The organism is Streptomyces sp. NPDC052016, assembly GCF_044548445.1.
Classification (GTDB): Bacteria; Actinomycetota; Actinomycetes; order Streptomycetales; family Streptomycetaceae; genus Streptomyces.
This window is the reverse complement of the sequence record NZ_JBIUBX010000001.1, coordinates 606,211-662,053: the sequence shown is the minus strand read 5'-3', so window position 1 is coordinate 662,053 and position 55,843 is coordinate 606,211. Positions and strand designations below refer to the sequence as shown.

General features: G+C 70.1%; 48 protein-coding genes and 11 pseudogenes (2 of these 59 running past the window's edge). 22 read left to right on the top strand and 37 right to left on the bottom strand.

The genetic code is table 11. From position 1 onward, the window contains the following. A protein-coding gene (locus ACIHAR_RS03120; protein ID WP_400016275.1) for a trypsin-like peptidase domain-containing protein crosses the window boundary here: on the top strand, positions 1-3,631 show its 3' portion. It extends 704 nt beyond the left edge of the window; 3,631 of the gene's 4,335 nt are visible here — the last part of the coding sequence; its start codon lies beyond the left edge, outside the window; the stop codon is at positions 3,629-3,631. A gap of 291 nt (positions 3,632-3,922) precedes the next feature. On the opposite strand, the gene ACIHAR_RS03115 is transcribed toward ACIHAR_RS03120, so the two are convergent. The 5 genes and pseudogenes from ACIHAR_RS03115 to ACIHAR_RS03095 all read right to left on the bottom strand — a co-directional run bounded on the left by ACIHAR_RS03115 (position 3,923) and on the right by ACIHAR_RS03095 (position 8,412). Further along, positions 3,923-4,486, bottom strand: coding sequence for a cysteine hydrolase family protein (locus ACIHAR_RS03115; protein WP_400016273.1), 564 nt, complete (start codon positions 4,484-4,486; stop codon positions 3,923-3,925). 181 nt (positions 4,487-4,667) lie between these two features. Further along, complete coding sequence (locus tag ACIHAR_RS03110; protein WP_400016271.1) at positions 4,668-5,234, bottom strand: GNAT family N-acetyltransferase; 567 nt, start codon at positions 5,232-5,234, stop codon at positions 4,668-4,670. Beyond that, a pseudogene (locus ACIHAR_RS03105) lies at positions 5,218-6,174 on the bottom strand (hypothetical protein). Before ACIHAR_RS03105 ends, ACIHAR_RS03110 begins: the two are co-directional and overlap by 17 nt. A 160-nt stretch (positions 6,175-6,334) precedes the next feature. After that, complete coding sequence (locus tag ACIHAR_RS03100; protein ID WP_400016359.1) at positions 6,335-6,529, bottom strand: hypothetical protein; 195 nt, start codon at positions 6,527-6,529, stop codon at positions 6,335-6,337. Positions 6,530-6,912: 383 nt separating this feature from the next. Next, positions 6,913-8,412 carry a hypothetical protein gene (locus tag ACIHAR_RS03095; RefSeq protein WP_400016268.1) on the bottom strand — a complete coding sequence of 500 codons (1,500 nt, stop codon included), beginning with the start codon at positions 8,410-8,412 and terminating at the stop codon, positions 6,913-6,915. A gap of 390 nt (positions 8,413-8,802) precedes the next feature. On the opposite strand from ACIHAR_RS03095, the gene ACIHAR_RS03090 reads away from it, so the two are divergent. Continuing rightward, positions 8,803-9,744: a hypothetical protein gene (locus ACIHAR_RS03090; protein WP_400016266.1), complete on the top strand. Its 942-nt coding sequence runs from the start codon at positions 8,803-8,805 to the stop codon at positions 9,742-9,744. Between the two features lie 539 nt (positions 9,745-10,283). On the opposite strand, the gene ACIHAR_RS03085 is transcribed toward ACIHAR_RS03090, so the two are convergent. Next, the gene (locus ACIHAR_RS03085; protein WP_365468712.1) at positions 10,284-10,613 is read right to left on the bottom strand and encodes a hypothetical protein; all 330 of its coding nucleotides are present in this window, start codon (positions 10,611-10,613) and stop codon (positions 10,284-10,286) included. Between the two features lie 15 nt (positions 10,614-10,628). Between ACIHAR_RS03085 and ACIHAR_RS03080 the strand changes: the two genes are divergently transcribed. Beyond that, entirely contained in the window at positions 10,629-10,802 is a 174-nt protein-coding gene (locus tag ACIHAR_RS03080; RefSeq protein WP_365468715.1) for a hypothetical protein, read from the top strand. A gap of 145 nt (positions 10,803-10,947) precedes the next feature. Here ACIHAR_RS03080 and ACIHAR_RS03075 read toward each other — a convergent pair whose 3' ends face one another. Together ACIHAR_RS03075 and ACIHAR_RS03070 are read right to left on the bottom strand one after the other, a co-directional pair. Beyond that, a complete protein-coding gene (locus ACIHAR_RS03075; RefSeq protein ID WP_365468829.1) occupies positions 10,948-11,217 on the bottom strand; it encodes a hypothetical protein in 270 nt (89 codons plus the stop codon). A gap of 85 nt (positions 11,218-11,302) precedes the next feature. Then, positions 11,303-11,809: a PRC-barrel domain-containing protein gene (locus ACIHAR_RS03070; RefSeq protein WP_400016357.1), complete on the bottom strand. Its 507-nt coding sequence runs from the start codon at positions 11,807-11,809 to the stop codon at positions 11,303-11,305. A gap of 495 nt (positions 11,810-12,304) precedes the next feature. On the opposite strand from ACIHAR_RS03070, the gene ACIHAR_RS03065 reads away from it, so the two are divergent. The 4 genes from ACIHAR_RS03065 to ACIHAR_RS03050 all read left to right on the top strand — a co-directional run bounded on the left by ACIHAR_RS03065 (position 12,305) and on the right by ACIHAR_RS03050 (position 15,173). Next, the gene (locus ACIHAR_RS03065) at positions 12,305-13,315 is read left to right on the top strand and encodes a hypothetical protein (RefSeq protein ID WP_400016262.1); all 1,011 of its coding nucleotides are present in this window, start codon (positions 12,305-12,307) and stop codon (positions 13,313-13,315) included. A gap of 239 nt (positions 13,316-13,554) precedes the next feature. Continuing rightward, entirely contained in the window at positions 13,555-13,953 is a 399-nt protein-coding gene (gene gvpJ / locus ACIHAR_RS03060; protein WP_365468721.1) for a gas vesicle protein GvpJ, read from the top strand. A gap of 258 nt (positions 13,954-14,211) precedes the next feature. Further along, positions 14,212-14,799, top strand: a complete 588-nt coding sequence (locus ACIHAR_RS03055) for a TetR/AcrR family transcriptional regulator C-terminal ligand-binding domain-containing protein (RefSeq protein ID WP_365468724.1) — start codon at positions 14,212-14,214, stop codon at positions 14,797-14,799. Beyond that, positions 14,796-15,173 (top strand): hypothetical protein, encoded by a 378-nt coding sequence (locus ACIHAR_RS03050; RefSeq protein ID WP_400016258.1) that lies wholly within the window; start codon positions 14,796-14,798, stop codon positions 15,171-15,173. The genes ACIHAR_RS03055 and ACIHAR_RS03050 overlap by 4 nt, the downstream gene beginning before the upstream one ends. A gap of 887 nt (positions 15,174-16,060) precedes the next feature. On the opposite strand, the gene ACIHAR_RS03045 is transcribed toward ACIHAR_RS03050, so the two are convergent. After that, complete coding sequence (locus ACIHAR_RS03045; protein WP_400016256.1) at positions 16,061-16,786, bottom strand: dienelactone hydrolase family protein; 726 nt, start codon at positions 16,784-16,786, stop codon at positions 16,061-16,063. A gap of 207 nt (positions 16,787-16,993) precedes the next feature. Continuing rightward, entirely contained in the window at positions 16,994-18,439 is a 1,446-nt protein-coding gene (locus ACIHAR_RS03040; RefSeq protein ID WP_400016355.1) for an NF041680 family putative transposase, read from the bottom strand. Positions 18,440-19,288: 849 nt separating this feature from the next. Here ACIHAR_RS03040 and ACIHAR_RS03035 point away from each other — a divergent pair. Beyond that, positions 19,289-20,266: an L-threonylcarbamoyladenylate synthase gene (locus tag ACIHAR_RS03035; RefSeq protein WP_400016254.1), complete on the top strand. Its 978-nt coding sequence runs from the start codon at positions 19,289-19,291 to the stop codon at positions 20,264-20,266. Positions 20,267-20,600: 334 nt separating this feature from the next. On the opposite strand, the gene ACIHAR_RS03030 is transcribed toward ACIHAR_RS03035, so the two are convergent. Continuing rightward, complete coding sequence (locus tag ACIHAR_RS03030) at positions 20,601-21,242, bottom strand: carbonic anhydrase (protein ID WP_400016252.1); 642 nt, start codon at positions 21,240-21,242, stop codon at positions 20,601-20,603. 225 nt (positions 21,243-21,467) lie between these two features. Between ACIHAR_RS03030 and ACIHAR_RS03025 the strand changes: the two genes are divergently transcribed. Further along, on the top strand, positions 21,468-22,982 hold the full coding sequence (locus tag ACIHAR_RS03025; protein WP_400016250.1) for an APC family permease: 1,515 nt from the start codon (positions 21,468-21,470) through the stop codon (positions 22,980-22,982). Positions 22,983-23,622: 640 nt separating this feature from the next. On the opposite strand, the gene ACIHAR_RS03020 is transcribed toward ACIHAR_RS03025, so the two are convergent. Then, positions 23,623-24,330 carry an AAA family ATPase gene (locus ACIHAR_RS03020; protein ID WP_400016247.1) on the bottom strand — a complete coding sequence of 236 codons (708 nt, stop codon included), beginning with the start codon at positions 24,328-24,330 and terminating at the stop codon, positions 23,623-23,625. A 683-nt stretch (positions 24,331-25,013) separates the two neighbouring features. Here ACIHAR_RS03020 and ACIHAR_RS03015 point away from each other — a divergent pair. Further along, positions 25,014-27,386: a SpoIIE family protein phosphatase gene (locus ACIHAR_RS03015; RefSeq protein ID WP_400016245.1), complete on the top strand. Its 2,373-nt coding sequence runs from the start codon at positions 25,014-25,016 to the stop codon at positions 27,384-27,386. Between the two features lie 1,091 nt (positions 27,387-28,477). Here ACIHAR_RS03015 and ACIHAR_RS03010 read toward each other — a convergent pair. From ACIHAR_RS03010 to ACIHAR_RS02990, 5 genes and pseudogenes are all read right to left on the bottom strand, one after another. Beyond that, a complete protein-coding gene (locus tag ACIHAR_RS03010) occupies positions 28,478-29,632 on the bottom strand; it encodes a DUF3103 family protein (protein ID WP_400016242.1) in 1,155 nt (384 codons plus the stop codon). A gap of 920 nt (positions 29,633-30,552) precedes the next feature. After that, a complete protein-coding gene (locus ACIHAR_RS03005; RefSeq protein WP_400016240.1) occupies positions 30,553-31,128 on the bottom strand; it encodes a zinc-binding dehydrogenase in 576 nt (191 codons plus the stop codon). A gap of 146 nt (positions 31,129-31,274) precedes the next feature. Next, positions 31,275-31,472 (bottom strand): annotated as a pseudogene (locus ACIHAR_RS03000) (alcohol dehydrogenase catalytic domain-containing protein); the annotation flags it as partial. Positions 31,473-31,516: 44 nt separating this feature from the next. Continuing rightward, positions 31,517-31,984 carry a hypothetical protein gene (locus ACIHAR_RS02995; protein WP_400016238.1) on the bottom strand — a complete coding sequence of 156 codons (468 nt, stop codon included), beginning with the start codon at positions 31,982-31,984 and terminating at the stop codon, positions 31,517-31,519. 278 nt (positions 31,985-32,262) lie between these two features. Next, positions 32,263-32,838: a hemerythrin domain-containing protein gene (locus tag ACIHAR_RS02990; RefSeq protein ID WP_400016352.1), complete on the bottom strand. Its 576-nt coding sequence runs from the start codon at positions 32,836-32,838 to the stop codon at positions 32,263-32,265. A gap of 224 nt (positions 32,839-33,062) precedes the next feature. Between ACIHAR_RS02990 and ACIHAR_RS02985 the strand changes: the two genes are divergently transcribed. The 5 genes and pseudogenes from ACIHAR_RS02985 to ACIHAR_RS02965 form a co-directional block, all read left to right on the top strand. Then, positions 33,063-33,230, top strand: coding sequence for a hypothetical protein (locus tag ACIHAR_RS02985; RefSeq protein ID WP_400016236.1), 168 nt, complete (start codon positions 33,063-33,065; stop codon positions 33,228-33,230). 56 nt (positions 33,231-33,286) lie between these two features. After that, a complete protein-coding gene (locus tag ACIHAR_RS02980; RefSeq protein ID WP_400016234.1) occupies positions 33,287-33,787 on the top strand; it encodes a helicase-related protein in 501 nt (166 codons plus the stop codon). Positions 33,788-33,929: 142 nt separating this feature from the next. Beyond that, positions 33,930-34,604, top strand: coding sequence for a hemerythrin domain-containing protein (locus ACIHAR_RS02975; protein WP_400016233.1), 675 nt, complete (start codon positions 33,930-33,932; stop codon positions 34,602-34,604). 83 nt (positions 34,605-34,687) lie between these two features. Then, positions 34,688-34,951: a hypothetical protein gene (locus ACIHAR_RS02970; RefSeq protein ID WP_400016367.1), complete on the top strand. Its 264-nt coding sequence runs from the start codon at positions 34,688-34,690 to the stop codon at positions 34,949-34,951. 10 nt (positions 34,952-34,961) lie between these two features. Then, positions 34,962-35,305, top strand: a pseudogene (locus tag ACIHAR_RS02965) (2Fe-2S iron-sulfur cluster-binding protein); the annotation flags it as partial. Between the two features lie 328 nt (positions 35,306-35,633). Here the strand turns inward: ACIHAR_RS02965 and ACIHAR_RS02960 are convergent. Further along, positions 35,634-35,681: pseudogene (locus ACIHAR_RS02960) on the bottom strand (excalibur calcium-binding domain-containing protein); the annotation flags it as partial. A gap of 137 nt (positions 35,682-35,818) precedes the next feature. Between ACIHAR_RS02960 and ACIHAR_RS02955 the strand changes: the two are divergent. Then, positions 35,819-36,532 (top strand): GAF and ANTAR domain-containing protein, encoded by a 714-nt coding sequence (locus ACIHAR_RS02955; protein ID WP_400016350.1) that lies wholly within the window; start codon positions 35,819-35,821, stop codon positions 36,530-36,532. A gap of 23 nt (positions 36,533-36,555) precedes the next feature. Here ACIHAR_RS02955 and ACIHAR_RS02950 read toward each other — a convergent pair whose 3' ends face one another. Continuing rightward, complete coding sequence (locus ACIHAR_RS02950; protein ID WP_400016231.1) at positions 36,556-36,702, bottom strand: hypothetical protein; 147 nt, start codon at positions 36,700-36,702, stop codon at positions 36,556-36,558. A gap of 31 nt (positions 36,703-36,733) precedes the next feature. Beyond that, entirely contained in the window at positions 36,734-37,393 is a 660-nt protein-coding gene (locus tag ACIHAR_RS02945; protein WP_400016228.1) for a Rho termination factor N-terminal domain-containing protein, read from the bottom strand. A 266-nt stretch (positions 37,394-37,659) separates the two neighbouring features. On the opposite strand from ACIHAR_RS02945, the gene ACIHAR_RS02940 reads away from it, so the two are divergent. Then, positions 37,660-38,193 carry a hypothetical protein gene (locus ACIHAR_RS02940; protein ID WP_400016226.1) on the top strand — a complete coding sequence of 178 codons (534 nt, stop codon included), beginning with the start codon at positions 37,660-37,662 and terminating at the stop codon, positions 38,191-38,193. A 538-nt stretch (positions 38,194-38,731) separates the two neighbouring features. Here ACIHAR_RS02940 and ACIHAR_RS02935 read toward each other — a convergent pair. From ACIHAR_RS02935 to ACIHAR_RS02925, 3 genes are all read right to left on the bottom strand, one after another. Continuing rightward, positions 38,732-39,304 (bottom strand): hypothetical protein, encoded by a 573-nt coding sequence (locus ACIHAR_RS02935; protein WP_400016224.1) that lies wholly within the window; start codon positions 39,302-39,304, stop codon positions 38,732-38,734. A 70-nt stretch (positions 39,305-39,374) separates the two neighbouring features. Further along, positions 39,375-40,109 carry a YqjF family protein gene (locus ACIHAR_RS02930; RefSeq protein WP_400016222.1) on the bottom strand — a complete coding sequence of 245 codons (735 nt, stop codon included), beginning with the start codon at positions 40,107-40,109 and terminating at the stop codon, positions 39,375-39,377. Between the two features lie 127 nt (positions 40,110-40,236). Beyond that, positions 40,237-40,494: a hypothetical protein gene (locus ACIHAR_RS02925; protein ID WP_365468785.1), complete on the bottom strand. Its 258-nt coding sequence runs from the start codon at positions 40,492-40,494 to the stop codon at positions 40,237-40,239. 165 nt (positions 40,495-40,659) lie between these two features. Here ACIHAR_RS02925 and ACIHAR_RS02920 point away from each other — a divergent pair. Both ACIHAR_RS02920 and ACIHAR_RS02915 read left to right on the top strand, forming a co-directional pair. Next, a pseudogene (locus tag ACIHAR_RS02920) lies at positions 40,660-40,887 on the top strand (hypothetical protein); the annotation flags it as partial. Positions 40,888-41,078: 191 nt separating this feature from the next. Beyond that, positions 41,079-41,474, top strand: a pseudogene (locus ACIHAR_RS02915) (helix-turn-helix transcriptional regulator); the annotation flags it as partial. 100 nt (positions 41,475-41,574) lie between these two features. On the opposite strand, the pseudogene ACIHAR_RS02910 reads toward ACIHAR_RS02915, so the two are convergent. The 8 genes and pseudogenes from ACIHAR_RS02910 to ACIHAR_RS02875 all read right to left on the bottom strand — a co-directional run bounded on the left by ACIHAR_RS02910 (position 41,575) and on the right by ACIHAR_RS02875 (position 48,614). Next, positions 41,575-41,938, bottom strand: a pseudogene (locus ACIHAR_RS02910) (YnfA family protein). A 576-nt stretch (positions 41,939-42,514) separates the two neighbouring features. Next, complete coding sequence (locus ACIHAR_RS02905) at positions 42,515-44,077, bottom strand: ricin-type beta-trefoil lectin domain protein (protein ID WP_400016219.1); 1,563 nt, start codon at positions 44,075-44,077, stop codon at positions 42,515-42,517. A gap of 253 nt (positions 44,078-44,330) precedes the next feature. Further along, positions 44,331-44,581 (bottom strand): annotated as a pseudogene (locus ACIHAR_RS02900) (IS630 family transposase); the annotation flags it as partial. 925 nt (positions 44,582-45,506) lie between these two features. Then, entirely contained in the window at positions 45,507-45,872 is a 366-nt protein-coding gene (locus ACIHAR_RS02895; RefSeq protein WP_365468808.1) for a transglycosylase family protein, read from the bottom strand. A gap of 209 nt (positions 45,873-46,081) precedes the next feature. After that, positions 46,082-46,375, bottom strand: a pseudogene (locus ACIHAR_RS02890) (threonine dehydratase); the annotation flags it as partial. Positions 46,376-46,556: 181 nt separating this feature from the next. After that, positions 46,557-46,973 (bottom strand): annotated as a pseudogene (locus ACIHAR_RS02885) (transposase family protein); the annotation flags it as partial. Positions 46,974-47,247: 274 nt separating this feature from the next. Continuing rightward, a complete protein-coding gene (locus ACIHAR_RS02880) occupies positions 47,248-47,937 on the bottom strand; it encodes an epimerase (protein WP_365468811.1) in 690 nt (229 codons plus the stop codon). A 2-nt stretch (positions 47,938-47,939) separates the two neighbouring features. Further along, positions 47,940-48,614, bottom strand: a complete 675-nt coding sequence (locus tag ACIHAR_RS02875; RefSeq protein WP_400016215.1) for a TetR/AcrR family transcriptional regulator — start codon at positions 48,612-48,614, stop codon at positions 47,940-47,942. A 135-nt stretch (positions 48,615-48,749) separates the two neighbouring features. Between ACIHAR_RS02875 and ACIHAR_RS02870 the strand changes: the two genes are divergently transcribed. Then, the gene (locus ACIHAR_RS02870) at positions 48,750-49,508 is read left to right on the top strand and encodes an SDR family NAD(P)-dependent oxidoreductase (RefSeq protein WP_400016213.1); all 759 of its coding nucleotides are present in this window, start codon (positions 48,750-48,752) and stop codon (positions 49,506-49,508) included. Positions 49,509-49,831: 323 nt separating this feature from the next. Here the strand turns inward: ACIHAR_RS02870 and ACIHAR_RS02865 are convergent, their stop codons facing one another. Further along, a complete protein-coding gene (locus tag ACIHAR_RS02865; protein WP_400016211.1) occupies positions 49,832-50,044 on the bottom strand; it encodes a winged helix-turn-helix transcriptional regulator in 213 nt (70 codons plus the stop codon). 657 nt (positions 50,045-50,701) lie between these two features. Next, entirely contained in the window at positions 50,702-51,250 is a 549-nt protein-coding gene (locus tag ACIHAR_RS02860; protein ID WP_400016208.1) for a DoxX family protein, read from the bottom strand. Between the two features lie 361 nt (positions 51,251-51,611). Here ACIHAR_RS02860 and ACIHAR_RS02855 point away from each other — a divergent pair, with 361 nt between their 5' ends. Next, positions 51,612-51,887: a hypothetical protein gene (locus tag ACIHAR_RS02855; protein ID WP_400016203.1), complete on the top strand. Its 276-nt coding sequence runs from the start codon at positions 51,612-51,614 to the stop codon at positions 51,885-51,887. A 61-nt stretch (positions 51,888-51,948) separates the two neighbouring features. On the opposite strand, the gene ACIHAR_RS02850 is transcribed toward ACIHAR_RS02855, so the two are convergent. The 4 genes and pseudogenes from ACIHAR_RS02850 to ACIHAR_RS02835 form a co-directional block, all read right to left on the bottom strand. Then, positions 51,949-52,869, bottom strand: a complete 921-nt coding sequence (locus tag ACIHAR_RS02850; protein WP_365466898.1) for an NADP-dependent oxidoreductase — start codon at positions 52,867-52,869, stop codon at positions 51,949-51,951. An 18-nt stretch (positions 52,870-52,887) separates the two neighbouring features. Then, a complete protein-coding gene (locus tag ACIHAR_RS02845; protein ID WP_400016365.1) occupies positions 52,888-53,280 on the bottom strand; it encodes a hypothetical protein in 393 nt (130 codons plus the stop codon). Positions 53,281-53,365: 85 nt separating this feature from the next. Beyond that, a pseudogene (locus ACIHAR_RS02840) lies at positions 53,366-54,100 on the bottom strand (MFS transporter); the annotation flags it as partial. Positions 54,101-54,212: 112 nt separating this feature from the next. After that, entirely contained in the window at positions 54,213-54,851 is a 639-nt protein-coding gene (locus tag ACIHAR_RS02835) for an HD domain-containing protein (protein WP_400016348.1), read from the bottom strand. 176 nt (positions 54,852-55,027) lie between these two features. On the opposite strand from ACIHAR_RS02835, the gene ACIHAR_RS02830 reads away from it, so the two are divergent. Next, a protein-coding gene (locus ACIHAR_RS02830; RefSeq protein ID WP_400016200.1) for a GlxA family transcriptional regulator crosses the window boundary here: on the top strand, positions 55,028-55,843 show its 5' portion. It continues 258 nt past the right edge of the window; only the first 816 of its 1,074 coding nucleotides appear in the window; its start codon is at positions 55,028-55,030; the stop codon falls past the right edge of the window.

Sequence of the window (55,843 nt, the reverse complement as noted above, 5' to 3'; positions counted from 1 at the left end):
CCGGGACGCCGCCTCGAAGGAGGTACTGCGGAAGCTGAAGCGGCACCGTGGCGTCCTGCTGCAAGGTCCCTCCGGTTCCGGCAAGTCGTCCCTGGTGCAGGCCGGCGTCCTCCCCGACCTGCCGCACGACTGGCTTACCTGCACCGCGCGCACCGGCCGGGACTGGGCCGCCGACCTGGAACGCGAGGGGCTGCCGGGGGTTCGTGAGACCGGGCTGCTCGACGCCGTACGTCGGCGGCTGGCCGGCGAGGCGGACGGCCGCCGGCTGCTGCTGGTCTTCGACCAGTTCGAGAAACTGCTCACGGCCGTCGGGTCGGCCGCCGAGCCGCCCATCCACGCCGCCGACGCCCTGCGGCAGCTGACCGAGGTCATCCGCTCGTACGAGCCGGTGGTCGTGCTGCTGGTCATGCGCGTCGACTTCTACCACCGGCTGCACGTGCTCGCGCCCGACCTGCTGGAAGCCGTCAAGCACGGGCAGATCGACCTCTTCCCCACGCTCAGGGCCGAGGAACTGCGCGCCATCGTGACCCGGCCCGCGCACAGCGTAGGGCTCCGTTTCGAGGAGGGCCTGCCGGAAGCCATCGTCACCGAGGCCCTGGCCGCCCGTCCCCGTTCGGCCGCGGACGGCAGGGCCGATGTCGCTCTGCTGCCGCTGCTGGAGAAGACCCTGACGCTGCTGTGGGAGAACCGCAGCGACAACCGGCTCACCTGGGAGGCGTACAACGACAGGATCGGCGGGTTCAGCGGAAGCCTGAAGGGCTGGTACGAGCGGGCCTTCCGGGAACTCGGCCCCGGTCGCCGACCCGTGGCCGAACGCATCCTCAGCGCACTGGTCCGTCACGACGAGACGGAGCAGACGCCCGACACCCGTCAGATGCGCTCGGTGGAGGAACTGCGCGATCTGATCGCCGACTCGTCCTTCGACGACGTCCTGGCCGTGCTGGCCCGTCACCGGCTCGTCATCACGCACACACCGTCGGGCGGCAGGTACCAGGGCCGGCCCATGGTCGATCTGGTCCATGAGTACCTCATCAGCACCTGGGACGAGTTGAGGGAGTGGGTGGCGCGGGACGCCCCGTTCGACGCCTGGCTGCGCCAGGTGGAATCGCAGCGGCGCATGTGGGAGGCGACGCCGGACGCCGGCGGTCTCCTGCAACGCGCCGATCTCGACGCCGCGCTCGGCTGGGCCGCCCGCACCCGTACCCTCCCGCCCCGCATCAGCGCGTTCCTCCGGCTCAGCGACGAGCACCACAAGGCGCGCGAGCGGCGCCGGCTGCGGATCCGCCGCGCCGTCATCACGGGGCTGTCCCTGCTGACGGCCGGCCTGCTGGCCGTTTCCACCGTCGCCCTCGACTACGCCGAGGGCGAGCGGCAGGCGAAGGAGGAGAAGGCGCAGGGCGAGCTGGTCGCCACCGCGGAAGGGCTCGCCGCGCAGGCCGAGCGGCTGCGCGAGAGCGATCCGCGACTCGCCCTGCAACTGGGCATGGCCGCCGACCGGCTGCGCGGCACCGCCAAGGTCCGGGCGAGCCTGGTCAACACGCTGAACACCACCAGGCTCGCGGCGACCTTCTCGGGTGCCGGCATCGGATTCACGGACGACCGGGGCGAGCGACTCCTCGTCCAGACCGCCAAGTCCGGCGAGGACGGCGTGCTCTCCACCACCTACGCCGTCGGCGGGACCCGGCCCGGACGGGCGCTGCGACGCCTCGACATCGGCGCCCTGGCCGACCTCAGTCCGGACGGGAAGCGGCTGGCCACGTTCGACGCGGACCTGCGGGTGCGGGTGCGCTCCATGGGCGCTCCCGGCGCCGACGAGGCCACCGTGTCGCCGGTGCTCGGCGCGGCGGCGAGCGACGCGGAGTTCGGCGTGGACGGCAGACGTCTGGTGATCGGTCACCGGGACGGCACGGTGACCCTCTGGGACGTCTCCCGGCCTGCCCGCCCGACGGCGACAGGGGCGCCGCTCCGGGTACTGCCGAAACCATCCGACGACGATGCCACCCCGTGGTCGGCCTCGCCGTCGCTCTCCCCCGACGGCCGTCTCATCGCGGTGGCCGGCGAACGATCGGTCGCCCTGTGGAGCGTCGCCGCGCCACGGCGCGAGGTGGCGCGCCTGCGCCTGCCGCCGCTCACGACCGAGACGTACACCGACCCGTACGAGATTTCCCAGATTTCCTTCAGCCGGGACGGGAGGACGATCGTCGCCGCCGCGACCGGCGGTGTCATGCGCTGGGATCTGGCCGATCCCGAGCATCCCGTGCTGCTCGAAACCCTGACCGACGCCCGCGCGGCGGCGGTGTTCGCACCGGACGGCCGGACCCTGGCGACGGCGGGCGACGACGGCAGCGCCGTGCTCTGGGACCTCACGGACCGCTCCCGGGCCCGTCGCGTCGACGCCTTCCCCTCGCCCCACGAGAGCGAGGCCGTCGCGATCCGCTTCTCGCCGGACGGGCGGCGCGTCATGGTGCGGCACGACGGTTCCGCCGGGGGCTATGCGACGGTGTGGAACCTCCGCCCGCCGAGCCGACCACAGGCCCTGGGCGGCGAACTGCCGTCCCACTCCCCCTCCCTGGCCCTGCGGGCGGACGGCCGCGTCCTGGTCACCGCGCGCCAGGACGGCCGGATCGACTGCTGGGACATCACCTCGCCGGATCACGCGGTCCGGATGTCCACCGTGCGCACACGCGTCCCGGGCGGCGTCACGGCCCTGGCGTTCCGCCCCGACGGCCGGGAACTGGCGGTGGGCGGCGCTGGCACGGTCCAGCTGTGGGACGTCAGCGACGCGAGGCGCCCGGTACGGCGTGGCGCGACCCCGAGGACCACGCTCGACCGGGTCACCGCGCTGAGTTACACGCCGGACGGCCGGACGTTGCACATCTCGGACAGCGCCTATGTGGTGCGCTGGCGGACGGGCTCGCGCACGATCCCCCTCACCATGGGCACGGTCTTCCCCCAGTTCGTCACGCGGGTGGCGTTCAGCAGGCAGACCGACACGATGGCGCGGATCGCGCCCAACCAGCCGCTGTCCCGGGTGGTCCGGGACCGCGGCGACCCGGTCGGGGCGAGCGTGCAACTGTGGCCGGTAGGCGACTCCGGCCCCATGCCCGGCAGCGGGGCCCGGGAACTGCCCGGTCCGGGCAACGTCGGTTCGGCGGTGGAATTCAATCCGGGGGGACGGATCCTGGCCGTCGGTAGCCCGTCCGGCACGCTGACGCTGTGGCGGATCGGGGGTGCCTACGAGGAGCACCGCCGACTGGGGCTTCCGGTCAAGGGTCACCGTACGGCGATCTCCGCCATCGCGTTCTCACCGGACGGGACCACGGCGGCCACCGGGGCGACCGACGGCACGATCGTGATCTGGGCGCCCGACGAGGACGGCCCGCAGAACCTCAGCGGCGCGGCAGCGGAGAGCCACTCGGGCCCCGTTCTCACGATGGCGTTCTCCCCCAACACCCGCACACTGGTCACCGACGGCGCGGACGGCGTGGTGCGGTTGTGGAACGTGGGGGCCATCGCGGACGCGCGCGCCGAGCCGACGGAACTGGCGTGCGCCCTCGCCGGCGGCGGGCTCGACGAGGTGGAGTGGGAGTCCTTCGTACCGTCGCTGCCGTACCGGGACACGTGTGCCTGAGCCGGGGGGCACCTCAGCGAGGGGGCCGCGGCCTGCGCCGGGATGGCGCGGTGACCGCGGCGGCAGTCGAACACTATCCGCCTCGCCGGCTGCTCTGGGTTGACACAGTGGGGGACAAGGGGTGCGAAACGCTGACCGCGTTGCAGCTCACACTGCGGCATGTGGACCGCTTCTACGCTGGCCCGAGCCGCTTGGCACCCTTACCCAGGCCCGGGCGACTCCGTCGACTGACCTCTTCCCGGCCGGCAGGAGGCGAAGCCGACTTGCCCCGCACGCCAGGACGGCCTTCCGCTATTGCGGTGCGATGGCTTTGAGCCAGTCCTCGACGGCCAGGACGTCTGCCCACTGTGGGAACAGCTTTTCGGTAAGCATCGTGTGCACCTCGGGGTCGGTGTCGAGGCAGGCGTCCGCCAGGACGGTGAGGCCGAAGTCCAGGTCGATGGCGTGCCACAGGGTGGACAGCACTACAGCGCTGGTGGCGATGCCGGTGAGAACAAGGCTGTCGATACCGCGAGCCCTGAGTACTAAGTCGAGGTCGCTGCCCGAGAAGGCACTCCCTCGTCTCTTGGTCACCACGACGTCGCCCTGCTGGGGGGCGACGTCGTCATGGATCTCGGTGCCAGGCTGCCCCTCGGTGAACAGGCCGGCCCGCACGATGTTTGTCATCACCTTGTTGCGGGGGCTGACTTCCGGATCACCCGGCCGTAACCCGATCACCACGTAGATCACGGGGATGCCTGCAGCCCGGGCTCCGTCGATCGCCTGGCGCAAGCGCGGCAGATATCCGGAACCGTCGTCGGCGATAGCCACGATGTCCCGTTGGACGTCCATCACCAGAAGCGCACTGTTTGCCATGCTCGCCGTCCCTTCTCCGTGGAAGAACCAGAGCAAGTCTGGTGGATCAACCGAGCCGTGGTTGGGGGTTCCGCAGATCCTCATCAGCGTCGCGCCGCAGTGCGCCCATGACCGGTGTCAGTTCTTGCCCGGCAGGACGACGTAGGTGCTGTCCAAACCCGGTGATAAGCGGTGTCGCCCGTCAGTTACGGAGCCACTGGTCCCTCTCGGCCCCGATCTGCAGGCGCCATCTCACTTGGACACCCGTCTCGCCAGGGGCTTCCGGCCCACCCGGCACGCGTACGCGCTCAACCTCGGTAAAGCCCAAGCGGCGGGCGACCGCACCACTCGCGGAATTGGCTGCGTCGTGGTGGATTTCGATGCGATCGATGCCCGGCATGTCCCGTCCCGCCTGTACGAGCGCAGCCGCGGCCATAGTGGCCAACCCCTTCCCCGTCCACGCGTGATGGAGCCAATATCCGATGTCCAGACCGCCAGGTCCGATCCGGCGATGCAATCCGCAACTGCCGACGACCACTCCACTCGAGGTGATCGCGTAGTTGTACTCCTCCCCCGTGCCCCACTGCTCCTCGGAGTAGGCCAGAAACCCTTCCCCCTGCTTCCGGTCGTGGGTGGCCGCAAAGGGCATCCATGGCAGCAGGTGATCACGCGACTCGGTGATCGCCCGATGCAGGGTCTCGACGTCGTCGACACGCCACCGGCGCAGTTCGACCTGGTCAAAGCGAAGCACATCAGCAGGCTGTCCCATGACCGGGATGCTGCCTCAGCATCACTAGATCGACAACGCAATTACCAGCACCGAAACCTACGGCCATCGAGTGCTGAACACCTCTCCCGCCAGGGGATTCCCGCCGTCCCGGAACGTCGGCAAGGATCTCCGCCTGCTCACGGGTGGTGAGCGCCTGCGGCCCGTTGTGGATGTAGGCCTGGCCAGCGTGACCGTCCTGCGTGAGGGCGAGCGCGGCGACGCGGACGATGCCAAAGAGACCTCCTGCCGCGATGAGCGCGAGCACCAGCAGTCCCCCCAGAACTGCGTTGAGCCGCCTGCTGCGCCGGATGACGGCGCGTTGGCGCTGCCTGCTGACCGTGAGGAAACTTTCAATGTCGGCCGGCAGACGGCGTTGTCCTGACCACTCAAGTCCCTCCGCCAGCGCCGTACCGCCCAACAAGTCCCCCGGGTCTTTCTCCGTGGCCCAGCGGGCGCGCCGCTCGCGCGTGCGGCCCAGCCATTTCTGGAAACGGTGTTCCTGGTCCACCCACTCCCGCAGCGCCCCCCAATCCCGGATCAGGGCCTCGTGGATCAGCTCGGCCACCGGCTCGCCCGGTGCCGCGCCGGGATGCCGCGGGTCCTGCATCGCCTGGGTGGTGATGATGCGGCGGCGCGTGAGGGAGGCGATGACCGCGTCGACCGCCGCCTTCTCCTCACGGCCCCCCGCATCCGCTGCCAAGTCGCGCAGTTCGTGGAGCGGGACCTGGCTGCGGACGGCCGCGATGTTGTGGCTGGGGTCGGAGGGGTGCACCAGGGAGGTCAGCGCCCGCCGGGCGATCATCCGCTGCTCCTCGGACAGCTCCTCGACGGTGCCCTAGCACCATGTGGTCACGCTTCCGCTGACCTTCCCGATGCGCCGGTACGCCTCATGGGTGAGGTACCCGTCCTGCCGCCGGTGCCACAGCTGGTTGAGCGTCATCGACAGCAGCGGCAGCACGTGACCGGTGCCAGGCGGGTGATGGCCGCCTCGGGGGTGATCTCCATGACGTCGCCGATGATCCGCTCGGGCAGGCCCGGCTGGAAGCGGAGTCCTACGTCTTCGGCCGGCAGGACGACGATGTCGTGCAGGTCCTGCTGGCTCAGCGTGCCGGCACGTTCAGCAGGCCCGGCATCGCGGCTTCCAGCAACTTGGGTGCCAGGGCGGCCAGCTGGGGATAGAAGTCGTCCCGCATGACCAGGATGAGGGTGATCTTGGTGTACGCGTCCGCCGCCTTCGTGACCTCGTCGATGACGGCGAGGAGGTCCCGCAGCCGGCCGTCGGTCGACTGGACCAGCAGCTCCTCGAACTGGTCGATGATCAGCAGGACCCGCTGGTAACGGATCCGCCGCGAGCCTCTGGTGCCGCATCCCGGCGTGAGCCGTCCGTATGAGAGGGCAGGGCGCCCCGACGGTCACATCACCCTCCGCGCGTGAACATTCCCCAAGCGGCTACCCCCGGGCGTGGTGGCGCGGCTGTCGCGCTTCGTGCTCTCTGCACCCCAGGTGGTTGCCGTGGGCAAGAGAGCGATGTCGGTGTACGAGGCCGTCGACACCGTTGCACAGCTCCTCATCAATCCGGTCGGCGTCCTCCTTGAAACGGCGAAGGACACCGGTCTGGGCTTCGTAAAGGACTCCACTTTGATTGCCATGCCCGCGATCGCCATGTGGGTGTCGTCCTTCAGCGTCGGGCCGCCGTCGGCGCGGTGGCGGCGCCGTTCAGGCAGTGGTCGAGGAGTGCGTGCATGCGGGGGACGGGAAGGGACGGGTTGGCCGCGGCGCCCTCTGCGGTGCGGAGGTCGGTGAGGAGGGTTTCCAGGGTCTCCGGTGTCAGGGTCGGGTTGGCGGCGGCTGCCCGGCGTACCGCATCGTCGGGGTCTTCCAGCGGAGGTTCGGGCAGAGCGGGGTCGGTCGCGGCCAGGGCGCGTACCTCGGGGTCCGGGTGGGCGATGAGGTGGGTCCGGCCGGTGCGGGGGAATGCGGGCAGGGTCAGCAGGTGCGGACGGTGGGCCGGGCGGGTGACGAAGACGTCCAGGAGGAGGTGTGGCGGAGCCAGTGGGTGGTGGCAGGCCAGCCGGATCCGTACCTCCTCGTCATCGTCCAGCGCCAGTGTCCCGACGAGCTCTGCGGGCAGGCCCGGCCAGCTCGCCGCGACCCGGCGGAGCACCGGTTCCTCGGACGCCGCGCAGGTGGCGTACCAGTCGGGCGTCGGCTCGGTGGCCGGCTGCGTGATCGGGCAGGTGCAGTCAGGCCCGTGATCGACGACCTTTTGGACCTCCTGGAATTCGGCCCAGGTACGGATGGAGGGCTGGAGGCGGGCACGCATCCGCACCTCCTCGTCCGGATCCTGCCTCAGCTCCGCCGCCTCCGGTCCCAGATCGGGCCGGGTGGCAACCAGCCGGCGGATCTCTGTATCGGGGTGGCGGGCGAGCCGGGCGAGGGCGTCGGCGGGGGTATGGCGGTTCCGGGCAAGCGGGTGAACCTCGTCGTCCGCGAAGCACTGCTCGACGACCGCGGGTGACAGGGCACAGGTGCTGAGCACGGACACCGCGTGGCGTGATCCGATGGGCGGCAGCTCGGCCTCCACCGCCTCCGGGTCCAGCTGCCGGCTGCCCTTCCTGGCTGCTTCCCGCACGGCGGGGTCGGGGTCGTCGAGCAGGGCATGACGCTGCGCAGCGGTGAGCGACTGCCACTGCAAGGCGGCGTACAGACGGAGTGCGGGGTGGTCGTGACCGGCCATGGCCTGTGGGAAGGACGGCGGGACCTGCCGGGAGGACCAGAGCTCCCCGATGATCTCCTTCTCGGTGACCCTGCCGTCCTCGCCTCCGTCCTGGGCGGTCAGGAAGGTGACGAGGATGTCGTCCGGCAGGGGCCGGACCCACCGGGGCTGGAGCCGGGTGCCGCCGGCGAGATACGCACGGACGAGTCCCGAAGGGTCCGATGCCAAGGGAGCGAGTCGTGCGGGGTCGACGTGCAGGTTGCGGGCGAGGGCGCGGCGGATCCGCTCGACCGGGTGGCGGAGGGCCGCGTCGATGACGGCGTCGGGCAGGTCGCGGCCCTCGCACATCAGCAAGCCGGCCTCACCGGACGCTTCGTCCAGGAGACGTATCAGCACGTCGGCGGGTGCGGCCGCGTTGAAGGCGATGCCGCGCAGCCACAGTTCACGGAGAAAGTCGGACACCACGTCATCCTGCCAGCTCGCCTCCTGAACCGGGCCGCCCGACGGCTCCCTCGTCGGCGCTGACCGGCGGCGCCGTCCGCAGGGCTTCGAACCACATGGCGAGAGCCTTTATCCCTGACCGTACGCGGCACACCGCCACGCTCCGCATCCCCCCTACGACGGATGCACGACATACGGGGCTGGTCAAGAAACCGGGCGTTGCTGAACTCGGCTACATCACTGCCGTGCCCGCGGGGCGTCTACGCTCCCGGACAACAAACGCTCTCGCTACTGACCGACAAAGCCAGCCCAACGTGTGGAACCCTGAACGGCAAGCACCCGCCCATACGAGGCGAGCTGGCATTCACCGAAGCCGACGTTGGGCCTTGATGTGCCTGGCAGGATCGGCGCATGCTCATCACGCCCCGTCCGGGAACCAACCGGGACAGCCTGCTTCCGACGCTGCCGTCCGTGCACATCGACGCCAACAACGAGCACGGCCGCCCCTTCGACAACGCCTACAGGCGGCTGGTGGGCTATCTGGAGTGGGCAATGAGCGCGCTGCGAAACCAGGTCACTGCCGAAGACCTGGCTGCCCTTGTCCTGACCAAGCGCCACGACACTCTCCTGAACGGCGTGGGTGATCCGGAGGGGGCGCAGAGGGAGCGCCTGGTGAACCTGCTGGTCGACCAGGAACTGGCCGAGCACACCGAGGCTCTTGAGGCGGTGATACACCTGCTGCAATCCCTGATGAACCGGTGGACCGGGCACGAGCGCTTCGTCGTCCCCGACTCCAGCTTCTACATCCAGAACCCCATCAAGCTGGCCGACGTCGACCGGCACCAGGTCCTCGGGCTCCCAGAAGAGGTGCGCGTCCGCCTGCTTTTCCCGATCGTCGTGGTCGACGAGCTCGACGGGCTTAACCTTGACTGGGTCCTGAACGGCGACACGGACGGAGTCCTGCACGCCGGGGAGTACGACCCGCAGTCGGGCGAAACCCGCGGCAAGGTCGTCGGGGAGATGGTCCTGGATCCCCCGGGCACGTACACCTGCCGCTTGCCGATGATGAGACCGCCGGCCTGGCGCAGGCCATCGACGAATTCGCCTGGTCCCTCTAATCCCTCGAGGAAACCGCGCAGGCGTTCATCGAACGCGGCGACCCCGACGGCGCCGAGCCGTCGATCTCGGCCATCCTGGCCCTACGCAAGGCGGACGACCTGCCTGAGACAGCCCGCCAGTACGTTTCTGGGGAGGCGGAGGAGGCACTGTCCACCATCGTCTGCGCTCTGCTCGACACCGGGCAGCGAAAGCAGGCGCTCAAACTGGTGGAAGCGGCGCGGAGCGACAAGCTGAAGCGGCTGGCAGACGTCCCGTCCGACATCCCCGCAACCGCGGAGCCCGAGACGGCCGAGAGGCGGCCGGACAGCACGAACAACTCGCCCCGATCCGCAACCCCCCGGCCATGGACACCGCCCACGAAGAACGGTCAAGAGGGCACTGCAGGAAGCGACGACACCCCCCTCTTGCGGTTGAGTGAAGTCAAGCGGCTCGTCTTCGAAGGCAAGCTCGACCAGGCCGCATACCTCACCCGCCTTTCCCCTCGACGCATCGGCCTTCTTCAACACACGAGGCGAGGCCCTTCTACGGGCGGCGGGCGGCCACGCCCCCTCCGACGTGCGGCGACGGGCCCTCGTGGCGGAGGCCCTGGCCTCGGGATCCGTCACCCGGCTCGTAGGGACGATCGCCGAGGCTGTACCCGAGGTCCTCATCGACGTCGCCCGCTGCGCTCACTCGTTGAGCCTCTACCAACACCACGGCTGAGAGCCCGGCCGGACAAACGCCCAAGGCGCATAGGCGTCGAGACCGAGAGGTCGCAGCAACCGATTCGGCCGCTACACGCGGTCGGGGCCACCCCGGTGAGCAGTCCACCAGTCCATGAGGACGTGGGCCTTGTCGTCAAAGCGGCGGTCCAGAAAGGACATTGGCGCGCGCAGCGGTATCCGACGTCCATTCGATACGTGTACGACCAGCGTCCGGACCCCAGCGGTCTTCCGGACCTCTATGCCGATGATGTCCCGCCACGCGATATCGCGGCGCCCGCCTCCGCGGAGGACGAGGAAGTCGTCGCTGAGCTCTACACGGTACTGAGGAACCAGGGCTGGAACGACCACGCTCGCGAGCATGGCGTTTGAGACCCACGTCCACAGCTCCCCCGCCGTCATGCGCCCACCAGTGGCGTGGAAAAGGCCCAGCGGCAATTGACCGTACTGCAGTGGACGGTGCCCGTGCTGACCGCAGGCGTATTGGTTCTCAACGCCCCGCACCGCGAACAGCAACGGCCCTCCCAGCAGAAGCTGGGCATGCTCCGCAATGCTGCCTTCGGTGTCACGGGCTGCATGAATCGCCGCTGAAGGACGGTGTCCCAGGCCCGTTGCATCTGCGACCCAGCGCAGTGTTCCGGGTGACTCCCCCGCCGTCGCGGTCCACGGCGCGCTCAGCAAACGCCGTGCGCGCTATAGGCCATGCCGACGGGGGATGCGCGATGGCTGCCGGGCGTCAGCTGCCGGCGGGCTTTACCCCGAACATGAGGGTGTGGCGTGGGACGTCGTATTGGACGGTCTGGGTGTGCTCCAGCAGGTCTTTCAAGACGTCGGCGTCGTCGGCGTCGACCGTGAGGACTTCTTCCCCGGCGCCTTCGTCCAGGACCAGCTGCAGGGTGAAGGTGCCGCGCTGGCCGGGTTCTCCGGCCACCCAGCTGAACTGGTAGTGGTTGACCTGGCGAACTTTGATGCCGGCCTCTGTCAGGGGCTGCTCAACCTGTGTCATGACAGCCGATTCCCTTCCTGTTGCGTGCATTGACTGCCCACGTCCGTCCCCTACCGCCTGAAGTCCGCTGTTTGAGGGCAGTGTCTTAAGCCGCCGCCCGGGCGCCCTGCGGCTTGAACTGCCGGACACCTCTTGAACCGCCAGCGGCAGGGCGCGCGCCGGCGAGGCGGGCGGGGCTACTTGTCGCGCCGATCTTCGTCGACGCCTTCGGTGTCGATCTGTTCCTTGCGACCCCGCGGCGGTGCCGGGGTGGGCCCAGCCGCCCTCGCCGGGCTGGTTGGCCTGTTGCCAGGCTGCGTCCCAGTCGATGCCGTAGTGCCCGTACAGGCGGTGCTCTTCGCCTTCGGAGAGGTGGCCGCCTGCGTCGACGTCGACGTTGGGCGCGTCCTTGACCGTGTCCTCGGGGTAGGGGACCTCCCAGATGGTCTTCCACGATGGAGGCGTCATGGATGGGTACGAACGACTCGCTGGTGCCGAACAGGCCGGTCTTCACGCTCACCCACTCGGGCTGACCGGTGGCGTCGTCGAGGAAGACGTGTTTGGCATCGCCGATCTTGTTGCCGTCCGTGTCGTAGACCGGGTGGTCGAGCACAGTCGGGATCTGCTCGTGGGTGATCACTGTTTACTCACCCTCTCTCTTGTCGCGTTCGGCTCGCTCTGTCCGGCTCACCACCGCATTGGGTGCCAAACCGGTGGGAACTTGTTGAATTGCGAAGCGGCGAGAGTGCTTTGGAAGGTGCCCGCACCCCCCTGGGCCGGACCGGTTGGTGGTGCTGAAGTCGTTCCCCACAGCCGGGCTGGACAGCAGACGCGGTTCCCTGTCGGGGCGCTGCGGTCCACAGTGAAAGCAGCGTTAGTGCGACCGAGGTGATTGCCCGTGCTGGGTGCCGCTTCTGGCAATCATCCAGGTTGCCGGGGGTACTCGCGCACGTTGTGGGGCGCGCCTCCGGCAGCCGCGTGGTTGGTTCGGGCTCTTTTGCGGCGAGGCTCCGGAGGATCCGACGGCCTCCGCCACACCCCCCCTATCCGGGCCCCTGGATCCACCGATCTGACCAGTTCGAAGCCATGTCAGAAGGTAGGGCACGCCATGACAGCGGTGACGACAGATTCACTTGTCCCGGCGCTTGAGCACGCTCGTGATGCTCACGCTGCGGTCATCAACCGTTTCCGGGCCGATATGGCCGCCCACGCCGCAGGCCCTCGGCCGGAGATCCTCAAACGCCTTATCGACGACACACACGACAGTGTTGCTCGCATCGACGGCCACTTGCGTGAACTGCGACCCCGCCGCCCGCTGCGGGACACCGCCGAGAAGGTCCGGTTCATCGCCCGGCGAACCGTCCGGATGGCCACTTTGCTGCTCAAGATCGGTGCGGTGATCACGACTGCCCTCCTGCATCGCCGCAATGCGCCCAGCACGCGACAGCTGCTGAGAAGCACCGAGGCCGAATACTCGATCACCGCCCGGGCACTGGCGGCCTGCCGCGCCGGGGAGAGCATCGCCGAGCAGGCGCTTGACCATGCCGCCGCCAACCTGCTCGCCACACTGCGCCACCAGGACGAGGAACTGCTGGCGACCCTGGAGGACAGCATCGCCCAGCACGCCCGGGCCACGGCGGCGGCCGGGAGCGGGAGCGGCTACCGCACGGCCGAGGACGATGCGCGGCAGGCCGCGCGCACGGCCGAAGGTGCCCTGCGCCAGATGCCCGAAGAGGCCGAGGGCACGATCACCAGGAAAGAAGAGCCGCCGGTTCTCTGGTACGACCACCTCAGCATCGCCGACATCATCCAGCGCCTGCCCATGCTCTCCCAGGCGGAGCTGACCGCCCTCGACAGCTACGAGCGCGGACACGCCGGCCGGCCGGACATCCTGAACGCCATCGAGCGGCTACGCGGTAACGAACCATGGCCCGGGTACGACGCCATGATCCCTGACCAGATCACCGCCCGGCTGCAGACCGCCGCGCCCGCCGAAGCCCGGCAGGTACTGGACTACGAAAGGCGCCACCGCCGGCGCGGCACACTAGTCGCTCTCGCCAAGGCCCGCAGCATTGAAGCCTCCCCTGGCCGACATCCCGATGCTCGCGGGTTGAGATAGCGGAATCCGTTGATCGTGGACACCTGGAGACTCGGGAGGCAAGAGCAATCGCAGCCACCCGCCGGTTCGGCCCGAAGCCCTCGTAGCTGTTGCGTTGTACCTGCCCGGAGGGCCCACCTCGCCAAGCTCGTACATCTGTTTGACCGCAGGTGGTGGGGCTACTCGTACCTGGGAGCCTGCGTCGCAGCGAGGAAACAGCGCCGGCGGGACCGCGCAGAGATGGCAAGGGGCTGGTCGCGATGACCGTGGCGACACAGCAGGGCGGCGGGGGCGGTTCCAGCGGCCTCTACGACGTTCTGGAACTCATTCTCGACCGCGGACTGGTGATCGACGCGTACGTGCGGGTCTCTCTTATTGGTATCGAGATACTCACGATCGACATACGGATCGTGGTCGCCAGCGTCGACACCTACCTCCGCCTCGCCGAGGCGTGCAACCGCCTCGACCTGGAGGCAGGGCCGCGCAAGCCGGCCGGGCTGACGGAGCTCACGGGACAGCTCGCAGAGTCCGGCGCCCGCGGCAAGACCAGAGGAGCCCTGTCCGGCACCGCGGAGACGATCTCCGACGCCTCCCAACAGGCACGTGACGAGGGCCGGAAGCGCCAGGGAGAGCAGGCCGCGCGCCGAAGAGGGGAATGAGAAGTCAGCACCGACGTCTACGGGATCATCCGCGCCTCGCAGTCGGTCCCTCCGCCAGGACCTGGCCGGCATCGGAGCCCCCCGCGGCCGATACGCGTGCTGCGCCGGGGCGCGATCGTCAGTGACGCCCCCCACACCAGCTGTGGCCCAAGCGCCGTGATCTGCTCGCCCATCAGCTGGTGCTGGACGAAGCCGGAGGGGGCGGAGTGGTCCTGGCGTCAATTACCATACGGGGCGTCCCGTATGGTAAGAAGAGTCATGACTGCTGTGACAACTCCTCGCGGACGTCCGCGAGATGAGCGGGTCCACACGGCGATCCTCAATGCCGCCGCTGAACTTGTGGCCGAGACCGGCTATGCCGCAACGTCCATCGGGGCGGTGGCCGCTCGGGCCGGCGCCGGCAAGGACACCATCTACCGGCGCTGGTCCGGCAAGGCGGAACTGGTGTACGAGGCGGTCTTCACCGCGACCGAGTCGGCTCCCGTCCCGGATACCGGCAGCCTGACCGGCGACCTGACCGCACTGGTCAAGGACCTGGTGCAGGAGTTCACCGCCCCGGCCGCCGCGGCGGCCCTGCCCGGCCTGCTGGCTGACTTCGCCGCCAGCTCCGAGTTGCAGACCCGCATCCGGAGCCACTTCCTGGCCCCCGCCAAGTCCGGCCTGACGGAGGTGTTCGAGCGAGCCGTCCAGCGCGGAGAGGCACACGCCACAGTCCCGGTCGACCTGGTGCTCGACACCCTGGCCGGGGCCGTCTTCTTCCATGTCGGCCTCGTCGGCGCACCAGCCGACCAAGACTTCACCAGCCAACTGGCCGCCCTGGTCGCGCGTGGAATCGAGGCCCGATGAACGGCTGGTTTCTCGCCGCCGGCCTCACCAGCGCAGGCGTCGCTGCGGTTCATGCCCGCGCCGGAGGCCGTGACGTCGTACGACCGCTGTTGACCGGCACCCTGCCGGACGAACCGCGCCGGGTGCTGCACGCCGTCTGGCACATGGTCACGGCTGACCTGATCCTGGCGGCCGCAGCCCTGATCGGCCTTGCCCTGTCCCACCAGCCTGGCGGGGACATGGTGGCCTCGTTGCTGGCCGTTCACTTCGTGGCCTACGCGGCAGTGTTCCTGGTGATATCACTGGCAGCCGATTGGTCCAAGCCGTGGTTGAGACTGCCCCAGTGGCTGCTGCTCCTGCCCGTGGGCGCACTGGCCGCTGCCGGAGCCATGTAAATTGCCGATCGGTACACAGCTCGGCAGAGCAGATCGGCAGACCAGAGGGGATCCAGCGCGCGCGTCGTGCACGGATGCCCGACTCCGAGGACGACGACACGGTGACCACGGTCCTCGCCGAGCGTGCGGAGCACTTGCTCCAACTCGCCTGCGGCATCAACTGCTTACGACGCCTCCGAACCTCATTCTGAAATGATCAGTTAGGGGTGCAGAGGCGGGAACGCGGACGGGACGCGAGTTTCCGTTCGGCGCGGAGCAGCTTGCCGTGGGAGTTCCTCGGTCGCCGCCTTGTCACAGGGCATGTACACCGATCCCGCTGATCATCTGGGACGTCCCGAGACGCGTGCGCACACGTTGCTGGGGTCGACGCTACCGACCGCGTCGTCCTCATCTACAGGGACGTGGTGCTCACGCCGGGTCGGTGGGACTTCCGGTGGAGCCGGACCTGGAGGGCGTCCGCCGCATCCTCATCGGGCCTCCGCTATGGATGCGTACGACACGTCAGGACCCCGCCCGGCGGCACTTCGGCGATAACCGCGTGGTGATCGGCCGCATGGAGACGGGCGAAGCATCGTTCGACCACGCTGCGGTCGCGGCAGATGTCCTTGTCGAAGGCGGGTGGGCGACCGCCGTGGGTTCCGCGTCGCCGGCGGTTGGCCATCTGGTCGCGGCTGTCGCCGGTTCCCGAGGAACCCAGCCCGCTGGTGACCGTCTGTGATCGCCGGCGGCGTACAACTCCAGGACTCGTTCATCGCCTTCATCGACTACGGCCAGGGACCCTTCGAGTCCATCTGCGCAGCGGCGTCCGGCACGCACGCTCGCGGGTTGCCGAAAAGCCCCGGTCGACCGGCTTGGTTGACGGTCCGGGATCGTGGTTGCCGACCAGATCACTCCGTTATGGGCAGGCACTCGGCGAGCAGGTCGACGACGTCCCGCCAAGCTCGCTGCGCGTGCTGCGGGTGATAACCGACCCCGGGAAGCACGATGTGGTCGACCGGTGGGTGATGGAAGGCGTGCAAGGCGCCGCCGTAGACCACGAGGCGCCAGTCGACGCCCGCAGCCTGCATCTCGGCAGTGAATGCGTCCCGTTGCTCGGGCGGCATGATCGGGTCCTCCGACCCGACCCCGGCCCACACCGGGCAGTGAATGCGCGCCGTCTCGCCTGGTCGGCCCGTGGTCAGTCCGTTGACTGTCGCGATCGCGCGCAGGTCGACGCCGTCGCGCCCGAGTTCCAGCGCGATTGCGCCCCCGGTGCCGTAGCCGACGGCGGCGATCCGGTCCGGGTCGGTCCGCGGCTCGGCGCGGAGCACGTCGAGCGCCGCGTGGCCGATGCCTCGCATCCGGTCGGGGTCGGCGAGCAGCGGCATGCAACGGGCCAGCATCTCCTCAGGGTCGCCCAAATAACGCCCGCCGTGGAGGTCGAAGGCCAGGGCCACGTACCCCAGCTCGGCGAGCGCATCGGCCCGGCGGCGCTCGACGTCGCTGAGCCCCACCCCCTCGGGCCCGACCAAGACCGCGGGCCGGCGGTCGACACCGGCCGGGAGCGCGAGATGCCCGATCATCGTCAGGCCGTCGGCCGCGTATTCGATCGTGCGCGTTGTAACCGTCGTCATGAGCCTGGACTGTAGTGATCGTCGAGCCCGGTCGGACCGGTGTTCTGCCGCTGGCAGAAGGCAGGTCTCTGGCGTATTCCGGAACCACCCCGTCAGCGATGCAGCTCAGAGCCTGTGAACAAACCGCCGTCCGCCCGAAGGGCGTGCGCACCGGACGCCGCTGCTCGCAGACGGGGTTTGTTCACAGGCTCTAATCTTGTTCTTTATCTACCAGGACCTGCCAGGCTTGCCGATGGCCTTGAGAGTCTCGGGGCGTTTGACGGTTTTGCCGACGTCGTAGCGGGGTGCTCGGTGTTTGTTCTTGGCGCCGGGTGGCCGTCCGGGGCCGGTTCCTCTGGGTTTGGGAACACGGGTCGGGCAGGCGAGGTGAGCGCGGATGTTCCTGAACCCCCGGCGGACCCGGGCCGGGGTGAGCCGGTCGGAGGTGGTGGGTTTCTCCCAGGGCCGGCGGAGATCCTCGGCGAGAGGCCGGGCGAGCCGGAGCTGGGTGTGAGCGACGATCAGGATCCAGGTCCAGCGGTCCGCCGCCTGGGGAGTACGGAGCTTCGGAGTGGTCCAGCCCAGGGTCTGCTTCGCGAAGCGGAAGGTGTGCTCCAGGTCGAAGCGGCGGAGAAATGCCTGCCAGAATCGGTCCACGTCGTCCGGAGTGGCGCCGGTCTTGGAGGACCACAACCACACCGGCGGGGCATCACGGTCCTTCGATAGATGCTCGACCTTCAACCGGATCAACGTGCCCTCGACCAAGGGAAGTTCACCGTCGTGGTCGAGCCATGAGGAGCGGTGGGTGAGCCTTGGGTGGACCCGGTCCCATGCCTGAGTCTCGGCCTTGCCGTAGTTGGTGGTTGCGGTGACCGTGGTGATCGCGGGCTCGGGCCAGGTCTCCGGCTTGGCGAAGCGGAATTCCGGGCCGTGCTTAGGCGGCCGTCCGCCCTTCGGGTCGTGGACGCGAGGCGGCTTGGGCAGGCGCATGACCCGGTCGGAGCGGACGCGGCCGACAAGCTCGACGGGCACGTCGCGCAGGACCCAGGCCAGGCGGGTGACGTCATAGCCGGCGTCGCTGACGATCACGATCTGCGGGTCCCCGTTCTGCCACTGGCCGGCCGCGACGAGCCGTTCAACGACTCCTCGGAGCTGGGCGGCGGTGACCGCGGTCGCGTCGTCTGCAGGTCCCAGCCGGACCGCGTCCAGGATCGCGGTCCAGGAGGTGGCACCCGGCTCCAGCACGGCGACAAAGGAGTACGGCCAGCCGGGGATGAACTGCGATGCCGTCTTCGCCCGGCCGTAGACGTGGCAGAATAGCCGGTCCGCTGAGCACGGCGCGTCCGAGCGAAGCCACGGGGACACATCGACTGCGAGGACCAGTCGGCCGTCGTCGAACCGCGGCAGCGACAGTCCGGCCAGCACCGTCCGCAACCGACCAGCATCGATCCGGCCGTGGTTCAGGCCGCCGTACATCGCTCCGTGCCCACGTCGGTGTTCGGGCAGCAGCGTCAGGTCGACCGGGGACTTCACCGCACCGTCCGCACACAGCACCGCGTCCACCAGCTCGAACAACTCGTCGCGCCGTGCCGTCAGGCACTCGTAGAACTCTCCCCGGAAGCGTGACGCTTCCGCGAACGCTTCCCTCCGGACAGCATCAGGCAGCAGACTCACCCTCACGGCCTTCGTCGTGGTCACGTGCACCTTGGTCGGAGCACAGGATCAGACGAAGGCCGCCCCCGTGTCCGGCGAACCCCCATGTGAGCGAATCCGTTCGAGACGCCATTCGAGACCGTGGCACCATGTACCGCATGACGACGAACCGAAAGGTCCATGCCGCGTAGACGGCCAGGACAGATCCGTGTTGGCGTCCCCGGCAGCCACCGGACAACGGGTGCAAGACCGGTCATCGACGGCCTGTCTTCGCGTGCGCTGTCCGAGATCATCCGTCTCGAGCGCACCCGCAACTATCTGCAACCAGGCGACGTCAGCGCGGCTGTGGGCCTGTGGAAGGACTACGTTCACCAGCCCGAGCGTGCTCTGTGGCACGACTACGAGTGGGGCAACGTGCACTGGTACTGCTGTGGTAACCCTCTCGAAGCCCGAGCCCTCCTCGACGCCGTGATGCAGGCCTTATCGCCACGAAGCGCCCGCGAACTTCGAAAGATCGTCAGCCGGTCAGACGCCGTCTGGAACCTTCCGTCCCCGCCCTACGACGCGGACGGAAGATAAAGAACAAGCTAATCGACTGTCGCCGGTCCTCGAGGAAGCCAGCCTGTTGGTGACCTTGCGTGATCTCCTGGGGCGTATCGGCTCCATGTCCCGCCTGTCTCTCTGATGAGGAGGCTGGTGGTCTTGTCGTGGTAGCCGAGGGCGTCGGCAACGACGGGGCCGGGTAGTTCGAGGAGTTGCTGTCGGATGGCAGCATCGCGGGCAGCGGCGGCCGGGACGCCGACCTCGTTCAAGGGCGCAGAGATCGGCGCAAGACCGTCGCGGGTCCTTGACGCACCTAGGATTGTGAGAGTGACGGCACGAACCAGTGACATCGAGAAGGCGGCCGGTGTGCTGCGCGCCGGCGGCCTGGTGGCCCTCCCGACCGAGACCGTCTACGGACTCGGCGCCAACGCCGAGGACCCCGCCGCCGTCTCGCGCATCTTCCAGGTCAAGGGACGCCCACCCTCGCACCCGCTGATCGTCCACATCGGCGGCGCGGAGCAGCTGGACGACTGGGTCCAGGAGGTACCCGCGACGGCCCGTCTGCTGGCCGAACGCTTCTGGCCGGGGCCACTCACGCTGGTGCTGCGGCGCGGTCGCCGGGTGCCCCTGGAAGCGACCGGTGGCTTGGAGACGGTGGCCGTGCGCGTGCCCGGCCACCCCGTCGCACTCGCGCTGCTGTCGGCCTTCGGAGGCGGTGTCACGGCCCCGTCCGCCAACCACTTCGGCTCGGTGAGCCCCACGACCGCGGCCGACGTCCGTGCCGAGCTCGGCGACGCCGTCGACTTCGTGCTGGACGGCGGCCCCTGTGAGGTCGGTGTCGAGTCGACCATCGTCGACGCCACCGGCGAGATCCCGAGCATCCTGCGGCCCGGCGCGGTGACGCGCGAGGACCTCGAAGCGGTGCTGGGGTGCCCACCCGCGGTCCCCTCGACGAGCCGTATCCGGGTGCCGGGCCAGCATCCGTCGCACTACGCACCGCGGGCGCGGGTCGTCCTGGTCGAGCCGGAGAAGGTCGTCGCCGAGGCGGAGCTGGCGCAGGAGCTGGGGCACCGGGTGGGCGTCTTTCTTCCTGCCGCCTTCGCCGACGCTGAGGTGAAGGCGCACGCCGTGGTGCAGGTCCCCGGTTCGATGGCCGCCTACGCACGGCGGCTGTACGGGTTCCTGCGCGAACTCGACCAGCGGGGGTGCGACCTCATCGTCGCGTCACTGCCGGCGGAGGAGGGGCTGGGACTGGCGATCGCCAACCGGCTCCGTCGCGCCGCGGGGCCCCGCACCACCGTGTGACCAGCGCCGACGCCCTGCCTTTACTGCTCCCGGATGCGGTGGCCCGGCGGATTCGTGGCGCATTCGGCTGAGCTTCCGCCGGTCTGACAGGCCGGGCACAGCTCGTGCCGCCCGTCGTCGGTGACGACCGCTCCCCATCTCCGGCACACCTCGCAGCCCGCCCCCGCGCCAGGTCGGCGCGGGGGGGGGTGCTGGGCACGTGGTCGGCTCGGTGAGCCATCGGATGGTGCCCTTCGGGCCGTGATCGAGCGGTGAACCGGGGGCTTCCGCATCCACGTATACGGGTCTCCTCCGACCGGGGCACATCACGTAGGGGCTGCCACGGCCGGGATAGTCAGGACGCGGCAGGGACCGCCGCGTCAAGGCCGCGAGAGGCGACGAGCTGTGCACTGCCGTCGGCCAGCCGGTAGGACAGCCCCACCACACCGAGGCGGCCGACGGCCACCCGCTCAGCCAGGACGCGCGAGCGTTCGAGCAGCAGGTCCACGGTGTGCTCGATGTGCTCGGCCAGGATCTCTTCGGCCTGGTCGCGTCCGGCGGCGCGGGCTGCCAGCACGCTCGGCGTCACCCGTTCGACAACATCACGGACGAAGCCGCCGGGCACCCTGCCACCGTCGGCTGCGGCACGCGCGGCTGCGATAGCCCCGCACGAGTCGCGGCCGAGCACGACGACGAGCGGGGCGTCGAGCACGCTCACGCCGTACTCGATGGAACCGAGGACTTCTGCACCGGCGACATGCCCCGCGGTGCGCACCACGAACAGGTCGCCCAGGCCGCGGTCGAAGATGATCTCGGCGGCCAGCCGGGAGTCGGAGCACCCGAACAACACGGCGAAGGGCTGCTGGGCCGGTGCGATCTCGGTGCGGCGTATGGCGTCCTGGTTCGGGTGCTCGGGGGTGCCTGAGACGAAGCGTTGGTTACCGGCCATGAGCAGCTCGAAGGCGTCGCGGGGCGTCAGGTTGTGGATCTCGGTCATGGCAGCAGCCTACGAGCGGGCAGCGGCCGTCGCACCGCCTGGTCCCGCCGGAGGTTGCCGGAGCGGGCCACGCTGACGGCCTTGTCGTCACCCCCAGGCGCCGGGCGAGGGCGGTCTCGGTGCGGAACCTCAGCACGCGACGGTGCTGCCCCGGCCACAGCGCCCGCCTCGACGACGAGCACCTTGCCGACGCCGTATGGATGCACGCAACGGGAGCGAGGGAGCATGGCCAACGAGACCCCGGACGCGGAGCCGTCCCCGTCCGTGGGGTTGAAGCCTGATGCGATCGGGTTCCTCGACGCGCTCGTCATCGGGCTCAACGCCACCTACCCGGCGTACTCGGTGGCGGCGGCCATCGGGCCGCTCGTGGCGCTGGTGGGGATCCACGCCCCCGGCGTGTTGCTCGCGTCCTTCGTGCCCATGCTGCTGATCGCATCGGCGTTCTACCACCTCAACAAGGCCGACCAGGACTGCGGAACCACCTTCTCCTGGGCCACCCGCGTCTTGGGGCCGTGGGCCGGATGGCTCGGCGGCTGGGCCATCGCGATGACCGGCGTGCTGGTCATCGGGTCCCTGGCGGACGTCGCCGTCACCTTCGGCCTGCTCGCCTTCGGCCTCGACAGCTGGGCCGACGACGACGCCCTTCGCCGGCTGCTCACGGTGCTGCTCATCGTGGTGATGACGGCCGTCTGCGTGATCGGCACCGAGGTGTCGGCCAAGGTGCAGAGCGTCCTGATCCTCGCGCAGGTCGTCTGCCTGCTCGCCTTCGCCGTGGTGGCGCTGTACCGCGTCTACGCCGACACCGGCACGCTCGACTCCGTCGAACCGTCGATCGGCTGGCTGGACCCCTTCGGCGCCGGAGGGGCGTCGCTGACCGCGGCCCTGCTGCTGGGCGTGTTCCTCTACTGGGGCTGGGAGTCGGCGGTCAATCTCACCGAGGAGGTCGAGGACTCCGCCACCGCTCCCGGCAAGGCCGCTGTGTGGCCGACAGTCATTCTTCTGGTGACCTATGTGGCGGTCGGTTTCGCGGTGGTCGCCTGCGCCGGAACGGCCTACCTGGCCGAGAACGCGGCGGAGGAGGAGTTCATCTTCGCCCTGCTCGCCGACGAGGCCATGGGCGGCTGGCACTGGGTCGTACTGCTGGCGGTCTCGACGTCCACGCTGGCGTCGACACAGACGACGATCATCCCGGCGTCACGCACGGCGCTGTCCATGGCACGCCGTCATGCCCTGCCCGCGCATTTCGCACGGATCAATCCACCATTTCGCACACCCGACGTGAGCACGTGGTGGGTCGCCGCCATCGCCATCGCCTGGTACCTCGTCGTCAGCGAGATCAGCTCCAACGCGCTGTTCGACTCGCTCACCGCGCTGTCGTTGCTGATCGCGTTCTACTACGCCCTCACTGGTGTCGCCTGCGCCGTCTACTACCGTCGCCACCTGACCAGAAGCGTCCACCATTTCGTCCTGATCGGCCTCGGCCCGCTCGTCGGCGCCGGGCTGCTGACCTGGCTGCTGGTGGAATCGGTCATCGACATGTCCGACCCCGCCAACTCCTACAGCGGCGACTCGTGGCTCGGGCTCGGTCCCCCGCTCGTCATCGGCGTCGGCATCGCCGTCGCGGGCGTGATCCTCATGATCGTATGGCGATTGAGGGCTCCCGCCTTCTGGTCGGAACACCCCGGCGTGGTCGACCCCGCCCTCGTCGACGGCGAGGCGTCAGGCCGTACGAAGTCCTGAAGATGTCAGTCGCCCATGGCTACGACGAGTCAGTCGCAGGGGCGCGGCCGGCCCAGGTCCCGGGCGCCCCAGTGGCCGAGGGGGCCCATGCGACCGCCGTCAGGCCGGAGCCGGGCAACGTGCCGGGAACGCCCCCTGGACCGAGGCCGGGAGCGTGTTCGAGAGCGGGCATCCGCGCCTGGCCCCATCGACACCGGGACGCGGATCATCGCCCGGCTTCTCTCACCTACCCGCGTCGAGAGAGCGTGCCCGCGGTCGAGCACCGCGAGAGCCCGGCGACGAGGACGCCGACCGGCCCTCGGCACGAACATCCCGACGTGACGCGGAAAGCATCTCCGATGCGGGCACGAAGCCCTGAGCGCTCGGTTTCGCTCGGCGGCGTGGCCGGGGCGGGGGCAGCCCGGTGGGCCTGTGGCACGCTCCGTTTCGCATGGCCCACGCGCCGAAAAGCCGACGGCGACGTCACCGAACCGGCACCGGCTCCAAACCGTGCTGCCTGACGACCGACGAGCAGGGCGCCGATGGCGCACGGCACCGGTACGTCGAGACCGATCGGGACCGGAACAGGTGCGGGTGGCGGCGTAGTTGCGCGACGATGGGGTCGTCCACGTCGGCCGGTCATCCCGGCGTAGTGCCACGCTCAGTCGAGCAGACGGCGCAGGTAGCTGTGCGGATCAGCAAGGTAGCGGCGCCAGTGGTCGACCAGCGCGAGTTCGTCCCAGGTCGTTCGGCGCAACCCGTGCTCGCCGACCTCGATGATGTCCGCGCCGGGCAGCGCGGTCAGAAGCGGCGAATGGGTGGCGCAGATGACCTGGCCGCCGTTCTTCACCAACTGGTCGATGTGTCCGAGCAGTTCCAGGCAGGACGTGAAGGAGAGGGCCGCCTCGGGCTCGTCCATCACATACAGACCGGCCTGGTGGAACTTGCCTCGAAAGGCGGCGAGGAAGCCTTCTCCGTGGCTGACCGCGTCCGGTGCGAAGCCTTCGCGGTCCAACGCGTCCAGAGCGGTCTCGGCGCGCAGGAAGAACCCCTTGCGGGCAGCCCAGCTGCCCAGCATTCGGCGCCCAAGTGGCGCCGCGTCGAAGCGGATTCTCGCGCCCAGCACCGACTTGGAACGATGACTGGCATAGCGCCAGTCGTGGGAGCCGCCCCAGGAGTCCAGGCCGAAACCCTCCGCCAGGGCTTCGACCAGAGTCGACTTGCCCGAGCCGTTCTCACCGACGAGAAACGTCACCGGCGCGGTGAAGCGCAGCCCGCCCGCGATGAGGTCGCGCACACACGGCACCGACCACGGCCATTCCCGGTCGTCGCGGTCGTCCACGTGCGCGTATGCGCGTTCGACAATCACGCGCTGAGTGTCTCATGGGGGATCTCGGCCCCGCCTAGGTAGAGGTGGGACCGTGAGGGGGGCAGCGAGATCTCCAAGGCCAGTGCAGCGAGCCCCGTGCCCAGGTTCGCGAGGGGTTCCGACCAGGCCCCCGGTCGTCCGGCCTCATCGCCCGGGACGAGCCGTCCTCGCCCCGTCTTCGGAGCCGACAGCAACCGATACCGACGCGCACACTGCGACGGGACGGCTCCGCGCCGCCGTTCCGGCGCTTGCCGACATGTACCTGGCCGGCCTCGGACGAGCCGCGCTCGCGCGCCTGCCGGCCTCCTTTTCCGAGACCCACGACGATCTGTACCTCAGCCTCACCGAGGGGCTGGTACCGATCGCTCGCTCGCCCTGGAGGACGCCGCGGCCCTGGCCTCGGACACCGGGGGGCGAGCTGGTCATCCGGACCACGACAGGCAGAAGACGGAGGCGCTGAATGATCAAGCCGACACCTCGTCGGCCGGCTCTCTCGGGCGCCGTGACGAGCGGTACCGCACGCGGGCCGTTTCCAGACCGCCAGACCGTTCTGCATCGCATGGTGCGTCGTGTCCGGCGGACGTCCGGCGGTCGCCCTCGGCGGGCAGGCGGCCATCGCGCGTGCGGTTGTCGCCCGGCGTACGGCACGGGATCCTGAGTGAGCACGAAGGGAAGCGGTGGTCATGAATCGTTTTCCGAAGGCGGCCAACGTCGACTTCCACAGTCCCTTGGACCTCTCCAAGGCCGCCGCTGCGGTGCTGGACGACGAAGGCCGCATTGCCGGGTGGGGATCCTCGGCCCAGCGCCTCCTCGGACACTCACCCGAGGATGTGCTCGGCCAGTCGGCCACCCAGTTGCTCGTAGCGACCTCGGGACGGCGGCTGTCCGGTCTCTGCAAGGCGGACAAGCCTCGCAGCGCCGTCTTGGACCTCTGCTGTCGAGACGGACGTACCCTGCGTGCGGCCGTGACGTTCAGCCCGCTCGCGCACCGCGGCGTAGCCGCGACCGTCGTCGTCGCGGCCGACCTGACAGCGCTGCGCAGCTGGGAGGCACAGCTGGCGTTGCTGCAGGGACTGGCGACCGAGTCTCCCGTGGGTCTGACGATCTTCGATACGGACATGCGGGTGGTCTGGGGGAATGTGTCGACCGATCTGGAGCTCGCGGGGATCGCGCACTACGTGGGCCGACCGGCCGCGGATCTCTTTCCCGAAGGGGAATTCGTCTCCCGCCACCACCCGCCGGACGAAGACCAGGTGATGGAGCGCGTCCTGACGACGGGGGAACCGATCATCGGCATGCACTATCGCGGGCGCGCGCCCGTCGACCCGGTGCGCGAGCACGTCTGGTCCTGCTCGTACCACCGGCTGCTGGACGCCCGAGGCGAACCGCTGGGGGTGTTCGAGGAGTCCCTGGACATCACCGACCGCTACCGCGCCCAGGAACGACTGTCGCTGCTGGTGCGGGCAGGAAAGCGCATCGGTGCCTCGCTGGACGTACGCCGTACAGCCGCGGAGCTTGCCGACGTGGCGGTACCGCAGCTGGCCGACGAGGTGCTGGTGGACCTGCCGCCGGCGGTCATCGAGGGACGGCAGCCGCCGACGGGCTCGGCGCCGGGGCACCGTCTGCTGCGGATGCACGGCCGGACCCCGGAAGAGTTCCGCACCAGTCCCGTCTCCTACCCACCATCGTCACCGCAGGCTCTGAGCCTGGCCACCAGCCGCCCCGTCGTCGACGCCTTGCCGCCCGAGGCACCGGGCGAGGTGCGACCGGACGCCTCGCACTCCTGCCTCTTCGTCCCGCTGCTCACCCGGGATGCGGTCCTCGGCCTCGCCACCTTCCGGCGCACCAGCAACCCCGACCCCTTCGGAGCCGAGGAGCAGACGCTCGCCGTGGAACTGGCCGAGCGAGCCGCCGTCGGCATCGACAACGCCCGCCGTTACACCAGCCAGCATGAGGCGGCCCTGGTGCTGCAGCGAAGCCTGCTGCCACAGCACCTGCCCGAGCAGAGCGCGGTCGACGTCGCGTACCGCTACCTGCCCGCCGACAGCCGCGTGGGCGTGGGCGGCGACTGGTTCGACGTGATCCCGCTGTCCGGTGCGAGAGTGGGACTGACCGTCGGCGACGTGGTGGGGCACGGCGTACACGCTGCCGCGACCATGGGCCGGCTGCGCGCCACCGTACGGACCCTGGCCCTGCTGGACCTGGATCCGGCCGAGCTGCTCACCCGGCTCGACGACCTGGTCGCGCAGGACGCGGAATCCTCTGAGAACGACGGGCTGAGCGACGAGGCGCTCGGGGTGACCTGCCTGTACGCGATCTACGACCCGGTCGGCGGTCGGTGCGTCTGGGCGAGCGCGGGCCATCCCCCGCCGATCGTGGCCGATTCGAGCGGCTCGGTGGCCTGGTCCGCGCTGGCGCCCGGGCCACCGCTGGGACTGTCTGGCCTGCCTTACGAGAACGTGGAGCTGAACCTGTCCAGCGGCAGCGTAGTGGCGTTCTTCACCGACGGTGTCGTGGAGGACCGGCGCACCGACATCGACAGCGGAATCGACCGCCTGGCCCACGTGCTCACCTGGCAACGCTGCCCAGTGGAGGAGCTGTGTGACCGCGCACTGTCGACCTTGCCACCTGGACCACAGGCGGACGATGCCACGCTGCTGCTGGTCCGTACCCGGCAGCTCGACGCCGACCATGTGGCGGACCTGGAGCTACCGCCCGACCCGGCCATGGTGGCTCACGCCCGTACCTACACCGAGCGCCAACTGGCGACCTGGGGCTTGTCCGACCTGTCGTTCACCGCCGCACTCGTGGTGAGCGAGTTGGTCACCAACGGCATCCGGTACACCACCGGGCCAGTCATGCTGAGGCTGATCAGGGACCGCTGCCTGCTGTGCGAGGTCTCCGACATGGCGCACACCGCCCCCCACCTGCGGCGAGCGCGTCGGGACGATGAGGGAGGCCGCGGCCTGTTCCTCGTCGCCCAGATGTCCCAGCGCTGGGGCACGCGGTACACCTCGTCCGGGAAGACCATCTGGGCCGAACTGCCCGTCTCCTAGTAGGACTCCAGTCAGAAATCGTTGCCTGAGCTGGTCGGCTTCGCTGTTGCGGGCGTGGTGGGGATGGGCGAAGCCGGCCTGTGGCGTGGGGAGTCGGACGTGCCGGTTCGGTCGGACTGCGGAGCGTCGGCGACGACTTCAGCTGCATCCCGGACACCTTCGGTGCCCCCTACACCACTGGGCTCTCGGCACTACTGGGCTCTCGGCTGCGTCGATCCGGACACGTCAGGCCGCCCGGCAGCACGGCACGGTGGCCCAGGAGATCCCGGTCGACCACACGACCCCATTCGTGGAGAGCGGTACATCGCCCAGTCCGGATAAGCCTTCCACCACCTTGTGCTTGGCCGACCGCACCAGCCCGGGCGAGGTGCCCGGCAGCTGCCTCGGGTCGCCGTTGCAAGGTCAGTGGTCTCCAGCTACGACCGGCGGCGCAAGGGTGCGTGTCGCGCCCTGAGCCGGCGGAAGCCATGGGCCGTGACCGGTAGTTGGCCCCCGCGGGCCCGCCGCCCCAGGATCGGCGGGCCGGCGCCTCGGAGGGCGCCGACGCGGGGTAAGAGGAACCTATGCTTCCGTAAGCCAAAACGGAAGACCCAATTCCTCTTGACTCCTCCTCACGTGCACAGAAGAGTCCTGAACCCCTTGCGCAAAGGAGCGCAGATGAGCCGAGCCACGGCCACACTCCGCGTCGTCGAGCTGGACGGACAAGGGCACTCACGTGCTCTTTCCCGTCGAGCGAAGCTCAGAGGACCTCATGAGCGACGAGCCACTGATCTTGAAGTACGGGAATCCGGAAGACGGGGCGGCCGTGTCGGGGGCGGCGCCGGCGGACTGCCCGACCTCGGCGCGCTCGAGCCCGCCGCACAGCTGCCGCAGCTGCCGCGGATCATCCACTGACCTCACCCTGGGCGCGGGCGACCATGACACCTGGGCGGCTGCCGCCTCCGGAAGCCGGTCCGGTGGGCGTCCGGTCCGCGCCGCGACCTGAGAGGCGCCGGACCCCGCCGACGGGCTGCGACCGGCGCCGCACCCGGTGACGGCTGCGACGCGCACCGCTCGCGCCGGCCGCCCGTGCGCCGGGGCCGGCGCGCGGCTCAGAACTCCTGCACGTAGTAGGGCTCTGCGGTCATCCAGCCGTTGCCGCGGGCGCCGTGGCGGGTGCCGTTGTCGCTCTGGGCCAGGGTGTACCAGGAGTCGACGTAGTCCGGGTCGTCCGTCCACCAGTCGTCCGGGATGGCGTCCAGGACCGCGCTCACCAGCGGAATGTAGGTGCCCTGGTCGGCGATGGTGAGCAGCGCGGTGGCGATGGCCTGGGCGAGGTCGTGGTAGTTGGTGCTGCCGTCCTCCTCCATCATCACGGCGTCGGCGAGGTCGTACTTGTAGGAGGACCAGTTGACCAGGATCTGGTTGGGCCGGTAGACCGTGCCGTCGTTGTCGAGGTACGGCATGTCGACGGGATCGACGCGCACCTTGCCGTCCTGGTCGAAGCCGGTGACCAGGGTGTAGATCTCGGCGTCGCCCTTGATCCAGGGTTCCTCGTCGTCGGAGAGTTCGACCGCGGTGATGCGCGTGGTCCAGAAGCCCCCGGTGACCGCGAGCGTCCGCGAGCGGTCCGTGGGGGTCTGCCTCGCGGCCGGGGCGGCGGAGCGCACGCCGTACCGCGCGAGTTCCTCGGTCAGCACGTCCAGACCGGCGGCCAACGCCTTGGAGCCGTCGATGTCGACGACGTACACCGGGTGCGCGGGCGCCTTGCGGGCGTCGAGCGTGTGGGTCCGGCCGCGGCTGTCGTAGGCGGTGAAAGTGGTGGCGTTCTCGTCCTGGATGGCCGCGGCCACCCAGGGAGTGGCGCCGGCGGCGAGCGCCGCCCGCATGGACGCGTCCCCGAGCCGCAACCGGAGCAGCGGGCCGGCCTCGGCGTCGAGGCCCTTCGCGGCGGCGATCCGGCGGTCGGCCGCGGCAAGGGTGGCCTTCAGGGTGCCGCCGGCGGCCTGCCCGGCCAGGGCGGTGACGTCCACCTCGTCGGAGGTGAGCGCCGCCGTCCGGACGCGGGCGCGCCAGGCGGAGTCGGTGAGCGAGTCGGCTAGCGCCCGCGCGGCGTGGTCCTCCGCCGCCGTGACGGCGGACGTGGGGGCGGGGGCCTTGGAGGCCGCCGTGGCCGGCAGGGCGCTCAGAGTCTGGCCGGCGCACAGGGCGACCAGGGATGTCGCGACGGCGCCGAGGCCGCGCCGACGGGGGTGACGGGGTCTCACGTGGATCGATCCTCCTGGGGCGAGTGGTCGATGCCGCACTGTCCGGTGGAGCTCTTGCACGGCGTCTATGCGGGTAGACAGAGGCGCGCAGATACAGGATGACGGTGACATGACACGCTCACAAGAGGGCGCCCCAGACCCTCTCATGTATCACCGCCGCCCCTATGACGAGGGGGCGCTGGACGCCGTCGTGACCAGGTTGAAGACCTCTCGGGCGGCATATCGCTTGAGGCATCGGATGATCTCACGCCGAGTCTTGCCCTCCGGCAAAACGACATGACCCGGCCACAGCCGGAAGGCTTCGTCCGAATTGGCACCCCAACTGGCCTGGACAGACTGACAGTGTGGACCTCGGTCGACGCGAGCATCATCGATTCCGGCGTTCAGCGGTGACACCGCGAGTCGTGCCCGAAAGCACGGACCTGGAGCTGGTGGAGGACAGGTCCGGCACCCTGTCGACTCCGTGGCCGTGAAGTGGAATACGGCGGTCAGCGCAAACGGCAGGCCACGATGCGCGGCACCCGGGCGGCGCGTCGCCGCACCGACCCGACACCGTCTTCGGACTGAACCGGTTGACCTCCACCGAGCCGCTGAGATCAAGCCTATGGAACACACAGGCCGCCGCCTCAACCTGCTCCGTGGTCAGCCAGCGGTTGCCCGGTCGGTCGAAGCGGTCGGTGCGCACCCGCGTGACCGCCTGCGGTGGACCACGGTCAGCCGCCCGGCCGGATCACCGCGCGCACGCAGCCGTCGTTCTTCTCCTTGAACATCTCGTATGCCCGCGGCGCCTCGTCCAGGGGGCACGGTATGGGTCGCCAGGTGGGCCGTGCTCAGCTCTCCGGCCGCCAGCCGGTCCAGCAACATCGGGATGTAGCGCTGGCCGTGCTGCTGTGCCCCCCGCACGGTCAGGCCTTTGTTGATCACCGCGCCCAGGGGGAACTTGTCGACCGCCCCGGCAAGACGCCGAGGACGAACACCGTGCCGCCCTTGCGGCAGGCGTGGATGGCCTGCCGTACGGCGGTGGGGCGGTCCGTCTGGAGCCGGAGCGGCTGCTTGACCTGGTCGTAAAGGTGGACCGGGCTGTCGCTGTGGGCTTCCATGCCGACCGCCTCGATGCACACGTCGGTGCCACGGCCGCCGGTGCGTTCGCGCAGTTCCGCCCCGATGTCGGTGCTCGTGTAGTCGATGACCTCACTGCCGACATGCCGCTCGGTCATCTCCAGGCGCTCGGGAATCCGGTCGATGGAGATCACGCGTTCTGCGCCCAGCAGGATGGCAGCGCGCGCCGCCATCTGCCCCACGGCCCCGCAGCCCCACACGGCCACCACGTCACCCGGGCCCACGCCCGCCAGGTCCGCGCCCATCCATCCCGTGGGGACCGAGTCGGGGACGAACAGGGCGCTGGTGTCGTCGATGCCCTCCGGCACGGGGAAGGCGCCGTAGTCGGCGAAGGGGACGCGTACGTACTCGGCGTGGCTGCCGCGCAGTCCGCCCATGGCGTGCGAGTAGCCGAAGATGCCGCCGGTGTCGGCGCCGAAGAGGGCCTGGCCGATGCCGGGGTTGGTGTTGGTGTTGTCGCACGGGACGACAGGTCGTGGGTGCAGTACCAGCAGCGTCCGCAGCCGACGAACGAGCAGACCACCACCCGGTCCCCGACCTTGTGCCGGCGTACCCCGGCGCCGACCTCGACGACCTCGCCGAGGAACTCGTGACCGATGATGTCCCCGGAGCGCATGAACGGGATGTAGCCGCCGATGAGATGAAGATCCGAGCCGCAGGTGGTGCCCGCGATCAGCCGTACGATCAGGTCCTGGTCGTTGCGCAGGACGGGATCCGGCACCTGTTCCACGGCGAGCTTGTTGACGCCTTCCCGGCACAGCGCCTTCACAGCACTCCCTCCCCGCCCGCGCGGCGGCTCAGCAGCCCCACGAGCTTCCCGCCGGGGGTGTCGTGGGTGGTGGGCGGTGTGTCGGGCAGCAGGACCTCGCCCGCTTCCAGCAGCGCCTTCGCTTCACGTAGGGAACGGCGCGGATCCTGACGCGGATCCTGGCCTGTGAGCCGTGCGGGCACGGACGAGGTATCCGACGGCACGTCCTTCAGGCGCACAGCCACTTCGGTGCCCCGGTCGCCGGGTGCGGGTCGGATCCGCGTCTCGATCCGGTCGCCGTACTCCTGCAGCGGCGTCGGCAGTCTGTCGGCCTGGATGTCGGCAGGTGAACAGTTGATCGTCACCGTGAGCCAGCGGTCCGCGGCCGCCGGGTCCGCCGAACGTGCCGTCGGGCGCCGCACGGCGACGACGGCGCCCGCGGTGAGTCCCGCGGCGGCCGCCCACCGGGATTTCCGGAGCGTCATGGACGGTCACATCCTCGGATGATCAGGTACGACGGGTGAGCGGCGTCCAGGGCGATCAGGCCCATGCAGAAGGGAGCACGGGTGCGCGCGGTCATGGTGGGCCTTCTCTCTCGGAGCGCGTCGCGGTGCGCGGCGAGAACCCCGACCCAGGCGTGCAATCTCCCCGACGTCCGATGCCCACGCCCTGCCGATCCGCCGGCCGTCGTCCGTGTCCCGGACGAGCGCGACGCTGAGCTGCTCAGCCGCGGGCCGGTGTGGACCAGTCTGTCCCGACCTGATCAGCTGTCCTTGCCCATCGCCTTGCGGACGGCGTCACGAGTCCGGTCGATCACGGCTGCCACGGGTCCGACGGCGACATTCTCCGCCGCCGTCTCGACTCCCGGATGCGGGCGGGTGGGCGCCATGGCCTCGGCAGCACGGACAGCCGTGGCCATCATGGCAAGCTGCTGCGCTCCGGCCTTCTCGCGCAGCCGGGGGAACTCGTACTGTTCCTCCGAAGCCGCGTGCTGGAGAACGTCCGCGCGCAGTTCCCGCAAGGCGGGCATGAACCCGGGGTCGTCGGGGTTCATGTCATCGAGCCGGCTCAGCTTCTCCTTGGCGGCCCTCTCCTCCTCGAGACGGTCGTCGACCACCTGCTCACCGTCCTGCAGGAGACGGCGGGCTGCAGGGTGCACCACTTCCTCCTCGGCGGTCTCGTGGACGGCCAGTAGGCGGACGAGCCTGCGGAATGCCTCCGCCCGGTCGTCGGCAGTGGCGTTCTCGACCTCGGCGAAGAGATCACGGATGTGGTTGTGCTGCTGCCTCAGCAGTGCCACGACGTCGTCTTTCTCGCCGGCGTCGTCGAGGTGGGGCATGGCGTCGGTCAAGAGATTCTCCTTTGGGGGTGCAGTCCCGAAGCGGCGTCGGGCCGCAGACAGCGGGCACCTGGGCTTCGTCCAGGTTCTCCCTGGTGACAGGCGGCCGCGACCGCGCGGGGCCGAACGGCGCACATGATTGCCCAGGGCGAGCAGCCGGGATCTCGACCTCGCACGGCACCGGGCCGGGTCCCAGGAGGGCCGGCCGTGGAGGGGACGTCGCGATGAGCGTGCAAGACCGGAGCACCGAGCTGCGCCGCGTCGCCCGGGAACGGTTCGGGTGGAGCGACCTGGCCGCTGAGCAGACGCGGGAACCGGGCCCTTCGCTGTTCGTCGTCGACGAGGCCCACAGCGTCTCCGCCTGGGACACGATTTCCGTCCCGACCACCTGAACCCGGGCGAGGCCGCCGATACGGCTGGGCCGCCCGCCAGCGTCGAGCACCTGAACATGCTCGAGGCCCACGTCGTGACGACCGGGACCGACCGGCCCACCATCCCTCTGGCGGTGCGCACGTTGACCGACGACCCAGCCAAACGCGAGACCGTCGCACGTTGGACGGCCCAGGCGTGTGCCCCGGGCATCCTCTACACCGCCAGCCGCGAGGACGCCGAGACGTACGCAGGGCGACTTCGGCAGGACGGTGTGGACGCCGAGGCGTACCACGCGGGCATGAAGGCAGCCGACCGTCGCCGGATCCACGACGGCTTCATGGCCGGCGCTCCCGCCGTGGTGGTGGCCACCTCCGCGTTCGGGACGGGCATCGACAAAGCGGACGTACTGTTCGTCGCCCACGCGTCCGTCCCGGAGTCCGTGCGCCACGCGGAGTGGGGTGCAGGCACCGTGATGCGCACGGAGGAGGACCGCCTCGTCGTGCTGCTTGAGCAGGTCGGCTACAAGACGCTGTCCCTGACAGCAGTACAGGAGGGCGACTTGCTGACCGGCATCTGATGCGCCTGGCGATGGGGCCGAGCACCAGGTGAAAACACCACAAACGGTGTGCCGCGCCGCATTGGGGTACCCGCCCCCGGACACTGTCGGCAGCCGCTGGGGCGGACGGGCGTTGGGGCCGGTCCGCGCAGAGGAGAGGTCCATGCCCGAGACGATCAAAGAGCAGACGGTTGAGCAACTGGGCGGCCCGAGCAGCGTGCTGGCCCGGCAACGCCGTGATCATGCCGAGATGGACAGGTTGATGGACCGCTATCAGACCCTGGCGGACGGCGAGGACCGCGAACGGGTCCTGCAGGAGACCGTCCAGCTCGTCTTCAGTCATGCCTTCGCCGAGGAGACCGTGCTGTGGCCGACCGTCCGGCGCTCGGTCGAGGACGGGCACGAGTTGACCTCGCGGGTCGAGGAGGAACATCAGCAGATCAACGATCTTGTCGCCGACATCGAACGGCTGAATCCAGGTTCTTCTGAACGTGACAAGAAGGTACGGCGGGTCTTCGCGCTGATACGGCAGGACATCCGCGACGAGGAGGACCTCGTGCTGCCCCGGCTGCAGGAAGCGCTGCCCACTGCGCAGCTGCGCCGGCTCGGCACGGCATGGGACACGGTGCGACGCAGCGCGCCCACCCACCCCCACCCCGTCATCCCGCGGCGCCCGCCCGGCAACGCGGTCCTGGGTGTGCCGCTCGGTCTCTACGACCGGATGCGCGACGCCTTCGGACTGAGCATGTCCATGGCCGCTGCCAAGAAGGTGTTCACCGGGCTCGCCGGGGTCCTGATGCTGGTCGCGGCCGTCGCGATGCGCCGCAAACGACGTTGAACCAACCGGGTGCGGCGCTCAGCGCCAAGGGCACCACGGGCAGGCCGTCGACGTCGGCACGCATCTTCTGATCGGGAGGCATCATGTCCGTGTGGTCATGGGTCCGCGAACACCTGGGGGGTCGCACGACCGAGCCCTCCGCAGAGGTCCGTTCGGGTCGGTCGGAGGACACGGGCGGTAAGCCGGACACCGACGCGGCGGACCGGCACAGCACGACGGGCACGACGCCCAACGACGTCTTCGTGGGCCGGGTCGCGGGCGACGACCCCGGCTACCTGGAGACAGGCGCCGAAAAGCGCGCCGCACCGGACACCGGAGAGGGCGACGAGACCGCGACATCGACGTAGGGAAGACACAAAGTGGGAGCAGGACGGCTCGCTGACCTTCCGCCGTTCCTGCGCGAACGACATCTGCGGCTCGGACGCCATGCGGATCAACGGCCGCAACCGGCTGGCGTGCAAGACACTGATCGAAGACATCAACCCGGGCAAGCCCCCCATCACAGTCGAGCCCATCAAAGGGCCTGACCGTACTCGAGGACCTGATCCTGGACACGGAGCCGTTCTGCCAGGGCTACCGGGACCTGATGCCGTTCCTCGTCACGACCGGCAACGAGCCCACCCGGGAGCGCATCCAGTCCGCGAGGACACGTCGACTGCGCGACCAAGTGCGTCCTGTGCGCCGCATGCACATCGTCGTGCCGGTCTCCTGGACCGACCAGGGCCCGCAATCCGGTGGCCACCAGGTCGCCCTCCGCGCCAACGTGCAGGAACGCGCCCGGTGGAGAGCCTCGCGCCCTCGCATCGCCAATCCGACAGCCCGGGTGGAACCGGCTGGCCGCCGCCGGGCAACGCCGCCAAGGTTTGGCACCCGACAGGCATGTCACAGCGACGCCAGCCGCAATCGGCACGTGCTCCGAGCACCGAGGCCCGCAGAGCCGTCACGTCCTGGCCACCGACGCCAAGGCCGCGGCACCGACCGCGGGCGGGGCCGGCCCTCTGCCAGCGGAGTGCTGGAGTACAGGGTGGATCACTGCGCCTCGCAGGCGATGCCGTCACCGTCCCGGTCAAGGCGATCCGGGTCGCGGGAGCCGCACCATTATGTGCCGTTCGTGGCTTGCAGGCGGCGACAAAGGGCACCCGGCATGCGCGGATCGGCGTCCGCCGCGGGCACCGGGGCCGCGAGTCGGCGCTGGGATGGCACAGGGAGACAGGATGACGGCCGAGGCGATGAAGGCGGTGCGGCTGGTCGCGGAGGCCGCGGCGGGCGCTCCCGGCGAGGAGGTTCCCCGGCGGGTGTGCGCGGCGGTGTGCGAGGGGCTCGGCGTGGACGGTGCCACCTTGTCGTTGCTCACCGACACCCCCTCCCGCCAGCTGCTCGCCGCCTCGGACGATGCAGCCCTGCTGCTGGAGGAGATCCAGTTCACGGTGCTGGAGGGGCCCTGCATCAGTGCCGCGCAGACCGGCGAGCCCGTGGCCGTGGACGACCTGCGGCAGGAATTGACGCCCTGGCCGCTGTTCGGGGCGGTGGCGTGCGAGAAGCTGCCGGGGGTGGGCTCGGTGTACGCGCTCCCCCTGTTCTTCGGCGACTACGTCCTCGGGACGGTCGACCTGCTGGCGACGCGGCCCCACGCTCTCGGTGAGGACGCCCTGGACCGGGCATCCCTCGTGGCCGACGCGGTGACGGCGGCGCTCATGCCCACCCGCGAGATGCTGCTCACGGGGAACGACACCCCGGCGTGGGAGCCGGAGCAGGTAATCCGTGCCCACTGGTTCGACACGTCGCGTGCCGTCGGAGCCCTGGCGGCCCGACGGCGGATCAGCCCTGAGGACGCCCTCGCCCTCATGCGCGCCGAGGCCCTCCGCACCGGCAGGTCATTGCCGGACATCACCACGGACATCCTGCGCGACCCGCCCGGTACGCCGTAGGCGCGCGGGTCCAGAGCAACTGCTCAGCCGACCGTCAGCAGGTCGTGCTCCCGGAGAACCGCCAGAGGCAGCGTCCTGAAGCCGACCTGCTCGAGGCGGGGGCACCGGATGCGACGACCAAGGTCGGCGTCGGACTCCAGCAGGGCCTTGACCTGCTGAGGCGTGGTCATGCCGGTGCGTCCTGCTCACGGATACGCCGCGCTAGGATCCGCGCTTCCCGCTGATCGCGTCGATGAGCTCTTCCTTGCGCATGGCGTGAACACCGCTGAGACCCTTGTCGCGGGCCATGTCGCGCAGCTCGTCCATGTGCATCTCGCGGAGTTGCTCCTCGGAGACCTCCTGGGAGGCCTCAAAGGTTCCGGTCGTCTCTGCCCCGCCGCCGCCCATGGAGGCTCCGGCAGGCGTCGTCGCGCTGGGCGGTGACGTGGGATACCCCTCGCCGGCGTCACTCGAGCCCATCTGCTCGGCCAGCCGACCCAGCAGCTGTTCGGTTTCGCGGCACTCCTTCGCGGACAGCTCGAAGTACGGGGTGCCCTTGAACTCCTCGGCAGCGTCCGCGCTCGCGCGCAGGACGGTGCGGGTCGCCTCGATGATCACCATCGTCGTCGGCGCGTCGTATCCCGTCTGGCGGGCCAGGATCCGGGCCGCGACCGTACACAGGTCGGCGCAGTCGTTGTCCAAGCGCACGCACTTGATGGACATCACGATCTTTTCCGGGTCCTGCTCGGCGGCGGCCGCGTCGGCGCAGGTCAGGCAGACGCCGGCGCACTCGTACAGCTTGTCGACCGCCTCACCCAGCATCTTGGGCGGCATCCCGGTCTCGGCGGGGTAGGCGTCGAGCAGCTTCTCGACCAAGGACATGGCATCCTCCGTACATCAGGGTGGGGTCGGAAATGTCCCTTTCGCATGATTCGCGCCATGGGTACCCACACCTGCGCTCGCCACCCTCTCCGACGGTGTGTAGCGGGCCTGGGATCTCGCCGACACTGTGCTGTGCCGAGCCGGGGCGGCGTGGGAGAGACAGGGCGACACGGTCGGGGTACTTTCCGCGCACCGGCGCCCACCGGGACGCCGACTGCCGCCCGACCGGGCGGGTGAAGGCGGTCGTGGCGGGTACCCGCCAGAGCATGATCAAGCGCGCACTGTGGCAGGGGTTGCTCGCCGGTACCGCCGGAGGCGTCGTGATGACCCTCGGCGAGAAGGTCGAGCAGGCCGTCACCGGCCGGCCCGACTCCCATGTTCCCGCGCGGGTCCTGCAGCGGCTGACCGGTCTGCCCGAACGACCCGGCCCGCAGCCGCTGCCGGTCAACTGGGGCATGCACTACGGCCAGGCCGCCCTCCTCGGGGTGCTCCGGTCGGTCATGGCCCAGGCCGGACTGCGCGGACCGGTCGCCTCCGCCAAGTTCGCCGTCGTCCGCCTCACCAACGACCAGATTCTGGAGAACGCGACCGGCGTCGGCGCCCCGCCGCATACCTGGCCCCGCAAGGAACTTGTCGTGGACCTGCTACACAAGGCCGTTTACGCCTTCGCCACGGGTGCCGTCGCCGACGCCCTGGCCGCCCGCGGCGGCCCGGGCCCCGGACAGCGCCACGCCGCCGCCCGCCCCGGCCGCCACGCCCACGTCGGACCGCTGCCCCGCAGGCATGCCTACGGGGCATGAATCCGGCAGTCGCCGCCGAACGGCGCGTCGGGAGCAGCCGTCCGCGCGGTGAGAACGGGAGCCGCTCGTTCATCGTCGGCCGCTCCTGATGCCCCCGTACTCCGCGCGGTACTCCGCGCGGGGGACGAACGCAGCCAGGCGGTGATCCATCCGGTCTGCATCGCAGCATCAAGGAGGTACGTCGGCGGATCCGCCCCTTGGATACGTAGACCAGATCGACGACCAGCAGAGTCAGGGAGGTACTCAGCCCAAGCCCAATGCGGCGGGCGTGGGCCGGGCCCTGTGCGTCCCCGGCCGCCGCGAGCTGGGCGACGCCGGCGGAGGCGAGCAGTCCGCCCGTCGTCATCTGCAACCACACGTCGGTCTTCGGGCCGAAGACCCACTCAAAGCTACGCAGGTGCAGCAGGGGCCACAGTCCGCCCACGATGTCGAAGGCACCGTGCGCGACCGCGAGCGTGTGGGCGGGCTCCCGCACTCCGGTTCTGCTCAAGGACATCCCCTCCGTAGGTTCCGGCCGGGTATGACTGCCCAGGCACCCTCACTCCGGGCAGAGTTCGACCGTCGTCGTGACCCGGGTGACGGAGGGGTTCCTCGGTGCCGAACCGAACCCGAAGCGCACGGGCGGCTCGACCGGTGCCATGGCCCCGAGGTCCGCGCCCCCGTAGTCGGCCGAGACGGCACGGATCGGCAGCAGGTCCCGCGCGCCGTACCACTCCCGGCGGCCCCGGCCGGCGCTGCCGCGGGTGCGCACGCCGGGCAGCAGCAGGCGGGCGGGCCGGTCTGTCAGCGCGCTCCATGCCGGACGGCGGGCGAGCGCGCCGGGCACGGTCCGCAGCGCGAAGCCCAGAAGCCCTCGTCGGCCGGTGGTGAAACGCAGGTCGAGTGGCCCGGCGGTGACGGTCCAGGCGTTGTCCGTGACGCTCACCTCGACCGGGACGACACGGACCGTGTCGAAGACGTAGGTGCCGCTGATGAAGTCCGCTGTCTCCCGCGTGGGGGCCAGCAGCAGCCTGTCCCCGTCGACCCGCTCCAGCATCACGTCGCTGAACGCCCCGAAGGGCGAGCCCTGCCAGTGTCCGAGCACGATCCGTGTGCCGGAGGAGGTGCCCATGCTCGCGATCCAGCCGTCGAAGCGCACGCGCGGGCGTCGCGTGACGGCGCCGGAATGCCGTCGAGGGGGGTCAGGAAGACGGGGAGACGCGCTCTGGGAGGCACGGCCTGGAGGGCCCGAGCCGTACATACCTGACTCCTTCCGAGAAGTGCACCAGACGTTCACCGACGGGGGCTTCCCGGAGACCCGCCGCGGCGGTCAGCGTCTCCTCCAGTACATCGACGCCGGCGTCGGCCAGCGGCCACGGCTCGTGCTCGACGGGCGTCTCCCAGAGCATGCCGAGCCGGCGGGTGTACGCCCGCCAGCGCGAGGTGAGCCACACGTCCCGCTCCGCCGGCTCGATCGGGTCGCCAGGCCGGACGACCAAACGGTAGGAGGCGTCACCGATCCATCGGGTACCGGAGTACGAGACGGTGTCCCCGTCCGTGGACACGCGGAGGGTGCCCGGATTGTACGGTGCGCCGATGGCGCGGGCCGCCACCATCGGGGGGAAGGCGACCTCGATGGAGAGGAACCAGAGCCCGTCCCGGCCGTCACGATGCCGTACGTACGTGCGCAGGTTGGTCTCCGCGAACGTCGGCAGGCCGGGCAGCGAGGCGGGAACACCGGGTGGTCGCACGTCCGCCATGACAAAGGGAGTGAGCCCCACCCACGCGGCCCCCTCGTACTCGTCCACGACCAGTCCCCCGGGCAGGAGCGCCTGAACCGCATCGGGCCGGAACGGCCAGTGGACGAACGTCTGCGTCAGCCAGCCCGCCCGCAGCGCCGGCAGGCGCACCCGCTGCTCTGCTCCGTATGCCACCACGGGCGTCGGGTCCCCCGCGCACGATCGAAGGAAACCAAGGGGGCCCGGCACGGCGGGCGGAACGCCGCCCGGCCAGGTCATGAAGAGGGCCAGGACGCCGGGCGTCCGGCGAAACGCCTCGCCCGGCTCAGGGAAGGTAGTAGGTCTGCCGCAGGAACGCGGCCGTGTCCCGCAGGGCCTGGGTATAGCCCGCCTTATAGCGCGCGTCCGTGTCGGTGCGCCGGCTTTCGGCCTCCGCCCACTGGTCGAGGTGGAGGGCGATGTCGAGGTGGTTGCGGTAGAGCGTGCCGTGTTCGCCGTCGAGGGCCGCTCGTGTGCGCTCCTGGTCCCAGTCCTCCAGCTCGCCGGTGTCGAAATCCAGCAGTTCCTCATCAGGTCGCTGCACGGTTTCCTCCTTCGTTCCCCTCAGGCGAGGACGAGCAGCCCAGTCGTCCCTCCCAGGTACCCGTCATCGGATCACAGTCGCGTCTGATGACCGGCTTCCAGACGACGGACTTCTGGGTGACAGACAGCAGTAGCGTCGCGTCTCCTCGGGGTCTGCCCCTGCACGAGCGTGTGGGTGGTGTCCACCCTGACCGCCGAACAGTTGCTGTGGCCGCGAGCAACCCGGATCGCCATGGGCGCGCTCGCGGCACTGGCCGGCGCGGACGCGCTGCGTGAACTTCCCTGGGCGTGGTCCGGAAGACTTCCGCTACTGCCGTTACAGCGGTACAGCCGGTACAGCCGGTACCGCCGGTACCGCCGGTACGGACGGCCGGAACTGACGGGCCGTCCCTGACAATCGGGCCGACAGTTGCCGCAGGGGGCCGTGGCGGTCCGCCGGTAGGGACGACTTTTCCGGTGACGGTTCGGACTCCGCCAGGCTCAGCGCGTCGGCGGCCCGAGTGGGCGGGTGGTGGGCGGCGGTGCGGGCGACGACGGTTCGTTCGACGGCAGCGAAGCCCTCGGCCATGGGCGCGCGGCCGGGCCCGGCCGTCGCGGGTGCTGGCCGCCGAGGAACTCCCCGAGCCGGCAGAGCGACCGAACGCGGTTGATCTGAACCGGGTCTGGCGGGAACGCTGCGCGCAGTTTCTGTCCGGCGACCATATCGCCGTGCTGGTACGGGTGAACCCTGAGCGGCGGGAGGACCTGCTGAGCACCGTGGTGGCCGTCCGCGCCGCGGAACCCGACACAGACGGCTGGCTGCGGCTGGAGGTGACGTTCCAGGATCTGCGACACGCCGAGTGGGCGCTGTGGCAGCTCAGCACGGACGCGGAAGCCTTGGCCCCGGCGTCACTGCGCACTGCCCTTCGCGACCGCGCCGCCGCGATTGCCACCCGCTACGAGGCCACGGTCCTCGACGCGGCCATCAACGAGTTGCTGTGACCGGCACACTCGAAACACGCCCCAAAGAGCGCGCGCGTCACGTCCACCGGAGGCGCTGCCCAAGTGTTGAGTCGACACCCGCGGGTGTCCACTCCCCTCCTCACTGCAATGTGTGGATCGGTCCGCGGCCGACGTGAAAGCCGGACAGGTGAAGCAGGGCGCCGATGACATCCCGGCGGTCGGGGCGGTAGCCGTCGGCGACCATGCCCCAGGCGATGGACCCGGCGCCGACGATCCCGCCGTAGCCGGTGAGGATGCGGCCGAGGTTGTCGTCGTGCTGCCAGGTGGCGACCACTCCGTAGAGACGAGGGCGATGACACCGGCGCCGATCCGGATCCAGCCCTTGTGCTTGAGGATGCCCTGTCAGACCGACCAGGCGCGTTGATCGCAAAGAGCGCGGCGAGGACGCACAGGGCAACGGAACGCCCGACGACCGTGCGGGTGACCTTATCGGCGGCCCGCATTCGTGATCTGCACGCGGTCGGCGGATGCCCGGCAGGCGCACCCATCCCCCACCAGCGGTTTTGTGGAGCGCAGGAGCAGGAGCGGCGGCGACGTCCCAGCCACCAGGTTCCATCGGCGAGCTGCTTGGGGGCCAGACGCTCGTCGATCGCCGCGACCGGGTCGGCAGGACATGGAGGTCGTCCGGCCGCGCGGCCAGCTGGATGCGGAGCTGGCGGTTCGGGCGGCCTTGCCGGCGGGCCCGCTCAACGAGTCCAACCCGGGCTCGACGTTCGTACTGTTCCCTTGCAAGTCCTACTGTTCAGTCTCCAGGCTGGCTGGGAACCGGGCCGCCCAGCTGTTCTCGGATCTGCTGGAGAGCGGCCCGGACGATGCCAGGGGACGCACAGTGTGGGTGCTGCGAGCTGGAAGGCACCTTCTCCGGACTACGTCGCCTTGGGCGGTTCAGGGCTACGGCCGGTCAAGGACACGATGTAGGCGTAGCTGTGCCGCTGGTCAGCGGGGTGTGGCGGCGGGGCGTACGAGAGGTCTGACCGGGAGGCGGCCGCGGACGCCCGGTCGGGCCACGCGACGCCCGATCAGACGGTCCCCGCCTTCCACCGCTGCCCCCCGGCCGCGCTCACCGGCTCCAGCGACAGCCCGTCCCCGGCCCCGCCCTTCGGCGTCACCGCCGTCTCCACGGCGATGGCGGGCCGGATCACGCCGTCGCCGTCCACCACGAACTTCAGGTTCTGGCCGTTCCGCCCCTCCACCGAATCGCACGTCCAGATCCCGACACCGCGGTCCGTCGAACCGCGGCTGTCCAAGCAGTACTCGGGATCCGCGGCCGACTGCAGGACTCCGCGCGCGGAGTCGACCCGCCAGCGTTGTGTCCGGGACGAGGTGCAGGGCGATGTGACCACGTCGGTCCCCTTGAAGAAGGCGCCGCCCACGTCCAGGCAGAGACCCGAGGCGATGTGCACGACCTGGGCGTAGGCCCCGCCCGGCGGGTGAGCGGAGGAGGGCGGCGGCTTGGGGTGTGCCGTCCTGGTCGGCGTCGAACTCCTCGTGGGGGTGGGGAACGCGGAGCTCCGCGACGGTGTCGGCAACGGCGACGGCGAGAACGTCGACGGGGGAGCCGACACCGTGGCCGTCACCGTCACCGGCGGCACGCTCACCGGAGCGCCGACCGCGCCCACCGGATCCTGCGACGACGAACCGCCCTGCGCCGCCAGGAACAGCACCAGCGGCAGCAAGGCCACCCCGAGCGCACCCGACACCAGCACGAACCGGCGGCGATCCCGTGGCCGGCCTCTCTCAGGACGGCTCCTGTCCACAGCGAGGCCGACGGCCTCCCGCCCTCCCGCGCCACCGGCCGCGTACGCCGTCCCGCCCCACGGCAGCAGCCCCTCCGCCAGCGCCGTGCGCGGTGTGTCCCGCAGGGCCGACAGTTCCTCGTACGCCGTCGTGCAGTGCGGGCAGCGCGCCATGTGGGCGTGCAGGTCGGCGCTGTCGCGCGGGCTGTCCGGACGCACCGACTCCTCGATGAGGCGGCCGAAGTCGGTGCAGTCGGGGTCGTCGGAAGAGGCGAGGCGGGTGCGCAGGCAGGCGCGGGCCAGTTGCTGGAGGGCCGGCCCGGTGCCGTACGTCACGTCCTCGTGCGTGAGGCCGAGGAAGCCGGCCGTCCGCTCCACCGGCTCCCGCTCCACGATCCCGTACCAGATCAGGCCCTGCAGGCGGGACGGCAGGGTCTGGAACGCCGTGAGCATGGGCGGGATTGCGCCTGAGGGGCCCGTCGTGTTCAGGACGAGCAGCAGGCCCGCGTCGAGGCCCGCGGCCCGCTCGTCCCCGGCCCATGTCCCGGCCGACCGGGCGGTCAGCAGCAGGAGCCGGTGCCGCCAGGGGAGGCCGGGATCGACGCCGCGCGCCGCCTGACGGGTCGCGAGCGTGAACGCCTGGGCCGCCAACTGCCGTGCCAGGGACTCGTTCGGAGTGCACTGGCGGGCGTATGCGAGGACAGGTGCGTGGTGGCGGGCGCGGAGTTCCTGAAGCGCCGGATACGCGGTGACCGTATCGGCGCGCAGCAGTTCGGTCAGCCGTGCGTCGGATGCGCCCGCGTGTGTCCCCCGGCCACGGTCCCCACCGTCGTCGGCCCCAGTCATCAGCCTGCCTCCTTGCAGCCTTGCCACCCGCGCAACGTCCTAGCCTACCGGCGGGTATGACGGCTCATAGTGGAGGAAGAGGGGCCTCGGGGAAAGGGTTTCTACGGGTAACCCGTGAGCTGCCGGTGAACGGCCGGGACGCACTGTGCCCGGTGTCCGCCGGGGATACGGAGGGACACCGGGCACGTGCAGGTCAGCGCGAGGGGGGCGTCACGACGGTCGATGAAACGATCATTCCTCGACGTCACCTGCATCACCTCCGGCCGACCTCGTCGGACTGGTCTTCCAAGTCAGGACTGTTCGAATAACCGGCGAGGCGTTCAAGGATCTCGTCCGCGGTCTTCGTCCACACGTAGAGCCTGGGTCGCTGTTCCATGCAGCGATACAGGCACGGACGTCCTTCTCCAGCCCCTGGACGCTCTTGTGGACGCCTCGCCGTATCTGCTTGTCGGTCAGCTCGGCGAACCACCGCTCCACCAGGTTCAACCAGGACGACCCAGTAGGTGCGCCACATGGCTTGTCCTGACCGTCGGTGTCCCTCACCTTGCAGTCGAAGTGGCGCATGTACGCGTCGAACTTCGCCGCCGTCTTCGCGGCGTCCTCGGTGCAGTTGTCGGACATGATGAATAACAACGCCAGCCCGGCCTCCGGGGCATCGAGGACGATGTCGGCCCACGCGCATCCCTTGCCGGGGTTCTTTCACGTGCCGGTCGCCGGGAGGTGACTTCGGTGGCGGAGGAAGTGATGGTGCCGATCCCGTCGGGCGCGTCGACACAGGCCTGGGCGGCCGCGACCGCGTCGGCCGGCTCACCGGCCACCAGGTCCAGGTCGGGCTTCGGGCGGCCCGCACCCCGCCGCTCTGGGGCACGCCGCCCCTCTGCTCCGGCTCACGGTCCAGCTCGAGTCCGGCGGCAGCCCACGGCTCAGGCGCGGCGGCCGGGAGGCGCAACGGCCGCGGGCAGCGGTCGGCGGACAGCCGGCGGGGCAACGCGGACAAAGCAGCGGCAAGGCGCTCGGGGGCGGGGCCCGTCTGAGTGGGGCGGTCAGTCGACCGCGCGCAATACCAGCCGCACAACGCTCATGACCCCTCGCCCGACCCACCCGAGCAGTCCTGTCTCCACGGCCAGCTCGGCAGCGTCCGCGGCCGCATCCCCCCGCTCCGACTGGGAAGAGCACCGGGAACAGGAACGAGGCCAACGGCGCTTGTGGGCACCGCACTTCCTACATATCGCCATGGCCTCATTCTCTCCTTTCCTGCGGACCGCCCATACACGCCAAGCCCTGCCCGCCTGGTTCTGTTCACCGGTTCCGCACGAATGAGGTGGGCTTGGACAAGCGCAGGTCCGTCGTGGCCCACGGTCCGTCCACCCACTCTCAACCGACCGCCTTCAGGGAAGGTGCAGCTCCGCCAACGGGAGGGGGCGGGTGCTCAGGCGCAGGACCAGGCCGACATTCCTTGGAGGCGGGCCAGGCGTTTGGCCACGGCGATCTGTTCCTTGCGGGTGGCCAGGTCCGCGCGCGGGGCGTACTGGAGCCCACCGGCCGCGGCCCAGCTCGACTGTGTGAACTGCAGACCGCCGTAGTGGCCGTTTCCGGTGTTCGCCCGCCAGTTACCGCCGGATTCGCATGCGGCGATGGCGTCCCAGTCCGGCCCCGAGGCGTTCGACGGGGAGGCCACCGCCTGCGTGGGCATGCCGAGAGCAGCCGCAGTGACCAGGGCCGTCAGGACAGTGCGGATCCAGCTGCCGTGAGCCCTGCGCCCGCCGCCCGCACCAGTGTTTCGTCTGCTAGTCATAGAGAGACTGTTACTCCACGCGACCGGGGGACGGCATGTCGGCAGCCGTTTCCTTGCGCCGGACGGGCGATACTGCGCCCGTCCTGCTGCTCGGAGAGTATCCGGACGCATCCACGCCGACTGGCTAGCTGGCTTCAGCCGAAGGCGTGGGCCCCCCGACGCCACCACGAGGTCCCCCGGCCACAGGACAGGTGAACAGGCGTCAGTCCGTCGACTCGCTCCCAGCGGCCCGAGGTCCGCGCCCACGCGGTGAGGTCCAGGCTAGGCGGTATTCGTACCAGCGGGGCCTTACAGCCACCGGCGGCGAGCAGGCCCGCGACCCCCTCGGTGCCGCGGGCCTTGAAGCTACGCACCGGATTCGCTGTCTCGAGCTTGATGCTCACCGCGCACCCGAGGCCGGGCTCCAGCGCCTCACAGCGGTACGGCGCAGTGTCGAGACGTATCGGGTCACTGACCCGGCGAGCCGCCCGGATCCGAGCCGTGTCGAGACGCGTCTCCTGCACGACACAGCAGCGTAGGGCCACCAGCGGAAGCAAATTACAGATCCTACGAACCGGTCGAGGCGGCACAAGCAGCGCTCACTCTACGGGATGGGGGACGGCCAGATGCTGCTCCGCAGCCCGAACAAGCTCGCAAAGCGCACGGCCCTCACGACGTATCCGCGTCGAGCACGGCATCTGCGGCGTCTGCGTCGATGACGACCTGGTGGGCTGTGGAGTAGCGGTCGTTCTTGGACTGTTCGGCGATCGTGCGGTCGCAGGTCGGCACCAAGATTCCGCCCACGATCAGCACAGTGTCTTACGGAACTGCCTTCGCTGCCGGAGTGCCAACAGTGGAACCGAGGTGGTCGATGATCCGGTCTGCGGCCGACTTGGAAAGCCCGAACAACGGAGCCGGCTGTCGTATCGTCAAGGTAGTGCGCCAGTATGCCGTGACCAGCAGGACTCGGTCCTCCAGCGGCAGACTCCAGGGACGCCCGCGCTGTTGATCTGCAACTTGCTCGCGTCTTACGTCTGTTACCAGCTTGGCGAAGCAGCGCGGGCTCAGCCCCGTGAAAGGCTCTCTCCAGGCCCGCACCGACGCCGTGACCACACCAGCCACAACGCGATCGTTTCACTTTGGGAGAAGCAGCTCACGACAGGCTTTGGATCACGCAGCAGCAACCCCCGACGCCTTGCCCTCCGGCGCGGACACCAGCCGCAACCACCCCGGTTGCCCGGCGGCGGTGCGGGCCGGGGCACCCAGGGTGCGCCCGGCCCATCCCCAGAACTCCCCGCCCGGCTCGGCAGTCGTGCGGGGTGAGCACGCTGGAGGTGTTGATGGCCGTACCGGCACCGTGTAGATGGGTTCGCCCAGATCGGCAGAGCGTTACTCCTCAGGGACTCGCGCCCGTGGCGGTAGGGGTGCCGAGGCGGTTGATGTCGGGGCTGCGGAGGACGTGGGGGCCGCGGCCGTCGAGCCCCACGGTGGCGATCATGGCGCGTCCCAGGTGCTCGGTCGTCGTCGTGTGCCGGGGCGCCAGCCGGTGCAGGGCGGGGTAGAGCCACGAGGTGAGCCGGTACATCCAGCGGTAGGCCGCCGTTCGGGAGACCGCGCCCCGGCGGGGGCGGATGTATCCGGGCCTGAACAGGTAGGCGCGCAGCGGCATGGCCAGCAGTGCGTTCTCGGTACGCCCCTTCACCCTGGCCCACATCGAGCGGCCGGCCTCCGTGCTGTCGGTCCCCTCGCCGGACACGTAGACGAAGGTCAGAGAGGGGTTGTGCGCGCTGACGGCGCGGGCGGCGGCCAGGGTGTAGTCGTAGGTGATCCGGGTGTACTCCTCCTCGCTTCGGCCCGCCGCGGAGACGCCGAGGCAGAAGAAGCAGGCATCCAGCCCCTCGAACCGGCCCTGGATCGGCGTGAAGTCGGTGAAGTCCGGGTGCAGGACCTCGCGGACCTTGGGATGGCGCAGGTTCAGCGGTGTGCGTCCGACGACCAGGATGTCGTCCACCCGTGGGTCTTGGAGGCAGGCGTCGAGCACGCCGTGCCCCACCATGCCGGACGCTCCGAAGACGGCCACACGCATGGTCACCCCTCCGTCCGGGCCAGGGTGCCCGCGATCAGGGTGGCCAGCATCTCTTCCAGCGTGGCAGTGAAGTCCATGCGCAGGGCCGCAAGCGAGGGATCCGCCTCGTACGCGGCGAGCATGGCCGCGGAGGGCCGGGCGTGAGTCCACACCGCGCCGGTCACCATGATCGCCTGGGCGCACAACCGATCGGCGTGGTCGCCCAGTTCTGGCAGGTGGCGGCGGGCCAGGGCGGCAAGGGCGGCGACGTTGCCCAGGGCGGACCGCTTGTAGCGGGCGGCGACGTCGGCGGAGACGTTGTGTTCCAGGACGCCGGCCTGGGCGCTGAGCAGGTCGCACAGCACCCGGTTCTGCACGAGGGAACGGGTCAGGACGGCGGCGAACGCCGGACCACGCTCGAGCACCGGAGCGTCCGGGGCGATCGCGGCGTCCAGCTGTGCGGGGAGCTGGGCCGTCCACTGCTGCCAATGGTGGTCCAGGAGTTCCAGCAGGACCGCCTCGCGTGACTCGAAGTACCGCAGCACGTTGGACTTCGCCAGACCCACGCGTCGGCTCAGCTCATTCAGGCTGACCGCGCTGACCGGCATCTCGTCGAGCATCGCCGCCGCGGTGTCGAGGATCGCCCGCTGCCGGATCTCGCGCTGCTCCTCGCTGCGCGCCCGCTGGAAAGTCGCCATGCACCCATCTTACAGACTGCCGGTCTTTTGACATCAGACCACCGGTCTCTTATCTTCGAGCAAGAGACCGGCGGTCTGCTATTTCGGGATCGTCGGCCGTCCGCACCGTCCTGCACATGAAAGAGGTCCACCGTCATGAGCGTTTCCAGCGTCGCCCTGGTCACCGGAGCCACCACCGGCATCGGCAAGGAGACCAGCCTGGCCCTGGCCCGCGCCGGCCACGCCGTCGTCGTCTCCGGCCGCCGCGAGGCGGCCGGAGAGGCCGTCGCCCGCGAGATCCGCGACAACGGCGGCCAGGCCGCGTTCATCGCCGCCGACGTCGACTCCGAGGAGTCTGTCGCCGCGCTGGTTGCGGCCACCGTCGAACGTTTCGGCCGGCTCGACGTCGCCGTCAACAACGCCGGCATCTCCCTCGACACCGGCCGCCTGGCCGACGAGCCCACCAGCCGCTTCCAGCAGATGCTCACCACGAACGTGCTCGGCGTCTTCTGGGGCATGAAGTACCAGATCCAGCAGATGCTGGCCCAGGACAACCCCGGCGGCGCCATCATCAACCTGGCCTCGATCGCCGGCCTGGGCGGCATGCGCTACGCGGCCAACTACTCCGCCACCAAGCACGCCGTGGTCGGCCTGACCAAGTCCGCCGCGCTGGAGTACGCCACCGACCACATCCGCATCAACGGCGTCGCCCCCGCCGCGATCAAGACCGACATCCTCAGCACCGCCATCGAGGCCGGCACCTGGGACGAGGCCACCATCGCCGCCCTCCAGCCGGTCAACAGGATGGGCCACCCCATCGAGGTCGCCGAGGCCATCACCTGGCTCGCCTCGCCGCAGGCGTCCTTCGTCACCGGAACCATCCTCAACGTCGACGGCGGCTACAAGGCCCAGTAAGAGTCCAGCTGCCGCCACCGGCCAACAGTTCCCGACCCGCAGACCGAGGAACGCCTCGACCCCGAGGGCGGTGGCGGCCTGCGGTCGCCGACTTGCCGGTAGGCCGGCCGACTGCAACCACGGTTGCCACCGGAGCGACGCGAGCGAGCCATCGGCCTGGCCGAGGTGCGCTCGCGTGGCCGCAGCCTGCGCGGCCTTCATCGCTGCATCCGGCATGCCCGCGGCGAGCCAGATGATCGTGAGGAACTCCATGCGTCCCCGTAGCTGCTGATGTCGAACCTGCATCGGGCTGCAGGCGGCAGGGCCGGTTCCGTCAGGTCGACTCAGAAGCCCCAGTGGGCGTGCAGTTCCTGGGGCACGGGGTTGCCCCCGTCGTCCGTCGGGGCGCCGGCCCATACGTGCAGGGCGTCCATGGCCAACCACAGCCGCTGCCCGTGCGGGGTGAGCCGGCAGGTGACCGCGATCGGGGTCCCCGTGTCGACGACGTGTTCCAGCAGGCCGGACTCCTGCAGTTCCGTCAGCCGGTCGCTGAGCAAGGCAAAAAACCATGAACGCCCCACATCGACCCTGCCCTGGAAGGCAAGGTCTCCGCAGCTTCCTCAACGCGCGTGGACAAGGCGGGCACGGCTGCGTGCGGACGCTGTACGCACTCGGCCCCCACGGTGTCCAGCCCGTCGCCCAGCCCGGACCGCCCCTGCCCTACACACACCGACCTGCCGTGTTTCCTGGCCTCCCAGCAGGTCCGCCGCCTGGCCACCCACCGCACCCCCTGATCGACAAGACGTCCCCCTAAGGGGGCTGGTTCAGGCGTGGAATTGGCGCCGCAGCAGGCGACGGCGGGTGTTCACTGGTTGGATGGATCAGACGCTGACTGCTTTGCGGCGGCGAGGTTGGCGCTGAGAATTCGGGTCGTGGGGTGCTCTTCGCCCAGGACGCGTAGGGAGTCGGTGAGGTTTTTTGTTCGTATAGGGGGTCTCGGTAGGCGTCCTCGGCCAGAGGGGCGAGTAGGGTGCGGGGGATGGCGGTGGGGGCGTATCAGGCGGCGGTGCGCAGGAGCTGGGGGTCGCCGCCCGCAGGAATGGTGTCGGTGGTCTGCGCCGGGTGTGTCGCGGTGGGTGGCGTCGAGTGTGATGCGCCAGATGCCTGCCATGGTGCGAGGAGTCCCCTGTCGAAAAGGGGCGGGTCAGGGCAGGCTACAGCGCCAGGATGACGACTCCCCCGGCGACGCCGACGACCAGCGCGACCGCCACGGACAGCCACCCTCCGTCCCGCCAGGGGAAGAACACGTCGAGTGACAGACGCCCGGGACCCACCGCTGCGATGGTGAGCGCGGCGACCGCAATGAGCATCGGGTAGGCGAAGGCCGGGCCCTCGGCGGACCAGAGTGCAATGTTCGGCGCGACCGCCATCGCGTTGATCATGACCCCGACCGCAGCCGCAGCGGCCAGCGGGGTCAGCAGGCCGACGGCCAGCCCCAGCCCACCCAGGACCTCCGAGACGCCTGCCAGGCCGGCGAAGAAGACACCGGGCTCGTAGCCGAGATCGGCGAAGCCCTTGCCCGTGGCATCCAGACCCGGCCCATCGAACCAGCCGAACAGCTTCTGGGCTCCGTGACCGGCCAGAGTCACTCCCACCGCGAGCCGCAGCAGGAGTATGCCGACATCGGCGGCGCTCACCACCCCCGGCGCGGGACGGGCCCTGTGGTCGGCGGAGCTACGGGTACGCTCAACAGGCATCTCCATGGTCGGCTCCCTCCAGTGGGACGCCAGGCGGCGAACGGCGCTCGACGCCTCGTGGGGAGCACGCCGGCTCACACCACCCTCACCACCGATACTCCCCGCTCCCCGCCCCGGATGCAGCCCCACCGGCATCCGCTCGAGCAGAGGGCGCGTCCCTTTCGGGCCTGCAGGGTTCCTGCCCTGCGGGACGCCGTCTCGCCGATTCTCCATCCGCCAGATGAGCGGCGCGATGACCAGGGCGACAGCGCCGGTGGCGGCGGAGATCACCGCTCGCCGGCCGCCGACGATCCCTCAGCGAGCGGGATGCGCGATGCGCCATCACTCAGGCCCGGTACGGACTCGGTGGGGTCGTGCTGTCACGCCTGTGTCACCGGGGCCAGTAGCCCTGTCCGCCTCCTGGCAGGCCTCGCCCTATTTCACCGGTGCCGAGCTGGCCGCGCCGCCGCTGGTGGAAGCCGTTCTCCAGCCGTCTGCGGAGCGCGAGAGGAGCCCGGACGGCCTGTATGCGCAGGCGGCCGAGCACTATGAGGCCAAGGCGCTCGCCACGCTTGTGTTCGTGATCGGCCAGGTCAACTTCTTCGCCGTGTCGCTGATCGCCAAGCCGGTGCCCGGCCGGTCGTTCTGCGCACCGTGGAAGTGATGCGATGCGCGTGGCACTGCGGCGGGCCGCCGGGATGGGCCGGCGGCCCGCCGGGATGGCCTCAGCCCTCCGCCACCCGAATGATCGTCTTGCCGGAAGTGCGCTTGCCGGGTGCGAAGGCGTCGGGTGCCTCGGAGAGGGGCCGTACGTCTCCGACGATCGGCCGGAGCCGTCCGTCCCGTACCCCGCGGACCAGGTCCGCGAGACGGACGCGATCGGGTTCCACGACGAAGAACACGGCCCGGCCGTTCTCCGGCTGGATCCGGGGCGGTTCGGCGATGGTGACCAGGGTGCCGCCGGCGCGTACCAGCGCGGTCGAGCGGTCGAGGATCTCACCGCCGAGCACGTCGAGGACGAGGTCGACGTCGCCGACGTCCTCCAGCCGGTCGTTCTGCAGGTCCACGAACTCGTCCGCGCCCAGACCGAGGACCGTCTCCCGGGAGTTGGCCCTGCCGGTGCCGATGACCCGTGCCCCGGCTTCGTGGGCGAGCTGGACGGCGAGCGACCCGACACCGCCGGCCGCGCCATGGATCAGTACGGTCTGGCCGGTGGTGAGGCGGCCGTGGTCGAACAGACCCTGCCAGGCGGTCAGTCCGGAGATCGGCAGGGCTGCCGCCACGGTGTGGTCCACGTCCGCCGGGAGGGGGGCGAGGTTGCGTGCCTCGACCGCGACGTACTCGGCGAGTGAACCGTCGCGGGCCCAGTCGCTCAGTCCGAACACCCGCTGGCCCACACCGAGTCCGGTGGTTCCGTAGCCGAGTTCGACGACGACGCCCGACAGTTCGTGTCCGGGGACGCTCGGAGTGCGGTCCCGGCCGGCGCGGTCGGTCCACGTCGCCGGCCAGTCGAGTTCACCGGGGGTGAAGCCCGCGGCGTGGACGCGCACGATGACGTCGTTCTCGGCGGCGTGCGGGTGGGCGAGGTCCGTCAGGGACAGTCCGGCGATTCCGGCGGAGCGGTCTCGAACGGTGACGGCTTGCATGGCGGTTCCTTTCGGTGTTCATGAGGGGTGCGGGCGGTGACGCGGTCGGCGCGGCACGGTCGCCCGCGGTGTCGGCGGGGCCGGCCGGCGGCCTGGGCCGTCGTATGGCCCGTGTCGCCGCCGGGGCGGGGGCGCCCGGCCGGCTCGGATCAGCACGCTGAGCAACGGCGTGCCGAGGTACGCGTAGCCGGTGGTCTGCAGTCGCCAGACCGGTGCCGCGAGTCCGGCCGCGAGGGAGGACAGGCCCAGGGCGGTGTAGCTGACCTGGTAGGCGGCCGAGAAGACCTCCGAGCGACGGTCCGCCGTGGTGGCCGCGCTGATGGCGCGCAGGTTGCCGTTGAAGGTCAGGCCGACACCCAGTCCCGTGACGACCGAACCTCCCGCGTACACGGCCGGGGACGCGAGGGCCATGGGCCGCCGCGAGTGCGGCCGAGCCGCGGTCGAGCAGGGCGCCCCCGAGCGCGGCCGCGTTCCGCGCCGCGCACCGGGCAGACCACAGGCCTCCCGCGCCCGCAGCCAGGAACAGGGCGGCGATGTCCAGCCCGCGCGCGGCGCCCCACCGGACGTAAAGGACGGCGTCCATCTGGGAGGGGGTGAGGGCGAGGAACAACCCGGTGACGGCCCAGCCCGCCACGAGCGCCGGAACGGCCCTGCGGAAGGCCGGCCGGGCCTCGCGGGCGACCCTTGCCCGGGGCCGCGGCGAGGCCGATGTCCCTGGTCGCGATGCGCGTGTCTCGGGGATCACCCACGTCACCACTGCCAGAAGGAGGAAGAGCAGGGTGAGGACGGAGAACACGTACTGATCGGGACGGGCAGTGGTCTGCACCAGCACGCCCACCACCGCCGCGCCGACGGCCATGCCGACGCTGCTGCCGACAGCGGCCACCGTGGCTCCCAGGTGCGGGCGCAGTGCCGGTGAGAAGTCCGCCAGCCCGGCAGCGAGGGCGCTCATGGCCGTTCCCGCGGCCACGCCCTGAACCACGCGCGCGATCACCTGGGACGCGACGCCGTCGGCGGTCCAGAAGATCGCCGTGCTGTCGGCCGCCATGGCCAGGGCGGCCACGAGGACAGGGCGCCGCCCCAGGCGGTCGCTGAGCGACCCGAGCGTCCTCAGCGCCCCGAGCAACCCCAGGATGTACACGGCGAAGATCACCGTGAGCATGGTGCCCGAGCAGTCCCAGCGCTCCCGGTACAGCGGGCAGAACGGTGACGGTGCGCCCGCCGTCGCCATCATGGTCAGGACGGCGGCGGACAGCACGGTGAAGGCGGCACCTCGTCCGGGACGGGCACCCGCACGGCTGCCACCCACGCGTTTCATCGGCTTCTCTCGTACGGTGCGGTGATCACCGCGGCCAGGCCGACCCGGTGACACGCTCGACCATGCTCGTGCGCCGGAAGTCGGGAATGAAGTGCTCGAGGACGTCGGAATTCACGGTGCCGTACGTGGTTTCCGGGCGGTTCTTCAGTCCGTCGACGAATTCCTGCAGGAACTCCCTCTTGAAGTCGCCTCGCGGATGGACGGCGGTGATTTCCTTCACCTGATCGGCGTCCAGCTCGTCCAGTCCCCAGCCGATGGCATCGGTCAGCACACCGAAGTTGGTGGCGGCGATCTCCGGACCCATCCGGCCGGGGATGCCCGGCGTCGTGTGCAGGGCCACCGCCTGCCAGACGACGTCCGCCGCGCCGTCCGAGAAGCCGTGGTCGAGGAGGAACTTCCGGGCGTGGTCCGCCCCGTCGAGCTCGAATCGCTGGACGGCGTCGGAGAACGGCGTCAGCAGGCCGGTGTCGTGGAACATGGCGGCGAGGTAGAGCAGCTCGGGGTCCGGCTGGAGGCCGAGCGCCCGGGCGTGCAATGAGCCGAAGAGGAAGACCCGCCGGGAATGGTGGAAGACGAGAGGGCTTACCATTTCCCGGACGCGGCGGATCGCTTCGTCGGTCGCCGCGGTCACCGGAAATTCGATACCAGCGACTGTGTCGGTCATGACTTGGTTCTTTCGTTTGTCCGAGTGCCACCGGCGGAGTGCCTTTCCGCCGGTGCGGGCGGGGTATTCCGCCAGTGCGGATGTTCCTTTCCTCCACCGTGCCGCCGCGGCCGCCTTCGGCGCCGCCTCGGTCCGGCCATGAACCACCCGAATCAGGACAGGCAGGAAGGGCGACTGTGAAACCCACCGCGCACCACGTCGCGATCCTCGTCTACGACGGGGTCAAACTGCTGGACGTCGCCGGTCCCGCCGAGGTGTTCGAGGAAGCGAACCGGCTCGGCGCCGACTACCGGGTCCGTCTGCTGTCACCCACGGGTGCCCGCGTCACCTCGTCGATCGGCATCAGGGTCGCGGTCGACGGAACGGCGGCAGCGCAGCAGGCACCCGGCACGCTCGTGCTGCCGGGCGGAGACGTCTACCCGCGCACCCCGGTCAGCCGCGAGCTCGTCGAGGCGACGCGGGCGCTGGCCCTCGGGGCGGGCCGGGTGGCGTCCGTCTGCACCGGGGCGTTCATCCTCGGCGCCACCGGCCTGCTCGACGGCAAGCGCGCCACGACGCACTGGAAGGTCGCACACAAGCTCGCCGCGCGTCATCCGAAGACCCGGGTGGAACCGGACGCCATCTACGTCCGTGACGGCACGGTTTACACATCGGCGGGTGTGAGCGCCGGCATCGACCTGGCGCTGGCCCTGGTCGAGGAGGACCACGGCCCGGATCTGACCCGGGAGGTCGCCCGCGCGCTGGTGGTCTACGTACAGCGCTCGGGCGGCCAGTCCCAGTTCTCGGCCCCGCTGCAGGGGCCGGCGCCCAAGTCCCCGGCGCTGCGCCAAGTGGTCGACCTGGTGCTGGCCGATCCCTCGGGCCGGCATTCGCTCACCGAACTCGCCGGGCACCTCCACATGAGCCCGCGCCACCTCACCCGGCTCTTCCGCGACGAGCTGTCCACCACGCCCGCGCGGTACGTCGAGTCCATCCGGTTCGACATGGCGAAG

Bases quoted from the DNA above. Each gene is read 5' to 3' on its own strand.
- ACIHAR_RS03045 (WP_400016256.1), bottom strand. From the start codon at position 16,786: ATGACGACGGTTACAACGCGCACGATCGAATACGCGGCCGACGGCCTG.
- ACIHAR_RS02975 (WP_400016233.1), top strand. From the start codon at position 33,930: ATGCCCGAGACGATCAAAGAGCAGACGGTTGAGCAACTGGGCGGCCCG.
- ACIHAR_RS02980 (WP_400016234.1), top strand. From the start codon at position 33,287: ATGCTCGAGGCCCACGTCGTGACGACCGGGACCGACCGGCCCACCATC.
- ACIHAR_RS02850 (WP_365466898.1), bottom strand. From the start codon at position 52,869: ATGCAAGCCGTCACCGTTCGAGACCGCTCCGCCGGAATCGCCGGACTG.
- ACIHAR_RS02835 (WP_400016348.1), bottom strand. From the start codon at position 54,851: ATGACCGACACAGTCGCTGGTATCGAATTTCCGGTGACCGCGGCGACC.
- ACIHAR_RS03065 (WP_400016262.1), top strand. From the start codon at position 12,305: ATGACAGCGGTGACGACAGATTCACTTGTCCCGGCGCTTGAGCACGCT.
- ACIHAR_RS02950 (WP_400016231.1), bottom strand. From the start codon at position 36,702: ATGACCACGCCTCAGCAGGTCAAGGCCCTGCTGGAGTCCGACGCCGAC.
- ACIHAR_RS02875 (WP_400016215.1), bottom strand. From the start codon at position 48,614: ATGGCGACTTTCCAGCGGGCGCGCAGCGAGGAGCAGCGCGAGATCCGG.
- ACIHAR_RS02945 (WP_400016228.1), bottom strand. From the start codon at position 37,393: ATGTCCTTGGTCGAGAAGCTGCTCGACGCCTACCCCGCCGAGACCGGG.
- ACIHAR_RS02940 (WP_400016226.1), top strand. From the start codon at position 37,660: ATGATCAAGCGCGCACTGTGGCAGGGGTTGCTCGCCGGTACCGCCGGA.
- ACIHAR_RS03005 (WP_400016240.1), bottom strand. From the start codon at position 31,128: ATGGGCGGACTGCGCGGCAGCCACGCCGAGTACGTACGCGTCCCCTTC.
- ACIHAR_RS02995 (WP_400016238.1), bottom strand. From the start codon at position 31,984: ATGACGCTCCGGAAATCCCGGTGGGCGGCCGCCGCGGGACTCACCGCG.
- ACIHAR_RS02990 (WP_400016352.1), bottom strand. From the start codon at position 32,838: ATGCCCCACCTCGACGACGCCGGCGAGAAAGACGACGTCGTGGCACTG.
- ACIHAR_RS03025 (WP_400016250.1), top strand. From the start codon at position 21,468: ATGGCCAACGAGACCCCGGACGCGGAGCCGTCCCCGTCCGTGGGGTTG.
- ACIHAR_RS03055 (WP_365468724.1), top strand. From the start codon at position 14,212: ATGACTGCTGTGACAACTCCTCGCGGACGTCCGCGAGATGAGCGGGTC.
- ACIHAR_RS03015 (WP_400016245.1), top strand. From the start codon at position 25,014: ATGAATCGTTTTCCGAAGGCGGCCAACGTCGACTTCCACAGTCCCTTG.
- ACIHAR_RS02860 (WP_400016208.1), bottom strand. From the start codon at position 51,250: ATGGAGATGCCTGTTGAGCGTACCCGTAGCTCCGCCGACCACAGGGCC.
- ACIHAR_RS03110 (WP_400016271.1), bottom strand. From the start codon at position 5,234: ATGGGACAGCCTGCTGATGTGCTTCGCTTTGACCAGGTCGAACTGCGC.
- ACIHAR_RS02870 (WP_400016213.1), top strand. From the start codon at position 48,750: ATGAGCGTTTCCAGCGTCGCCCTGGTCACCGGAGCCACCACCGGCATC.
- ACIHAR_RS02845 (WP_400016365.1), bottom strand. From the start codon at position 53,280: ATGGCCCTCGCGTCCCCGGCCGTGTACGCGGGAGGTTCGGTCGTCACG.
- ACIHAR_RS03115 (WP_400016273.1), bottom strand. From the start codon at position 4,486: ATGGCAAACAGTGCGCTTCTGGTGATGGACGTCCAACGGGACATCGTG.
- ACIHAR_RS02935 (WP_400016224.1), bottom strand. From the start codon at position 39,304: ATGGGCACCTCCTCCGGCACACGGATCGTGCTCGGACACTGGCAGGGC.
- ACIHAR_RS02880 (WP_365468811.1), bottom strand. From the start codon at position 47,937: ATGCGTGTGGCCGTCTTCGGAGCGTCCGGCATGGTGGGGCACGGCGTG.
- ACIHAR_RS02895 (WP_365468808.1), bottom strand. From the start codon at position 45,872: ATGACTAGCAGACGAAACACTGGTGCGGGCGGCGGGCGCAGGGCTCAC.
- ACIHAR_RS03075 (WP_365468829.1), bottom strand. From the start codon at position 11,217: ATGACACAGGTTGAGCAGCCCCTGACAGAGGCCGGCATCAAAGTTCGC.
- ACIHAR_RS03090 (WP_400016266.1), top strand. From the start codon at position 8,803: ATGCTCATCACGCCCCGTCCGGGAACCAACCGGGACAGCCTGCTTCCG.
- ACIHAR_RS02970 (WP_400016367.1), top strand. From the start codon at position 34,688: ATGTCCGTGTGGTCATGGGTCCGCGAACACCTGGGGGGTCGCACGACC.
- ACIHAR_RS03050 (WP_400016258.1), top strand. From the start codon at position 14,796: ATGAACGGCTGGTTTCTCGCCGCCGGCCTCACCAGCGCAGGCGTCGCT.
- ACIHAR_RS03085 (WP_365468712.1), bottom strand. From the start codon at position 10,613: ATGACGGCGGGGGAGCTGTGGACGTGGGTCTCAAACGCCATGCTCGCG.
- gvpJ (WP_365468721.1), top strand. From the start codon at position 13,555: ATGACCGTGGCGACACAGCAGGGCGGCGGGGGCGGTTCCAGCGGCCTC.
- ACIHAR_RS02985 (WP_400016236.1), top strand. From the start codon at position 33,063: ATGAGCGTGCAAGACCGGAGCACCGAGCTGCGCCGCGTCGCCCGGGAA.
- ACIHAR_RS03030 (WP_400016252.1), bottom strand. From the start codon at position 21,242: ATGACCGAGATCCACAACCTGACGCCCCGCGACGCCTTCGAGCTGCTC.
- ACIHAR_RS02955 (WP_400016350.1), top strand. From the start codon at position 35,819: ATGACGGCCGAGGCGATGAAGGCGGTGCGGCTGGTCGCGGAGGCCGCG.
- ACIHAR_RS02905 (WP_400016219.1), bottom strand. From the start codon at position 44,077: ATGACTGGGGCCGACGACGGTGGGGACCGTGGCCGGGGGACACACGCG.